58 protein-coding genes and 1 riboswitch (2 of these 59 cut by a window edge) are annotated in these 55,824 nt (G+C 67.0%); of the genes, 22 read left to right on the plus strand and 36 right to left on the minus strand.

Going from position 1 to position 55,824, the window contains the following annotated elements; translation table 11 throughout:
• From ACFWO8_RS12980 to ACFWO8_RS12990, 3 genes are all read right to left on the minus strand, one after another.
• Window positions 1–1,066, minus strand: the 5' portion of a protein-coding gene (locus ACFWO8_RS12980) for an amidase (protein ID WP_378949088.1). It extends 392 nt beyond the left edge of the window; 1,066 of the gene's 1,458 nt are visible here — the first part of the coding sequence; its start codon is at window positions 1,064–1,066; the stop codon falls past the left edge of the window.
• Window positions 1,067–1,335: 269 nt separating this feature from the next.
• Window positions 1,336–2,508 (minus strand): macrolide family glycosyltransferase, encoded by a 1,173-nt coding sequence (locus ACFWO8_RS12985; RefSeq protein ID WP_378949093.1) that lies wholly within the window; start codon window positions 2,506–2,508, stop codon window positions 1,336–1,338.
• 5 nt (window positions 2,509–2,513) lie between these two features.
• Window positions 2,514–3,122, minus strand: coding sequence for a CatB-related O-acetyltransferase (locus ACFWO8_RS12990; RefSeq protein ID WP_378949767.1), 609 nt, complete (start codon window positions 3,120–3,122; stop codon window positions 2,514–2,516).
• 173 nt (window positions 3,123–3,295) lie between these two features.
• Between ACFWO8_RS12990 and ACFWO8_RS12995 the strand changes: the two genes are divergently transcribed.
• Window positions 3,296–3,916 (plus strand): TetR/AcrR family transcriptional regulator, encoded by a 621-nt coding sequence (locus ACFWO8_RS12995; protein WP_378949096.1) that lies wholly within the window; start codon window positions 3,296–3,298, stop codon window positions 3,914–3,916.
• A gap of 343 nt (window positions 3,917–4,259) precedes the next feature.
• Here the strand turns inward: ACFWO8_RS12995 and ACFWO8_RS13000 are convergent, their stop codons facing one another.
• Together ACFWO8_RS13000 and ACFWO8_RS13005 are read right to left on the minus strand one after the other, a co-directional pair.
• Window positions 4,260–4,904, minus strand: a complete 645-nt coding sequence (locus ACFWO8_RS13000) for a DUF4097 family beta strand repeat-containing protein (RefSeq protein WP_378949099.1) — start codon at window positions 4,902–4,904, stop codon at window positions 4,260–4,262.
• Between the two features lie 123 nt (window positions 4,905–5,027).
• Window positions 5,028–5,546 carry a pyridoxamine 5'-phosphate oxidase family protein gene (locus ACFWO8_RS13005; protein WP_378949104.1) on the minus strand — a complete coding sequence of 173 codons (519 nt, stop codon included), beginning with the start codon at window positions 5,544–5,546 and terminating at the stop codon, window positions 5,028–5,030.
• Window positions 5,547–5,731: 185 nt separating this feature from the next.
• Here ACFWO8_RS13005 and ACFWO8_RS13010 point away from each other — a divergent pair, with 185 nt between their 5' ends.
• On the plus strand, window positions 5,732–6,763 hold the full coding sequence (locus ACFWO8_RS13010; RefSeq protein ID WP_378949107.1) for a DUF6670 family protein: 1,032 nt from the start codon (window positions 5,732–5,734) through the stop codon (window positions 6,761–6,763).
• Between the two features lie 10 nt (window positions 6,764–6,773).
• On the opposite strand, the gene ACFWO8_RS13015 is transcribed toward ACFWO8_RS13010, so the two are convergent.
• A complete protein-coding gene (locus tag ACFWO8_RS13015; RefSeq protein WP_378949110.1) occupies window positions 6,774–7,850 on the minus strand; it encodes an epoxide hydrolase family protein in 1,077 nt (358 codons plus the stop codon).
• A 102-nt stretch (window positions 7,851–7,952) separates the two neighbouring features.
• Between ACFWO8_RS13015 and ACFWO8_RS13020 the strand changes: the two genes are divergently transcribed.
• A complete protein-coding gene (locus ACFWO8_RS13020; RefSeq protein ID WP_378949113.1) occupies window positions 7,953–8,441 on the plus strand; it encodes a MarR family winged helix-turn-helix transcriptional regulator in 489 nt (162 codons plus the stop codon).
• Here ACFWO8_RS13020 and ACFWO8_RS13025 read toward each other — a convergent pair.
• Window positions 8,408–9,151, minus strand: coding sequence for a class I SAM-dependent methyltransferase (locus ACFWO8_RS13025; RefSeq protein WP_378949116.1), 744 nt, complete (start codon window positions 9,149–9,151; stop codon window positions 8,408–8,410). The two genes, ACFWO8_RS13020 and ACFWO8_RS13025, sit on opposite strands and share 34 nt — an antisense overlap.
• Before the next feature lie 142 nt (window positions 9,152–9,293).
• On the opposite strand from ACFWO8_RS13025, the gene ACFWO8_RS13030 reads away from it, so the two are divergent.
• Entirely contained in the window at window positions 9,294–9,800 is a 507-nt protein-coding gene (locus ACFWO8_RS13030) for a hypothetical protein (protein WP_378949119.1), read from the plus strand.
• Between the two features lie 40 nt (window positions 9,801–9,840).
• Here the strand turns inward: ACFWO8_RS13030 and ACFWO8_RS13035 are convergent, their stop codons facing one another.
• Window positions 9,841–10,962 carry an acyl-CoA dehydrogenase family protein gene (locus ACFWO8_RS13035; protein ID WP_378949122.1) on the minus strand — a complete coding sequence of 374 codons (1,122 nt, stop codon included), beginning with the start codon at window positions 10,960–10,962 and terminating at the stop codon, window positions 9,841–9,843.
• A 90-nt stretch (window positions 10,963–11,052) separates the two neighbouring features.
• Between ACFWO8_RS13035 and ACFWO8_RS13040 the strand changes: the two genes are divergently transcribed.
• From ACFWO8_RS13040 to ACFWO8_RS13050, 3 genes are all read left to right on the plus strand, one after another.
• Window positions 11,053–11,751, plus strand: a complete 699-nt coding sequence (locus ACFWO8_RS13040; RefSeq protein WP_378949125.1) for a winged helix-turn-helix transcriptional regulator — start codon at window positions 11,053–11,055, stop codon at window positions 11,749–11,751.
• 84 nt (window positions 11,752–11,835) lie between these two features.
• Complete coding sequence (locus tag ACFWO8_RS13045; RefSeq protein ID WP_378949128.1) at window positions 11,836–12,075, plus strand: hypothetical protein; 240 nt, start codon at window positions 11,836–11,838, stop codon at window positions 12,073–12,075.
• Window positions 12,076–12,175: 100 nt separating this feature from the next.
• Complete coding sequence (locus ACFWO8_RS13050) at window positions 12,176–13,378, plus strand: site-specific integrase (RefSeq protein ID WP_378949131.1); 1,203 nt, start codon at window positions 12,176–12,178, stop codon at window positions 13,376–13,378.
• Here the strand turns inward: ACFWO8_RS13050 and ACFWO8_RS13055 are convergent, their stop codons facing one another.
• Complete coding sequence (locus tag ACFWO8_RS13055; protein WP_378949134.1) at window positions 13,379–13,861, minus strand: nitroreductase family deazaflavin-dependent oxidoreductase; 483 nt, start codon at window positions 13,859–13,861, stop codon at window positions 13,379–13,381.
• Between the two features lie 110 nt (window positions 13,862–13,971).
• Between ACFWO8_RS13055 and ACFWO8_RS13060 the strand changes: the two genes are divergently transcribed.
• The 3 genes from ACFWO8_RS13060 (at window position 13,972) to ACFWO8_RS13070 (ending at window position 16,841) form a co-directional block, all read left to right on the plus strand.
• The gene (locus ACFWO8_RS13060) at window positions 13,972–14,517 is read left to right on the plus strand and encodes a nitroreductase/quinone reductase family protein (protein WP_378949137.1); all 546 of its coding nucleotides are present in this window, start codon (window positions 13,972–13,974) and stop codon (window positions 14,515–14,517) included.
• 240 nt (window positions 14,518–14,757) lie between these two features.
• The gene (locus ACFWO8_RS13065) at window positions 14,758–16,080 is read left to right on the plus strand and encodes a family 1 glycosylhydrolase (RefSeq protein ID WP_378949141.1); all 1,323 of its coding nucleotides are present in this window, start codon (window positions 14,758–14,760) and stop codon (window positions 16,078–16,080) included.
• A 38-nt stretch (window positions 16,081–16,118) separates the two neighbouring features.
• Entirely contained in the window at window positions 16,119–16,841 is a 723-nt protein-coding gene (locus tag ACFWO8_RS13070; RefSeq protein WP_378949144.1) for a TetR/AcrR family transcriptional regulator, read from the plus strand.
• Window positions 16,842–16,859: 18 nt separating this feature from the next.
• Here ACFWO8_RS13070 and ACFWO8_RS13075 read toward each other — a convergent pair whose 3' ends face one another.
• The 4 genes from ACFWO8_RS13075 to ACFWO8_RS13090 all read right to left on the minus strand — a co-directional run bounded on the left by ACFWO8_RS13075 (window position 16,860) and on the right by ACFWO8_RS13090 (window position 20,117).
• The gene (locus tag ACFWO8_RS13075; RefSeq protein WP_378949147.1) at window positions 16,860–17,858 is read right to left on the minus strand and encodes a diiron oxygenase; all 999 of its coding nucleotides are present in this window, start codon (window positions 17,856–17,858) and stop codon (window positions 16,860–16,862) included.
• Window positions 17,859–17,978: 120 nt separating this feature from the next.
• Window positions 17,979–18,572 carry a hypothetical protein gene (locus ACFWO8_RS13080; protein ID WP_378949150.1) on the minus strand — a complete coding sequence of 198 codons (594 nt, stop codon included), beginning with the start codon at window positions 18,570–18,572 and terminating at the stop codon, window positions 17,979–17,981.
• An 83-nt stretch (window positions 18,573–18,655) separates the two neighbouring features.
• Complete coding sequence (locus tag ACFWO8_RS13085; protein ID WP_378949153.1) at window positions 18,656–19,396, minus strand: TetR/AcrR family transcriptional regulator; 741 nt, start codon at window positions 19,394–19,396, stop codon at window positions 18,656–18,658.
• Window positions 19,397–19,403: 7 nt separating this feature from the next.
• On the minus strand, window positions 19,404–20,117 hold the full coding sequence (locus tag ACFWO8_RS13090; RefSeq protein WP_378949156.1) for a MerR family transcriptional regulator: 714 nt from the start codon (window positions 20,115–20,117) through the stop codon (window positions 19,404–19,406).
• A 99-nt stretch (window positions 20,118–20,216) separates the two neighbouring features.
• Between ACFWO8_RS13090 and ACFWO8_RS13095 the strand changes: the two genes are divergently transcribed.
• A complete protein-coding gene (locus ACFWO8_RS13095) occupies window positions 20,217–21,944 on the plus strand; it encodes a GMC oxidoreductase (protein ID WP_378949159.1) in 1,728 nt (575 codons plus the stop codon).
• A 125-nt stretch (window positions 21,945–22,069) separates the two neighbouring features.
• Window positions 22,070–22,204, plus strand: coding sequence for a hypothetical protein (locus tag ACFWO8_RS13100; RefSeq protein ID WP_378949162.1), 135 nt, complete (start codon window positions 22,070–22,072; stop codon window positions 22,202–22,204).
• Window positions 22,205–22,259: 55 nt separating this feature from the next.
• On the opposite strand, the gene ACFWO8_RS13105 is transcribed toward ACFWO8_RS13100, so the two are convergent.
• The 3 genes from ACFWO8_RS13105 to ACFWO8_RS13115 form a co-directional block, all read right to left on the minus strand.
• Complete coding sequence (locus tag ACFWO8_RS13105; protein ID WP_378949166.1) at window positions 22,260–23,141, minus strand: DUF5995 family protein; 882 nt, start codon at window positions 23,139–23,141, stop codon at window positions 22,260–22,262.
• A gap of 195 nt (window positions 23,142–23,336) precedes the next feature.
• Complete coding sequence (locus ACFWO8_RS13110; protein ID WP_378949169.1) at window positions 23,337–24,635, minus strand: hypothetical protein; 1,299 nt, start codon at window positions 24,633–24,635, stop codon at window positions 23,337–23,339.
• 197 nt (window positions 24,636–24,832) lie between these two features.
• Window positions 24,833–25,762 (minus strand): IclR family transcriptional regulator, encoded by a 930-nt coding sequence (locus ACFWO8_RS13115; RefSeq protein ID WP_378949172.1) that lies wholly within the window; start codon window positions 25,760–25,762, stop codon window positions 24,833–24,835.
• A gap of 86 nt (window positions 25,763–25,848) precedes the next feature.
• On the opposite strand from ACFWO8_RS13115, the gene cysD reads away from it, so the two are divergent.
• Genes cysD through ACFWO8_RS13140 form a run of 5 tightly spaced genes read left to right on the plus strand, consistent with a single transcriptional unit; the run spans window position 25,849 to window position 31,768 of the window.
• Window positions 25,849–26,754, plus strand: coding sequence for a sulfate adenylyltransferase subunit CysD (gene cysD, locus ACFWO8_RS13120; RefSeq protein WP_378949175.1), 906 nt, complete (start codon window positions 25,849–25,851; stop codon window positions 26,752–26,754).
• Complete coding sequence (gene cysC, locus ACFWO8_RS13125; RefSeq protein WP_378949178.1) at window positions 26,754–28,625, plus strand: adenylyl-sulfate kinase; 1,872 nt, start codon at window positions 26,754–26,756, stop codon at window positions 28,623–28,625. The genes cysD and cysC overlap by 1 nt, the downstream gene beginning before the upstream one ends.
• Window positions 28,622–29,839, plus strand: a complete 1,218-nt coding sequence (locus ACFWO8_RS13130) for a hypothetical protein (protein ID WP_378949181.1) — start codon at window positions 28,622–28,624, stop codon at window positions 29,837–29,839. The genes cysC and ACFWO8_RS13130 overlap by 4 nt, the downstream gene beginning before the upstream one ends.
• Complete coding sequence (locus tag ACFWO8_RS13135; RefSeq protein WP_378949184.1) at window positions 29,836–30,621, plus strand: SDR family oxidoreductase; 786 nt, start codon at window positions 29,836–29,838, stop codon at window positions 30,619–30,621. The genes ACFWO8_RS13130 and ACFWO8_RS13135 overlap by 4 nt, the downstream gene beginning before the upstream one ends.
• A 13-nt stretch (window positions 30,622–30,634) precedes the next feature.
• Entirely contained in the window at window positions 30,635–31,768 is a 1,134-nt protein-coding gene (locus ACFWO8_RS13140; protein WP_378949187.1) for a sulfotransferase family protein, read from the plus strand.
• Between the two features lie 172 nt (window positions 31,769–31,940).
• On the opposite strand, the gene ACFWO8_RS13145 is transcribed toward ACFWO8_RS13140, so the two are convergent.
• Together ACFWO8_RS13145 and ACFWO8_RS13150 are read right to left on the minus strand one after the other, a co-directional pair.
• The gene (locus tag ACFWO8_RS13145) at window positions 31,941–32,504 is read right to left on the minus strand and encodes a TerD family protein (protein WP_378949191.1); all 564 of its coding nucleotides are present in this window, start codon (window positions 32,502–32,504) and stop codon (window positions 31,941–31,943) included.
• 55 nt (window positions 32,505–32,559) lie between these two features.
• Complete coding sequence (locus tag ACFWO8_RS13150) at window positions 32,560–33,780, minus strand: serine hydrolase domain-containing protein (protein WP_378949194.1); 1,221 nt, start codon at window positions 33,778–33,780, stop codon at window positions 32,560–32,562.
• A 63-nt stretch (window positions 33,781–33,843) separates the two neighbouring features.
• Between ACFWO8_RS13150 and ACFWO8_RS13155 the strand changes: the two genes are divergently transcribed.
• Window positions 33,844–34,065: a hypothetical protein gene (locus tag ACFWO8_RS13155; protein WP_378949197.1), complete on the plus strand. Its 222-nt coding sequence runs from the start codon at window positions 33,844–33,846 to the stop codon at window positions 34,063–34,065.
• A gap of 261 nt (window positions 34,066–34,326) precedes the next feature.
• Here ACFWO8_RS13155 and ACFWO8_RS13160 read toward each other — a convergent pair whose 3' ends face one another.
• From ACFWO8_RS13160 to ACFWO8_RS13190, 7 genes are all read right to left on the minus strand, one after another.
• Entirely contained in the window at window positions 34,327–34,419 is a 93-nt protein-coding gene (locus ACFWO8_RS13160; RefSeq protein ID WP_378949200.1) for a DUF5993 family protein, read from the minus strand.
• Window positions 34,420–34,576: 157 nt separating this feature from the next.
• On the minus strand, window positions 34,577–35,170 hold the full coding sequence (locus tag ACFWO8_RS13165) for a hypothetical protein (RefSeq protein ID WP_378949203.1): 594 nt from the start codon (window positions 35,168–35,170) through the stop codon (window positions 34,577–34,579).
• A gap of 58 nt (window positions 35,171–35,228) precedes the next feature.
• Window positions 35,229–35,864, minus strand: coding sequence for a (2Fe-2S) ferredoxin domain-containing protein (locus tag ACFWO8_RS13170; protein ID WP_378949206.1), 636 nt, complete (start codon window positions 35,862–35,864; stop codon window positions 35,229–35,231).
• Window positions 35,861–36,649: an ABC transporter ATP-binding protein gene (locus tag ACFWO8_RS13175; RefSeq protein WP_378949209.1), complete on the minus strand. Its 789-nt coding sequence runs from the start codon at window positions 36,647–36,649 to the stop codon at window positions 35,861–35,863. The genes ACFWO8_RS13170 and ACFWO8_RS13175 overlap by 4 nt, the downstream gene beginning before the upstream one ends.
• Complete coding sequence (locus ACFWO8_RS13180) at window positions 36,646–37,713, minus strand: FecCD family ABC transporter permease (protein ID WP_378949212.1); 1,068 nt, start codon at window positions 37,711–37,713, stop codon at window positions 36,646–36,648. Before ACFWO8_RS13180 ends, ACFWO8_RS13175 begins: the two co-directional genes overlap by 4 nt.
• Window positions 37,710–38,708: a FecCD family ABC transporter permease gene (locus ACFWO8_RS13185; protein WP_378949215.1), complete on the minus strand. Its 999-nt coding sequence runs from the start codon at window positions 38,706–38,708 to the stop codon at window positions 37,710–37,712. Before ACFWO8_RS13185 ends, ACFWO8_RS13180 begins: the two co-directional genes overlap by 4 nt.
• Complete coding sequence (locus ACFWO8_RS13190) at window positions 38,705–39,742, minus strand: ABC transporter substrate-binding protein (RefSeq protein WP_378949219.1); 1,038 nt, start codon at window positions 39,740–39,742, stop codon at window positions 38,705–38,707. Before ACFWO8_RS13190 ends, ACFWO8_RS13185 begins: the two co-directional genes overlap by 4 nt.
• A gap of 28 nt (window positions 39,743–39,770) precedes the next feature.
• A riboswitch (cobalamin riboswitch) is annotated at window positions 39,771–39,964 on the minus strand.
• A 184-nt stretch (window positions 39,965–40,148) separates the two neighbouring features.
• On the opposite strand from ACFWO8_RS13190, the gene ACFWO8_RS13195 reads away from it, so the two are divergent.
• Window positions 40,149–40,373: a hypothetical protein gene (locus tag ACFWO8_RS13195; protein WP_378949222.1), complete on the plus strand. Its 225-nt coding sequence runs from the start codon at window positions 40,149–40,151 to the stop codon at window positions 40,371–40,373.
• A gap of 359 nt (window positions 40,374–40,732) precedes the next feature.
• Here the strand turns inward: ACFWO8_RS13195 and ACFWO8_RS13200 are convergent, their stop codons facing one another.
• Complete coding sequence (locus ACFWO8_RS13200) at window positions 40,733–41,212, minus strand: MarR family winged helix-turn-helix transcriptional regulator (protein WP_378949226.1); 480 nt, start codon at window positions 41,210–41,212, stop codon at window positions 40,733–40,735.
• Window positions 41,213–41,318: 106 nt separating this feature from the next.
• Between ACFWO8_RS13200 and ACFWO8_RS13205 the strand changes: the two genes are divergently transcribed.
• Window positions 41,319–42,449 carry a GDSL-type esterase/lipase family protein gene (locus ACFWO8_RS13205; RefSeq protein WP_378949229.1) on the plus strand — a complete coding sequence of 377 codons (1,131 nt, stop codon included), beginning with the start codon at window positions 41,319–41,321 and terminating at the stop codon, window positions 42,447–42,449.
• 83 nt (window positions 42,450–42,532) lie between these two features.
• On the opposite strand, the gene ACFWO8_RS13210 is transcribed toward ACFWO8_RS13205, so the two are convergent.
• The 5 genes from ACFWO8_RS13210 to ACFWO8_RS13230 form a co-directional block, all read right to left on the minus strand.
• Window positions 42,533–43,195 (minus strand): disulfide bond formation protein B, encoded by a 663-nt coding sequence (locus ACFWO8_RS13210; protein ID WP_378949232.1) that lies wholly within the window; start codon window positions 43,193–43,195, stop codon window positions 42,533–42,535.
• Window positions 43,192–43,356 (minus strand): DUF5993 family protein, encoded by a 165-nt coding sequence (locus ACFWO8_RS13215; RefSeq protein ID WP_378949235.1) that lies wholly within the window; start codon window positions 43,354–43,356, stop codon window positions 43,192–43,194. The genes ACFWO8_RS13210 and ACFWO8_RS13215 overlap by 4 nt, the downstream gene beginning before the upstream one ends.
• A gap of 100 nt (window positions 43,357–43,456) precedes the next feature.
• Entirely contained in the window at window positions 43,457–45,415 is a 1,959-nt protein-coding gene (locus tag ACFWO8_RS13220) for an acetoacetate--CoA ligase (RefSeq protein WP_378949238.1), read from the minus strand.
• Window positions 45,412–46,158: a 3-hydroxybutyrate dehydrogenase gene (locus ACFWO8_RS13225; protein ID WP_378949241.1), complete on the minus strand. Its 747-nt coding sequence runs from the start codon at window positions 46,156–46,158 to the stop codon at window positions 45,412–45,414. The genes ACFWO8_RS13220 and ACFWO8_RS13225 overlap by 4 nt, the downstream gene beginning before the upstream one ends.
• Window positions 46,155–47,528, minus strand: coding sequence for an MFS transporter (locus ACFWO8_RS13230; protein ID WP_378949244.1), 1,374 nt, complete (start codon window positions 47,526–47,528; stop codon window positions 46,155–46,157). Before ACFWO8_RS13230 ends, ACFWO8_RS13225 begins: the two co-directional genes overlap by 4 nt.
• A 99-nt stretch (window positions 47,529–47,627) precedes the next feature.
• On the opposite strand from ACFWO8_RS13230, the gene ACFWO8_RS13235 reads away from it, so the two are divergent.
• Both ACFWO8_RS13235 and ACFWO8_RS13240 read left to right on the plus strand, forming a co-directional pair.
• Window positions 47,628–48,602 (plus strand): LysR family transcriptional regulator, encoded by a 975-nt coding sequence (locus tag ACFWO8_RS13235; protein ID WP_378949247.1) that lies wholly within the window; start codon window positions 47,628–47,630, stop codon window positions 48,600–48,602.
• A gap of 185 nt (window positions 48,603–48,787) precedes the next feature.
• Window positions 48,788–49,459 (plus strand): histidine phosphatase family protein, encoded by a 672-nt coding sequence (locus ACFWO8_RS13240; RefSeq protein ID WP_378949250.1) that lies wholly within the window; start codon window positions 48,788–48,790, stop codon window positions 49,457–49,459.
• Between the two features lies 1 nt (window position 49,460).
• On the opposite strand, the gene car is transcribed toward ACFWO8_RS13240, so the two are convergent.
• The 5 genes in view from car to ACFWO8_RS13265 are tightly spaced (at most 27 nt apart) and all read right to left on the minus strand, a layout consistent with a single transcriptional unit that may run on beyond the window.
• Window positions 49,461–52,892, minus strand: a complete 3,432-nt coding sequence (gene car / locus ACFWO8_RS13245; protein ID WP_378949252.1) for a carboxylic acid reductase — start codon at window positions 52,890–52,892, stop codon at window positions 49,461–49,463.
• Window positions 52,893–52,896: 4 nt separating this feature from the next.
• A complete protein-coding gene (locus ACFWO8_RS13250) occupies window positions 52,897–53,652 on the minus strand; it encodes an SDR family oxidoreductase (protein ID WP_378949255.1) in 756 nt (251 codons plus the stop codon).
• Complete coding sequence (locus ACFWO8_RS13255) at window positions 53,649–54,485, minus strand: TauD/TfdA family dioxygenase (RefSeq protein ID WP_378949260.1); 837 nt, start codon at window positions 54,483–54,485, stop codon at window positions 53,649–53,651. The genes ACFWO8_RS13250 and ACFWO8_RS13255 overlap by 4 nt, the downstream gene beginning before the upstream one ends.
• A complete protein-coding gene (locus tag ACFWO8_RS13260; protein ID WP_378949263.1) occupies window positions 54,469–55,767 on the minus strand; it encodes an aspartate aminotransferase family protein in 1,299 nt (432 codons plus the stop codon). The genes ACFWO8_RS13255 and ACFWO8_RS13260 overlap by 17 nt, the downstream gene beginning before the upstream one ends.
• Before the next feature lie 27 nt (window positions 55,768–55,794).
• A protein-coding gene (locus ACFWO8_RS13265) for an AMP-binding protein (protein ID WP_378949266.1) crosses the window boundary here: on the minus strand, window positions 55,795–55,824 show its 3' end. The gene runs 4,119 nt beyond the window's last position; 30 of the gene's 4,149 nt are visible here — the last part of the coding sequence; its start codon lies beyond the right edge, outside the window; it ends in the stop codon at window positions 55,795–55,797.

Consider the following 55,824-nt stretch of genomic DNA (forward strand, 5'->3'; position numbering starts at 1 on the left):
CGCGCAGCCGCGTGGCGACGAGACTCTGGTCGTCGGCGCTCAGTCCGGCGGCGCGGGTCCGCAGTTGCTCGTACTCTTCGACGGGGAAACTTGCGACGGCGCCCGAGAACAACAGCTGCATGTAGAGCGTCGCGGCTTCGGTGAGATCGGGCAGCAACGGACTGTGCCGTTCGACGCGGGCACCGCCGTCGACAAGCGCGTCGGCCACCCGGTTCACGCCTGCCCGCACCGCGATCCCGGTCGCAATGAGCGGATGCTCGTCGAGGACCAGCACTCGGAAGTCGCTGAGCCGCTCGTGGCGCGCGGGCCGCAGTGTCAGGTCATACGCCGTACCGAGCGTCAGTGGGTCCGGTCCGGCCATGACATCGAGGAGCAGGGTGAGGTCGCGGGCAGTGCGCGCCATCGGACCGACAACAGCGAGGTCGAGGTCGACCGGCAATGCCGACGCGGGCGGCGCGACCATTCCGCGGTTCGCCGCCAGCCCGAGTGTCGGCTTGTGCGCGTAGACACCACAGAAATGCGCCGGGGTGCGCAACGAACCGCCGATGTCGGAGCCGACGGACAGCGCGCCGAATCCGCACGCCAGTGCCGCCGCCGATCCGCCGGAGGAGCCACCCGGCGTGCGGCCGTGATCCCACGGGTTGTTGGTGGTGCCGTAGATCTCGTTGAAGCTCTGGATATCTCGCAGTCCCAACGGCACATTGGTCTTGCCGAGCACCACCGCCCCGGCGGCTTCGAGACGCGACACCTGTACCGCGTGCTCGGTCGGTACGTAGTTCTTGTGCTGCGGCATGCCCCAGGTCGTGGGCAGCCCAGCGACGTTGTAGGACTCCTTGACTGTCACCGGAATACCGAGCAGCGGCCGATCCTCACCGCGGGCTCGCGCCTGATCGGCACGCTGCGCGGCGGACCGAGCACGGTCGAAGTTCGGCACACAGATCGCATTGATCACCGTGTCGTCGCGCTCGATACGGGCGATCGCCTCATCGGTCAGTTCCACCGATGTCACCTCACCGGCACGCAAAGCGGCGCCGAGTTCTTCTGCCGACTGAAAATTCCGATCCATGAATCCAACGCTATTGACCCGCCGGCGAAGACATAAAATACCGCTTCGCGCAACGGGACAATCGAACGGACCGCCTGCACCGGATAATCGCACGCTCGCTCTGCCATCGAAGGCGGTCCACCCCAGGTCACAGCCTCGCCAGCAGGCAAACTCCATGAGGGCAAGCCATGAAATCTCACTTCGCGCAACGGGACAGTTGTCTCAATCGACGACCCACAAATAGCGGTCGGGACAATTCTTGGAACAAGCCGGATACGGCTGGATGTGGTTCAGCCCAGCATGTTTTCGATGAGATCGGCGGCACGCGTGGTCCCGCCTTCGGCTATCGCTTCGGTGCGCAGCTGCGCCGAGCGGCGGGCGACCTCCGGGTCGCCGACCAGGTTGTCCAGCGCGGCCCGCAGGTTCTGGGCGGTGGCATCCGGGGTATCGATGCGGCGGGCAACCCCCAGTTCGACGAGCCGGTCCGCGTTCATGAACTGTTCGGCGCCCTGGGGCACGGCGATCATCGGGACACCCGCCAGCAGCCCTTCACCGCAGCCGCCCATACCGGCGTGGGTGACGAAGGCGTCCGCCCGTTCCAGGATCGCCCGCTGGGGAACCCAGGAGTGCACTTCGACATTGGCCGCGATGGCGCCGAGCTCGTTCGGGTCGGTGTGTTTGCCGATTTGAAGGACCACGTGCCAGTCGGGCAGGTCGCCGAAGGCTTTCAGGCATCGGCGGTAGAACGCTGGTTGGCGTGTGTACGCCGAACCCAGGGAGATCAGCAGTACCTTCTCCGCGCCGGCGGGGCGGACCCAACCCGCTGACTGGTGTGTGTCGAAGCAGGGGCCGACGAAAGTCACTGTGCCGGAGTCGACTTGGTCGGCATGTGGTTGCATCGCCCGGGGAATCAGCGCCAGGGCATCAGCGGGCAAGCCGGAGAAGTCATCGACATCGGTGGTCGAGGCGCCGCATTCGGCGAGCCACTGGGCGAACCTCTCCTGGTATGCCTCGGCACCCGGTAGCTGGCGCAGGCGGGCCGCCACGTCCTGTTCGTAGCCTTCCCACGCCACGAAGGTGGGCGAGAGCTGGGTCAACCGGCGGTTCTGGGATTCGGCGAGGGCGCGTCCGGCGTAGGCGCCGATGTCGTACAGATAGAGATCCGCGGGGTCGTGGTCGTAGGCCGCGCGCAGTTGCGGGAGCGCCAGTAGTGCGTTGTCGAGGAACAGGTTCATCACCGCGACGGGGTCGTCGGGCCAATTGTTGTCGGCCACCGGCAGCGTCGAGGTGCACGCGATCAGCTCGGCACCGGCTCCGGTGATCAGGTCTGATACGGCCGGGTCGTTGGCGTAGGTGACGCGATGGCCACGCGCCACCAGCTCACGGATGATCTCGAGGCTCGGCAGGACATGGCTGACGATGGGGATCCCGACCATCGCGATATGGGCTGGGCGAGAAGGCATTTCACTCATTTCAAGGATTCGGCGGCGGCTTCCAGTTCGTCGATGCTGCCCGACATGATCGCCGGCACGTGTGCGGTGATGTGTTCGGCGGGCCAGTCCCACCACGCCACTGCCAGCAGCCGGGCGACATCGCGGTCGTCGAAGCGGGTTCGAATGAGGCGGGCCGGATTTCCACCGACGATGCCGTAGTCGGGCACATCGGCGGTGACGACGGAACCGGTGCTGATGATCGCGCCGTGGCCGATCCGCACGCCGGGCATCACCGTCGCGCCGTTGCCGAACCAGACGTCGTTGCCGACGACGGTGTCGCCTCGCCCCGGTAAGCCGGTGAGCAGGTCGAAGTGGTTCGACCAGGAGCCACCCATGGTGGGAAACGGGAAGGTCGACGGGCCGTCCATGCGGTGGTTGGCCCCGTTCATAATGAACCGCGTCCCGGTGCCGAGCGCGCAGAACTTCCCGATGATCAGTTTCTCGGGGCCGTAGTGGTAAAGGACATTGCGCGTTGCGAAGGCGGTCGGGTCGTCGGGGTCGTCGTAGTAGGAGTACTCGCCGACCTCGATGAGCGATGAGGTGATCAGCGGCTTCAGCAGTACGACTCGCGGCTGGTCGGGCATGGGGTGCAGCACTGCTGGGTCAGCGGGAACAAGCGCGGAATCGTGAGGCACAGCGAAACTCCTTCGACGCGTGAGCTATCGGGTGCGGTGGAAGTCGAGGCTTCCTAATACGACAACTGTCGCACTAAGCTACGTCGACAGCCCTACTCCGTCAAACGATCGGATTGCCGACAATGAGATCCGCATCGGACGCCGGCGAGCCCGCTCCCCCGGCGCGCCCCCGTCCGGGTGGCCGAACCGCCCGCATCCGAACCCAGGTGCTCGACGCCGTCACCGCCGAGCTGGCCGAACACGGCTACGACGCGCTCAGCATGGACGCCGTCGCGACCCGCGCAGGCGTGCACCGCGCCACGGTGTATCGCCGCTGGCAAGACGTCGGCGGCCTGCTCGCCGACCTCTTCGATGCGGCAACCGACCAGCCATGGCACCCCCGCGACACCGGCTCCCTGCGCGGCGACCTCGCCGCGCTCAACCACGAGATACAGGATTCCTTGACCGAGGAACCGTCGCTCGCAGTGGCACTGATCGCCGCCTCGTTCCGATCCGAGGAAGCCGCCCGAGCTCTGCGACGACTATGGGATGACCGCTACGCCCAGTCCGAGATCATCGTCGAGCGAGCGGCCCACCGCGGCGAGCTCCCCGCCGACGTCGACGCGCGCGCCCTACTGATCGCCGCCACCGCCCCGATCTACCACCAACTGGTCCTGCTACGCACCCCGCCGGACCCCCGCCTGCCCGACCGCGCGGCCACCAGCGCGGCCCTCGCCGCGGACTCGGGCGCATTCACCCGATGACACACCCCCACAGAGTTCTCGTCAGCACCGATCTCACCGGACCGGCTAGCTCCGTTTGACGGCCGAAGACCCACTGACCTGCTAGCGGGGGTGGTCCTGTTCCGGTCGCTGTCGCCGGTCGCCCACGATCTCCCTACCGCTGGACCAGACGCCGGTATTGATATCGACAGTGCGAACAACGGCCGCAGGTCATCCGGGGATGACCTGCGGCCGTTCGAAACGGTTGCGTCGCGCCGGGCGCTGGCGACCCATCTCGTGTTGCCGGTCGGGCAGGCGATCACCGCCGAGGACGGCGAGATCGCACACGAACGGCTCGGGCGCAACAGCTTTGACGAACCCGGTCCTATACGAGGGCTCCGTGCCCGACGGTGACGTTCCCGTACAGGTTGCGTGCGTATACCTGCACGGCATCCCCGGTCCCCCGCGACTGGTCAACGGGTTCCATCCGGTTCTGCACGCTGCCGTACAGCGCGTTGACCTCCAGTCGAGCCGCGCTGCCCCGGCGGATGCCCACCTCGAGATCGCCCATCGACGTCTCCAGCCGGAGCACCCCACGGGAGGCCTCGTCGACGCGGATGTCGCCCTTGGCGGTCTTCGCGGTCACCGAACCACTCGGGCGCTCCACCACGATGTCGCCGGCGGATACCTCCAGGTCGCACTGGTCGAATTCGCCGACACTCACCAGTCGACCCATGGCGACGGTCGCGTCGAGCACGGAGCCCATCGGCACCTCGACGGTCACCGAGATCGACGGATTGCCGCTGAACGGCGTGAAGGCCTTCCACTTCTTCGGCGTCTCGACCGTCAGCTTGCCACCGGCGAGCTCGACCCGGATCTGTTCAGCAGCACGAACATCCGCTTTGCTGGACGTATCGGCCGGTCGGACCTCGACAACAGTGTCGATTCGGTCAGAGGCGACCACGGTGACGTCACCGCAGGCCACATCGACGGTGACGGCGATCGGCTGCGGTGTCTGGAAAGTAGGCATCTGCACTCCTGGGCTGCGAGGGTTATACGTAGATGTATACGTACATTGCGTGATCCCACTATAAGTAGATGTATACGTATAGCGCAACCCTCAATTTCCGGCGGCCCACAAATCCTGCGATGGTCAGGTAGCGAGCCTCGCGATGTCCGGCGCGTAGACGGTCATCCAGTGCGGGCGCAGCCGGTAGTAGACCACCTCATTGGCCCAGTCGAAGGCGTCGTCGCCATAGAAGTCCTGGAAGTACGCGAGCAGTTCCGGCCAGTCCCCGGAAGGTTCGCCGCCCAGCGGATTGAGGATCTCGACCGTGCCGTGCGTGAACACGCCCAAGTTCTCGCCGCGCATGTGCGCGACACTGGCGGCCGGCCGGGCCGCGAGGTGGCAAGCCTTGGCGGCGTTGCGCGCCGTACCGAAATGCCATCGTCCATGCAGAAAGTGCCCGTCCACTCCGCTGATTCGCGGTTCGCCCTTCGCCGTCACGGTGGACAGGGCAAGGGTGCTCATGCCGGTGAGGGCCTGGGCGAGTTCGGCCGCGGTCAGCGTGTTCTCACTGTCGATGATCGAGCGCAGGTGCGAGGTGGCGTTGGTAAGGGAGGCGTCAAGGAGTGCTTGAAGCTCTGCGAGTTCTTCTGGAGTTTCACGCAAGGGGGTCCCTTATCTCTCGGAGGTGTGCCGACCGGCCAATCCCATCCTCGACCAATACCTTGACAACCTGCGTCATATTTCCCCGCCCGGTCTTTCGCCGCGCGACGCCCATGACGTGCGTCGTCGGCGATATTACTTTCGGGTAATATCGCCGACGAGTGGGCTTATACGACGGAGGGTGAACGGTGAGCGCAGTGCAGCGACTGGTCGGATCGGTGAATCGGACCGGGCGGGTGAACGGTTCCCCGTTCGATGCCAACCAATCGATGAGCCCACCATCGGGGCGGCGGCGGAACTGGGTGCACTACGGGGTGATGGTCCCCGATCTGCCCGAGCCACACCGTTCGTTCGGGGTCATGTCGATCGTCGGTTCCCCCGGGGTGACGATCTTCGCCAACGATCACGCGATCACCACAACTCCATCCGACACCGCCTACACCTCCTCGGCGACGGCATCCATGACCGACGGACAGTTCCTCGTGCACAGCATCGCTCGCGACTGCGAGTTCGCCGCGGACGGCAGCCACCTCCGGTTCGGCCATGACCTCGTCATCGATGGCACCTACCCGCACTTCACCGTGCGCCGAACCCACCCCGACGTCACCGTCGAACCCGAGATCGAGGCCACCGACAAGGTGGCCCACTTCGCGAATATCCCTGCGCTGTATCGACATTGGAGCCTGTTGTCGACCTATCGCGGTCATCTCGACTATCGCGGTGAGCGCGTCGAGGTGCAGGGTTTGTGCACCGTCGAATATGCCGCCGGTGTCGGTACGCACAGCGTGACAGCCTCGACACGACCCAAGCTGCCCGCGAAGTTCTTCACCTACCACGTCCTCAACCTGGACCACCGCACACAGGCGTTGCTGGTCGAGGTCCTCGGCCCCGCCGGGTTCCCGATCCAGAAGTCGGTCTACCTGCGCTCGCTCGACGGGTACGGCGGTGTGTACACCCGCGGATTCGACTTCCGCGTCCGGGAGTACGAATCCGAACCTCGGCGTACCCCCGACGGCCGTGTAATGCGCCTGCCGAAGTCGTTGTCGTGGCGAGTACTCGACGACGAGGGCCGAGACCTGATCACCATCGAGGGCGCGGCCGGTGGCGACTACTCCTACGGGCTCGGCGCCGGGTTCGTCGGCACCTACGACTACACCGGCACCTACCGGGACCGCGTGGTCTCGGGCCGCGCCTACCTCGAGTACATCGACTGCCGCTGACCCGCAGCGCCTACTCGAGGTGGTGCAGGAAGAACTCCCGGATGTCCGCGGCGAGGAGGTCCGGGACCTCCATCGCGGCGAAATGACCGCCACGGTCGAATTCCGACCAGTGCCTGATATCGAAGAGTTGCTCGGCCAGCGGGCGCACCGATTGGGTGATGTCGTAGGCGAATACGGCGACGCCGAGAGGCACCGGGCACGGTTGGCTCCCCCGCGCGGACTCGCGATGTAGCCGGGCCGAGGAAGCCGCCGTGGCGGTGAGCCAGTACAGGGAGATATCGGTGAGCATCCGGTCGTCGCTGATCGGCGAGCGTGGGTCCGTCCACTGCGCGAAACGTTCGGCGATCCAGGCGAGTTGGCCGACCGGCGAGTCGGTGAGCGCGTAGCCGATAGTCTGCGGGGTGACGGCTTGAAGTGCCTGGTAGGGCGGTCGATTCGCCATCAGCTGTTTGACCTTGTCGAGTCGCGCTTCGTCGGCGTCGGAGAGTTCGACATCCGGATTCGGCCGGGTCGGCAGGTAGTTGACGTGGACTCCGACAACGTTCTCGGGTGCCACCGCTCCGAGCGACTGGGAGATGCCCGACCCGAAGTCGCCGCCCTGCGCACCGTAGCGCTCGTAGCCGAGACGACGCATCAACTCCGCCCAGGCGCGTGCGACCCGGGCGACATCCCAGCCACGCTCATGCGTCGGTCCAGAGAATCCATAGCCCGGGATGGACGGGATCACCAGGTGGAAGTCGCAGGAGAGCGGTTCGATCACGTCCAGGAATTCGAGGAACGAGCCGGGCCAGCCGTGGGTGAGGATCAGCGCGAGCGCGTCCGGCTTCGGCGAGCGGACGTGCACGAAATGGATGTTCTGGCCGTCGATTTCGGTGGTGAAGTGCGCGAGTTCGTTGAGTTTCGCCTCGTGCGCTCGCCAGTCGTAGCCGGTGCGCCAGTATTCGGCGAGTTCCTTCAGTCGCGCCAGCGGGAAGCCGTAGTCCCAGCCCGCGTCGGCGATTTCGTTGGGCCATCGGGTGCGGGCGAGCCGGTCGTTGAGGTCGTCGATATCAGCCTGAGGGATGTCGATGCGGAACGGTTCGATCATGGTCTCAACTCCTTCGTCAGCCCAACATTCGGGTGACTAACGTTTGTGTGGCCAACGATATCGTGATCGTTGGTTGCACAAACGATTTGTTAGAGTTGTCACATGGAGCACCCACCCGAGCCGACCACAGCCAGGTGGGCAAACGTGCCCACCTGGCTACTCACGCAAACCGCCAACCACGCCCACCGCCTGGTCAGCGACGGTTTCACAGCCGCCGACGCCCGCGGCTACCACTACCGCCTCCTGGCCACCCTCGACGAATTCGGCCCCGCCAGCCAAGCCACCCTCGGCCGCCGCAGCGGCATCCACGTCAGCGACATGGTCGCCACCATCAACGAACTAGCCGACCACAACCACGTCGAACGCACCCCAGACCCCACCGACCGCCGCCGCAACATCATCTCCCTCACCACCGCGGGCAAACGCCAACTACACCGCCTCGAAAAGCGGCTCGCCGAAAGCCAGGAACAACTACTCGACCCCCTCTCGCCCAGCGACAGAGCGCACCTAACCGAGCTCTTGGCCACGCTGTTGGACCACCACAACCGGAGAACCGGCTATACAGCCGCTGAGCGACCGCCCGACGCCTGAGCCGCCACCTCACAGACCAGCATCTCGTCCGCGTGCGCTTGGAACTCGTAGTCCACCTTCATGATTCGGCTGGAAATGCCCGCGAGCGACAACTCGGCAAGCAACTTCTCGAGCTGCTCGTACCGCCCCGGCGAACCGATGGGGACCACAGGGAACAGTCGGACTTCCGTGGTGGCAACCCGCGCCAGTTCGGTGATCGCCTGGCGGTGGAACTCGTAGTCGAGGTCGTCGGCGTAGCTGAACAGCAAGTGTGAGCTGAGGACGAGGTCGAAGCTGTTGTCGGCGAAGGGGAGTGCAGGGAGCCGACCAGGGATGTAACGGCGCGGGGACGAGGAGGTGTGGGCGGCGAACTGCTCGGCCGACTCACGGCGTGCCCGGTGGTGGTCGGCGGGGTCGGCGAAGAACGTCCAGCGGTAGGCGTCGGCGTGCTCGCGAACATATCTGTTGCCACGGTCGGCTTCGGCGACAGCGGTGGCAGCCACCCGGTCGACGCCTTTGTCGAAATAGGCTATGTCGCAAGCGGTTACATCACCGCCGCGTTGACTCACCTCGGCAGTGAACCCTGCCGCACCACCCGGGCAGTCCAGAATTCTGCGCCCGAGGTCGTCGTCGGTGAGCGCGAACATCGCCCGGTACTCGCCGAGCGAACGCGAGCTGACGAGAATCTCGCCGAACCCACCAGTCCCTGTAGACGTGTCAATGTCGATCATGGTCGTCCTCCTGTTCCAGGACCGCCCGCAGGGCCGGAACAGATGTCGTCACGACAGATCTGGCCACCCTCGGTGCGGCCGCGCACAACTCGGTCAGCCGCTAGGTCAGCGGCCACCACAGTTGCGCGAACATCATCACCCGGTGATTGAACCACGTGGGCGCGCGCTCGAGTATGCGGAATTCGCCGCCATCGCGGATCATATGGCGGTGAATCCCACCGAACTCGCAGCCGATCTGGACGAACGCCAGATCGCGCGGTACGAATGCCCCTGCTGTGACGAGCCGATCGAGCGCACCTGGAACATGATCACCCGCGACGGGAATGCCTACGCGGCATACTTCGCCAACAGCTACCACCACGCGGATCAGCACCATGACACTTGGATCGACGTCATCCTCGGCACGTGGGATTCCGAAACCGCCGACGACCACGTGACTTTCGGTTGCCGCGTCGGACCGGTGCAGAACAACCCGAACCCCGCAGCAACCCTCGTCCAGGCATGCCTCGACGGATCAGCCGATGACGTCCACGGCGTGGTGCTCTCCCGCGAGGACGGCTTGGTCCACCCTCGTCTTCCGGAGTTCTGGGGAATCATCGACTTCGTGCTGGCCAACGACCCGACCGTCACCGCCCACTTGTACAGGTAGGAAAGAGGGGTCATCCAGATGCTCGATGACCCCTCTGAACTCAGCCGATCGGGCTGTGCCCCAGAAGCACTCGCCCACTGAAGCGGGTCTGTTTGGCGCGGGGCAAGGGATGGAACTGGCAGCCGTGGATGTCGCGGTAGAGGCGTTCGAGATCGCACGTGCGGGAATAGCCTGCGCCGCCGGTGGTTTCAATGGCCAGTCGGACCGTGGTGATGAGGGCGTCGGCGGCGACGGTTTTGCGGCTCAGGGCGCGGGCGGCGTAGGCGTCGGTGTTGGGGAAGGTCAGGTTCTCGGAGTCGGTGAACATGGCGGTGATGAGGTCCTCGGCAGTGGTGTAGGCGTTCAGCATTTCTCCTGCAGACTGGATCGTGTGGGCTTCGGAACGGCCCGCCAGAAGGTGTGCGGTGAGGTCGACGGCCGCGTCGGCGACACCGAGATAGGCAGCCAGTACCAGCGGAAGGGCGGCGCCGATCACCACATTCAGCACCGGCGGCCACGGACCGGCCGGGCGGGTCATCGAGATCGCCGCATCGGGCACGAATACATCGTCGAGGACGACCGTATGCGAACCGCTCGCACGCAGACCGAACGAATCCCAGGTCTTGTCGATGCTCACCCCGGCCGCGGACAACGGGACCGCGAAATGCAGCACCTCACCGTCGGAGCGAACGCTGGTGACGAGGACATCCCCCACCTCGCACCCACTCGCGGGTGCCTTGCGCGCACTCACCCGATAGCCACCGTCGACGCGCACGGCCTGCCCATTGGACTCGACCCAATCCGAGGCGCCGGTGCTGACCAGAATCGCCCCACCCGCCACCTTCGCGAACACAGCCGAAGCGTCCACCCCATGGTTGTGCCGCCACACCTGCGCGGCCACCAGGTGCGAATGCATCGCGAACGCCACCGCCGTCGACGGATCGTGCCTGCCGAGTTCGCGCAGGATCTCCCCCATCTCCCGATGGGAGGCGCCCCCACCGCCGAACTCGACCGGCACGAGCGCCGCCGACAGACCGCTCGACCGCAATCGGTCGAACGCGGCGACGGAGATCTCGCCGGTGCGGTCCCGCTCGGGGACCTCGAGACGCAAGGTTTCACCGATCTCGCGGGCGAGGAAAACCCGGTCAGTGCTGGACGTGGTGTCAGAAATTGTGGAAGTCATGTTTCGAAGGTAGGAAGCGCCGCGATAACCAGATAGTCCAGAAAGTGGACTCCCCCGGTCCAGAAAGAGGACCCCGTCGGTGAGGTGACCATGACGACAACGACAGCAGGCTACGGCCAGTACTGCCCGATCTCGCGCGCCCTCGACGTACTGGGCGAACGGTGGTCGCTGCTCATCCTGCGCGACCTGTTCCTCGGCACCACTCGCTTCAACGACCTCGCCCGCGGCCTACCGGGCCTGTCACGCAGCCTGCTCGCCAAACGCCTGCGCCAGTTCGAACGCGCCGGACTCATCGAAAAGCTCGGCACCGAACACCTGCTCACCGAAGCAGGAAGCCAACTCCAGCCCATCCTGTTCGGACTCGGCGAATGGGGTGCGCGCTGGACCTTCGGCGCGCCACAGGAGGAAGAGCTCGATGCGGCACTGCTCGTGTGGTGGATGCACACCCGGGTCGATACCTCGATGCTGCCAGGACGGCGGCAGGTGTTGCAGGTCCGGTTCACCGACGATCTCCGACGATTCTGGATCGTCGTCGAATCCGCTGTTCCCTCGGTCTGCGAGACAGACCCCGGCTATCCCGTCGACGTCACGATCAGCGCCGACGTCGCCGGCCTGTACGAGGTGTGGTTGGGGCGCATGCCACTCACCCACGCGCAGCGCACCGGCCGGGTCATGTTCACCGGGCCACCCGCACTCACCCGCCGGATGCCTGCCGTATTGCGTTTGAGCCCGGTCGCCGGATACGTCGCCGCGACGGCCCGACCGGACCCTGCAGCACGCGCCTCGTGAGACGAATCGGACAAAACGTGGCAGTAATCACTACTTGGCCTGTCATGTTGGCAGCGGCCGTAATCAAAACGTTAGGGTTCAACCATGGTACGTACCGGAGCAGCACCCTCAGAGCCGTACGAACCGAATGTTCCTCTGCCCCAACACCATCCGGCACGGCTCGAACTCGTCAGCGAATCGCCCGAACCCACCGCGGCGCCGACTGCGGACGTCGACGACCAATTCCCACGCCTCGGCGACACCAGTTTCCTCACCGGCGCGGCCAAGCACCGGCTCGCCGCCTACATCCACACCCAGCTCGCCGAACTCGAAGAAATGCCGTGAAGTCACGCCGATGACCACGCTGCTGTCCGCCATCGCGGCCGCGCCGGATTAGGCTGCAACGCCAGGAGTTATCGGCGGCAGAGGCGAGGGAGTGGCGAGGTTGAGCGACGCATCGGTCGTGCTTCCTGAACAGGTCCGCACCGAACTGCGCCGGGGGGTGCGCAGCGTCCTCGTCGATACCGCGGCGCTGCGCCTGGTCCGCGAACGCTTCGACGACAACCAGGCAGGCGCACTCCGCCGCTACCTCGAAGCGTCCCAATCGGCGAACACTCTGCGCGCCTATCGAACAGATTGGATCGCCTGGGCCGGCTGGTGCGCGATCGAGCAGCGCCAGGCGCTCCCCGCGGACCCACTCGACGTGGCCGTCTACCTGGCCGCCTCCGCCGATGCCCGAAGAGAGAGCGGCGCGTGGGCGTTCAGCCCGGCCACCCTGGATCGCAAGTCCGCCGCCATCGCCGCAGTCCACGCCGCCAACGGACTCCCCTCGCCGACACGCTCCGACGTCGTCCGGCTCACCCTGCGCGGCATCCGCCGCACCCGCCGCACCCCGCCGACCCGGAAACGGCCGGTCCTGCTGCACACCCTCGACCAACTCCTCGCCGAGCTCCCCGCCCCCGACTGGCCCACCGAACCCGCGCGCCGCCGCGACGCCCTGGCACTGCTGGTCGGCTTCGCAGGCGCCCTGCGCCGCAGCGAGCTCGCGGGCCTGCGCATCAGCGATGTGCACGTGCGCACCGACCACACCACCGGTGAACCGCTACTCGTCGTACACCTGCCGACAACCAAGACCGACCCGACCGGCGTCGCCGAGCAGCGCATCGCCCTGCCTCGCGGAAAACACCCACACACCTGCCCGATCTGCGCGTTCGCCGACTGGGTCCGGCTACTGGAAGTCCACGCCGACACCGGCGACACGGGCGCGCGATCCTGGACGACGAACAACCAAGCTGCCGACAGCACAATCCACCGCTGCCACGGCTTCTCCGGAACCCGCCTCAGCACCGACGTGAACCGCCCGCTGTTCCCCACGATCAACAGGCACGGCTCGATCAGCGACACAGCGCTGTCCGGTCGGGCCGTCGCCGAACTCGTCAAGCGCTACGCGGCCCGCGCGGGCCTGGACCCCGACCTGTTCTCGGGGCACTCCTTGCGCGCCGGCTTCGCCACCCAAGCCGCCCTCGGCGGCGCCAGTGACCGCGAGATCATGCGCCAGGGCCGTTGGGCGAACCCCCGCACCGTCCACGGCTACATCCGCACCGCGAACCCACTCGAAGACAATGCCGTCACCAAACTCGGTCTGTGATCAGAGGATCCGATCGAGCCGGAAGATGCGGAACTCGCGACCGCCCGAGCGCTGGAATTCCATCTCGTAGCCGGGCCAGAACTCGACGGCCTGGTCCCAGACGCGCTTGCGCTCGACGCCGGTGATCTCGGCGACGGTCACCGGGAACGCGGAGCTGCCGTCGAAGCGGGCCGATGCCGTCCTGGCCGCGCGCAGGTTCGCCGACCACGCCGGATGTTCCGGCTTACCCCAGTTCGAGCCGACCAGATAGAAGCCGTCGCCATCGGGCACACACAGCAGCGACGTGGTCCGCGGCTGTCCCGACTTGCGCCCCACCACCGTGACCTCGATCGACGGGAGCCCGGCGAGGTCGAGCACACCCCACCGACCGCCACTGAGCCTGCGCAACAACCGCTCGGTCGGCAGTACGACACCGGCGCCACGCATCACCCAGGGCTGAGTCGCGAACACGCGCGCAACGCCCGGCAAGGGATTCCAAACCATCCACGAATCCTGGCTCGAGCGAACCGAGTTCGCCCACTCACGACCGTGCCCTGAGAGGCAACTCACTCGGTGTGCTGGACGACCGATCGCCGCCAGCGGACCATGGAGGCATGGACGAGGCCCGAAACGAAGCTCGGCGTACCGCGGCCGAGGCCGAAATCGGTAAACATGGGCGACTGGTGCGCGGCCCCCGCGACGGCAAGCTGCTCAGTGCGGGCATGGCGCCGTTCTTTCGCATCCGCACGCCACGCGGGTACGGCATCCTCACGACAACGGGGCGCAAAACCAGGTTACCGCGCCCCAAGTGTGTCCGGGTCTTTCGTGACGGTGATCGGGCGTACTTGGTGCAACTGATGCCGCCGCACGTGACGGTTCAGCAGCCCGACGCGGTCAATGCCTGGCTCCGCAATGTCCGTGCCGATCCTCGCGTCACGGTGAAGCTGCCAGACGGTACCCACAGCGGGATCGCCAGGGAGATCACCGACCCGGACGAACTCGCCACCGCACGCGCCCTGCTGTGCGACACGGTAGTGCTGGTGGACTTCGGCGAATGCGCGATCCACTTGCGCGGTATGCCCTCGCGGGCGAAGATCCGGAAGCTGCACGCGTACTGGTTCGACACCGGTCGCGCGGTCGCCATCGATTTGGCGACCTGACGGAGGCCCTCCCCCGTCTTTGCTGGTGAGTAGTCGTTGAGTGTGGATATGTCGTGAGCTGTGGTGGGCATGGTTTGGTACCAAGGGGATATTCATAAGTAGATGCGCATATCTACGTAACTACATGTTGTATCTGATGGCCATCGATTCCAAGCCCGCCGCTCCTGCCTAATTCCCCCGCACAACTACCTCGGTGTCGCACACTGAACTCACTCCCCTCCCCTAGTCGCCAGGAGTGCCATGCCCTCCCCCGCTGGTCGCCGAATCCTCGCCACGGTCGCTATGGCCGCCGCGGCCCTACTCACGACCAGCACCTCCCCCACCCTGGCTCGACCACCCGCGCCGGCCCGACTCGCACCACTCGGGCCCGAATTCCTCTGGGGCGTGGCAGCCTCCGGGTTCCAGTCCGAAGGCGATGCACCGGACAGCAATTGGCGCCGATACGTCGAATCCGGCACCACCGCCGACCCTTATCTGAACTCGGTCGACTTCCGCAATCGCTACCGCTCCGATATCGCGCTGGCCGCGAAACTCGGTGTGCGCGTGTATCGCATCGGCATCGAGTGGGCACGGGTCCAACCGCGATCCGGCGTGTGGGACGAGGCGGCACTCACGTTCTACGACAACGTCGTCAGCGCTATCACCGAGGCCGGTATGCGGCCGATGCTGACCCTCGATCACTGGGTGTACCCCGGCTGGGCCGCCGACCGCGGCGGGTGGCGCGATCCGGAGATCGTCACGAACTGGCTGTCCAACGCCCGCCTGGTCGTCGACCGGTTCGCCGGCGCTGATCCGCTGTGGGTGACATTCAACGAGCCGACGGTCTATCTGGCCAACGAACTGCGCCACGGCGGGATCGGCGCCGCCGACGTCATCACCATGGGTGAACGAATCACTCAGGCGCACAACAGCATCTACGACTACATCCATGCCGTGCAGCCCGGCGCCCAGGTGAGCAGCAATGTCGCCTACATACCCGCCGTCGACGATGCTGTAAGCGGACCACTGCTCGACCGGATCTCGGCGCGCCTGGACTACATCGGCATCGACTATTACTACGGCCTCTCTCCCACCCAGCTACAGGTCCCTGATCTCGACCGCCCTTGGACGATTCCGCTGCAGCCCGAAGGGATCTACTACGCGCTCGACCACTACGCGCGTAAGTTCCCCGGCCGCCCGCTCTACATCGTCGAGAACGGCATCCCCACCGAGAACGGACTCCCCCGCGCCGACGGCTACACCCGCGCGGATTCGCTCCGCGACACCGTCTACTGGCTGCAGCGCGCCGTCGCCGACGGCATCCCGCTGATGGGTTACAACTACTGGAGCCTCACCGACAACTACGAATGGGGCTCCTACACAGCACGTTTCGGCCTCTACACGGTCGACGTACTCACCGACCCGACTCTTGACCGCACGCCAACCGACGCGGTCGCCGCCTACCGCGCGATCACCGAGGCGGGCGGTGTCGCCCCCGATTACCGGCCGACGCGCCCCGTCGCACCGTGCTCGCTCGTCGACGGGCTCGCCAGTTGCACCGATCCGGTGGCGGTCCCCCGGTAGCGGTTTGAAGCATCGATGGTTGCTCTACACTCAGGCGGGTGTCGAGCACAGCGTCACGCCCCTCCAGTGCCGTCAGCGGCAGGCAAGCCCGATGGCAGCCGCACAACGACAGCCGCCGGGAGCGGATCGTGCTGGCCGCGGTCGAGCTGATCGAACAGGCGCCCGCCGGCGTCGAGGTGCCGATCATCCAGATCGCCGAGCACGCGGGGCTCGCGAAATCAGTGGTCTACCGGCAATTCGCCGGTCGCGACGAGCTCGATCGCCGGGTCAGGAGCGAGATCGCCGACCGCTTCGTCGCCGACATCGAAGACGCGCTCGACATCGCCGAGGGCTCGATCCACGAAATCCTGGTTCGCACGATCGGCGGCGTCGTCACCTGGATCCAGGACCATCCCCGGCTCCACGAGTTCCTTCGAACGGGTCCGTCGGAAACAGATCCCGAGATCGACGCGATGAGCGCGCTGATCACCACCATCGCGGGGTCGGCGAGGGCCCTCGTCACCGGCCTGGCCGGGGTGGTCGGCGTCACCGACGAGGCCTCGGCCGACACGATGACCTTCGCCATCGTCTCGATGACCGAGGCCACCGTCACCCGCTGGGCCAACGACCCGAATCCCGCACTCACCAGAGATCAGCTGATCGAGGAAGTCGCCTCCTACGCCTGGCACGTGGTCGACGGCGTCGCCCGCAGGCACGGCCTGAACCTGGACCCCGACCAGCCACTCACCGAGATCATCACCCAGCTGGTCGCCGGCGACTGAATCGCCGCCGGGCCCAGTTCAGGCAACGCGGCGCGCGCTGCGTTCGGGCTCGCTGCGGTAGCGCGAGATCGGGCCGTCGATGCCGAACTTGCGCCACAGCCACTTGGCGGTCGGGTTCATCAGACCGAGGTCATCGGCCAGTTTGCGCATATCACCGAAGTAGCCCGACAGGATCCGCTGGGAATGTTCCGACTTCCAGAAGGCCTGCTCGATGACCTCGCGCGGAATATCGAACTCGCGCTCGAAGGAACGCGGCGGCGCCATGATCTCGCTCGCCAGCCAGCGCATCGCGATGGGGAACGCCACCGAGCAGACGCCTCGATTGAACTTGCCCATCTGCTCGAGATGCGCGGTGAGGAAGTCGCCGGCGAAGGAGATGTGGCGCGCTTCCTCGGCGATGTGAATCTCCATGGTGCGCAACACCAACGGCGGCATCGACGCGCCCTCGCGGATCACCGCCTTCTGGTAGTGATCGATCGGTTCCTCGCCGCCGAGGATGCCGATGAACAGGATCATGTGGGCGTAGCCGCCTGCGACGCCGATCAACGGCGAGAGAGCGCGGAACAGCGGCCGCATGCCGGGCACATCGACGTCGATGCGGTTCACCAGCTCCTGGAACATCTGGATGTGGTTGCACTCTTCGGTCATCTCGTGCAAGCAGTACCGGAACTCGGGCGAGCCGTTCGGCAACTTCATGATGTATTGCATCATTCCGCGAATCAGCACGCTCTCGAAGGCGGCACCGACCTTGATCGCGTTGGCTGTACGCCACTTGCCGATCTCGATCCGCCGGTCGAGCGGTTGGTCGCGATACCACTGCGTCGCGCCGAGCGGGTCGATCTGCGGCGAGAGAACCCACCGCACATCGTTCGGGTCAAGGGCGAGCTCCGGCGAATCCCAGTCGATATCGAGGTAGGGATCGAAATGACGGTCGACAGACCCCTGTGACAGGGTTGCCAGCGCCTCTCGGTACTCCTCGGTGATGGGTCCGCTACGGCTCGATTCGGTCAGCGTCATCGGTGCCTCCTCGGTTCATGTCCGGCGCGGACAGCCTTGTTAGCGCCGTCACACCGTTACCCAAGAATAACTGAGACCCTCAGTCCCACACAACCCTGGCTCGATAACGTTTTCCGCGTCCTATTCGACGAGCAGAACCACCATCTGGCGGGCGAGATCGACATCGCCGGGGCCGCCCAGCCAGATCAGTGGCCGCCGTTGATCGAGATGGTCCAGCGCTTCGGGCAGGGACACGTACACGCGGTCCGCACGGAGGACACACACCTGAGGTATGGCCTCGGAGACGGCGGGCCCACCATCGACATCGAGTGCCAGCGAGCCGGTAGAGGCGTCGCCTGCCACCGCGTCGCGCACCACCGCGTCACCGGGCTCGACCGAGTCCGAGCCGCTGTGGACGACCTGATGCCCCGGCGCACCAGCCCAGTGGTCCAACCACGCCGGGCCCGGCTCGACCGCGGCGAGGACCGTCTGCACACTCATGCCGTAGAGCACGTCGGCGACGGCGGCGGGCAGGCCCGCGATATCGACGGTGCGCACCAGTGAGCCGTGCTCGCGCAACCGTTCGACGAACCGCGCGAGTACTTCCGCCCGCTCGGTCGGATCCACCACCGCGTGCCTGCCGGTGGATCGACGCATGGGGACCCGGCGCTCGTCCTCGGGTAGGTCGAGCAGCCCGTCACGGACTCGGCGCAAGATCTCCTCGCGAGAATTCACTCGGGCACTCTCCTTCGTTGGCGACACCGTCGTCGCCGTTCACGCATTCCTCTCCCCACATACCGCGGGAACTCTTCAGATCGCTACCGTACCGACCGGTCCACATTGTCCGGGCACGGCACGACGAAGCCGAGCAGATGCAGTAGCTGGTCGATATTCAGGTCGAAGATCTCCGCGCGATCAGCGAAGGTGTCGCGGCCGTACATGTCGAAGACGTCGAAGTTCACGGCACCGAACAGCGTGGTCCAGGTGGTGAGGGCGGACACGATCATCCGGTCGGGGACGAGCAGACCGAACTGCTCGCGGATCGTCGCGAAATCGGCTGCCGTTCGCGGGCTGATCGTCGGCTCGGTAGTAGCGACGCTGAGCTGACCCCGGCGGTAGGCGCTGTCGACGATGCCGAGCAGGATCGCGATCACCCGCACGCCCGGCGCCTCAGTGTCGGCGGCGGGGGCGTCGTAGCCGGGGACGGGCGTGCCGAAAAGCAGGCCGTACCAGGCGGGCTCGGCCAGCGCCCATCCCCGCACGGTGTGCGCGGTGACCCGGAAACGGGTCGCGGGGTCGTCGGGCGCGTCCATCAGTGCCGCCTCGACGGCGTCGCCCAGTGCGTTGTAGCCGTCGACCACCAGCATGGTCAGCAGTTCGTCACGGCTGCGTACGTACCGGTACACCGCCGAGGACACGACACCCAGATCGCGCGCGACAGCGCGCAGCGACAATGCCGCGGCACCGTGGGTGGCCAGGTGCTCGCGGCCGATACGTTTGATGTCGGCGATCGTCTGCGCGCGGGCCAGTGCGCGCGGGCCCGGCCGGTCGGAACTCATCGTCCGATCATCGCGCACTCGCGGCGCGGGCCGGAGCACGGCGCCCGGCCGCGTCGTCGGCGGCCGCGGCGCGTTCGATCTCGGCGGCGAACGTGGCACCGCCGACCTCCCATGCCATCGCGAGCAATCGGTCGCGGAAACGGCTCAGGTCCACCCCGACCCCCTCACCGCCGTAACCCGTGCCCGCGGCGTCGCGGACCGTGTGCACCACCTCGTCGGCGAGCGCGGCGATCCGCGACTGGATCATCGTTCGCAGCGCCCCGCTGAGGGTGACGTCGATGCCGACGTCGTAGAGGACCAGCGCGGCCTTGAACATCGACCGGTCCGCAAGGAACCAGCGTTCGTCGCGGCGCGCGAGATATCCCGCCGCGACGAGTTCCGCGAGGACATCGGCGCCGCGGTCGCCCAGCATCGTCGCGAGTTCGGCGTCATCGATGAAGGACGAGCGTTCGGCGGCCTGGCTCGCGCGCGGATCGAACAGCGCGCGCCAGTCACCGGCCTGCGGTTCGGCGTCGAATACCTCGCGGATGGCGTCCAGGCGCAACCCCCGCGCCTGCATGGCGACGATGTCGCGCAGGCGGTCCAAGTGCTCGTCGGAGTAGACGACTTCCTTGCCCGCGCGGCCGGGTTTCGGCAGCACGCCGAGCGAGTGGTAGTAGCGGATGGTGCGCGACGCCACGCCGCTGACATCGGCGAGTTCCGCTCGGGTATATCGGGCCACCCGACCAGCATAGGTCGGACCGGAACCTACGTTGACAGCTCTGGCTGTCGCCATTAGCGTTACCCGCGTCACTGTCGACACCGATCGAGGAGCTCCCCCATGCCCGAGCGCACCACCGATTTCGACGTTCTGATCGTCGGCTCCGGCTTCGGCGGCAGCGTCACCGCGCTGCGGCTGGTGGAGAAGGGCTACAAGGTCGGTGTCATCGAAGCGGGCCGCCGCTTCGCCGACGACGAACTGCCCAAAACAAGCTGGGACCTGCGCAAATTCGTGTGGGCGCCCAAGCTCGGGTGCTACGGCATCCAGCGCATCCACCCGCTGCGCGACGTCCTGATCCTGGGCGGCGCCGGCGTCGGTGGTGGCTCGCTGAACTACGCCAACACCCTCTACGTGCCGCCGGAGCCGTTCTTCCAGGACCCGCAGTGGCGTGAGATCACCGACTGGCGCACCGAGTTGTCCCCGTATTACGAGCAAGCGAAAAAGATGCTCGGTGTCGTGACGAATCCCCACATGACCCCCGCCGACGAGATCTTCAAGTCCGTCGCCGAGGACATGGGTGTGGGCGACACGTTTGTGCAGACTCCCGTCGGCGTGTTCTTCGGTACGCCTGGTGAGACCGAAGCCGACCCCTACTTCGGTGGTGTCGGTCCCGAGCGCACCGGCTGTGTGGAATGTGGCGACTGCATGGTCGGCTGCAAGTTCGGTGCCAAGAACACCCTGGTGAAGAACTACCTCTACCTCGCCGAACAGGCAGGGGCGCAGGTCATTCCGATGACCACGGTGTCGGCGCTGCGACCGCTGCCCGACGGCACATGGGATGTGGCCACCGAGCGCACCGGCGCCTGGGTGCGCAAGGCGCCCAAGACCTTGACCGCCGAGCACGTCGTGCTCGCGGCGGGCACACTCGGCACGCAGAAGCTGCTGCACGCGATGCGCGATGACGGTGCGCTGCCGAATCTGTCGGACAAGCTCGGCCTGCTCACCCGCACGAACTCCGAGTCGATCGTCGGTGCCGCGACCAGAACGCTCGGCCCGGACCAGGACTTCACCAAGGGTGTCGCGATCACCTCCTCGATCCACCCCACCCCCGACACCCACGTCGAGCCGGTCCGCTACGGCAAGGGCTCCAACTCGATGGGCATGCTGCAAACTCTCATGGTGGACGGCGGCGGCCGGATACCACGATGGCTGCGGTTCCTCGGGCTGGTGCTGTCCAATCCGCTGACGTTCTTCCGCTTCATGAGCACGAAGAACTGGAGCGAGCGCACCATCATCTCCCTCGTCATGCAGCACCTGGACAACTCGATCACCACCTACACCAAGCGCGGGCTGTTCGGTGGCCGCAAGCTGACCTCCAAACAGGGCCACGGACAACCGAACCCGACCTGGATCCCGGCGGGCAACGATGTCACCCGGCGGGTCGCGGAGAAGATCGGCGGCGTCGCCGGCGGCACCTGGGGTGATGTGTTCAACGTGCCGATGACCGCGCACTTCCTCGGCGGCGCGGCGATCGGCGCCGACCGCGAACACGGCGTGATCGACGCCTACCACCGCGTGTACGGCTACCCGACGCTCAGCGTCGTCGACGGTGCCGCCGTGTCGGCCAACCTCGGTGTCAACCCGTCGCTCACCATCACCGCCCAAGCCGAGCGCGCGGCCGCCTACTGGCCCAACAACGGCGAGGTCGACACGCGCCCCGAACAGAGCGCCGGCTACACCAAGATCGCCCCGGTTCAGCCGAACCAGCCGGTCGTGCCCGCGAGCGCGCCCGCCGCCCTGATCCTGCCGATCATCGAGATCCGCAGCTCGGAGAAGACCGCGGGCTGATTCGACGAAACCCGGCCCCGGCCTTGCGGTTACCCACCGCAAGGCCGGGGCCGTTCCTGTTCCCGGCCACGTAGCATTGGTGCCGACGAGCGGCCAGCGGTCGTGGGCAATCCCTGGCTACGGCGGTGGTCACCGCCATCACGGTGCGCGCGCTGATCCGGAATCCGGTCTCCGCACCGACGTGGATCCACCGCGTTCTCGAGCTCGACGACATCTGCCATGACCCGCTCGCAGCCGACATCCGGTTCGACCGCTCCTGACAGTTCCGGCGAACGCTGTGCGACACCGTGTTTCGAATGGACGCCGCGGACGCGTTCAGAGTGCGTTGATTCGGGCCAGTGCTTCGAAAGCCAGGTCCCCTGCCTGCCACAACGCCGTGATCTCCGTGCGGATCGCCGGAGCGAGGACGGGGTCTTGCAAGGCGAGGCCGTTGGTGAAGATCACCGTGTTCGCGCCGAGGTCGGCGGCGATCAGCAACTGTTCGGTGGCGACTCCCGCGCCGAACAACTGGTCGAGTCCCTCGCCGACGAAGTAGAACCGCCACAGCGGTCCGAGGTCGGCACCGTAGGTGGCTTTGGTGCGGTCGATGATCACGTCACCGACCGAGGCGATTCCCGCCACGATCTTGAAGTAGTCCGGCGCGTTCTCGGGCTTGCTGCCGACTGCCGCCACCGAATAGGTCAGGTCGACGGTCAGGTGCGCGTTGTATCCGGCCATCGCCGTGCGAGCGCGCGACGCCCCACAGTCGCGGGCCAGCGCGAAGTAGTGCGCCCACTGGGGTTCCGCGATACCACCGGTGAATTCGGCGTGCAGATTGTCAAGGAACCGGCGCAGCAGTTCGAGGCTGATCGCGTGCGCGTACTCGCGGTTCGCGAATGCCGCCGGATCGCGCTGCATCGGCATCACCGCGGCGTATTCGACGCCGTCGAGCCCGATCGCGAACAGCCCGCGCAGGTCCCGATGCTCGACGAGGATCTCGGTGATCCGATGATGGCGGGCCACCGCGTCCTCGAGCCGGTCCAGACTGCCCGCACCGGAGATCGCCGACGTGTCCGACAACCGCGCGATCTCGGCGATGTCGGCCTGCGACAGCATCGACCCGCACGCGGTGTCCTGAACCGCGCCGGCGGCCGGGCCTACGGGCAAGGCCAGCGTCACGACCGCGACACAGGCTGCAATTCCACTCGATACGCGCACCGGCCGATTCCACCACCTCATCGAGTGATCCGCGCTTCGACGCGCGTGCCGACGCGCCCGATGGGCGTGTCGGCAGGACCTGTCGCGGGTTCGACAACCTGGCACGGTGACCGCGGCGGCGGCAGTCGTCACCATGGTCACCGGAACCGAGCCCGTTCACCCGCGTAGACCACGAGTGCCAAGGTGCCGACGCCATTAGACCAGGCGCAAGCTCTCGATCATCTCCTTCGCCTGATCGGCGGTGAGTTCGCCGGTGGTGCCGCGATCGACGAGGATGGTCAGTACGAGGGTGGTGCCGGCGGCGTTGCGGAATCCGAAGGTGTACACGGAGTAGGCGTTCGCCGTGCACCCCGGGATCTGCGGAGTCCACGCGCCCGAGGTCTCCACGAAGTGGCCGCTGACTCCGCTCTGGGTCTTCAGCGAAGTAGGCGTGCTGATCTTTCCGCCGGTCGGGTCCGAATACCCGCCTGCCGCGGAAATTTTCGCGACGCTCCCGGCCGCCGCGGCGGGGTCGGTTTCAGTGGACGAGGTGACTGCGGCCATGGCTCGGTAGACCGAGCCAGGGCAGTAGTCGGCGCCCTCGGTGGCCTGGCCCCGACCGTCCACCGAGCCGGCCGCGTTGGTGAACGACATCGGGTCGGAGTCGGAGTGGATGGTCCAGGCCGACGGCACGTCGTAGGCGACGCGATAGGCCGGGATCAGCACGCCTTTCGAGCCAGGAGCCAGAGGCGCCGTACTCGTGCCCGACAGTGGCCCCGCCTTGGTGGTGGTTGTCGAGCCCGCCGCCACCGAGGACGCGTCGGAGGAGCGGGCGGCGATCGCGACCGCGACCGCTACCCCGATCGCCAGCACCACGATTACGGCCACCACCGCGATGATCACGCCCGAGCCACCACGACGCGGCGTAGGCGAATACTGTTGTGGCGCAGGAGCGTAGCCGTAGGGCTGCTGCCCGTACCCCGGCTGCTGGGCGAACGGCTGCTGGCCCGGTCCGAACTGCTGCCCGTACGGTTGTTGGCCTGTCAGCGGCTGGGAGGCATACGGCTGCCCGCTACCGGGTTGCGGCCCATACGGATCTTGACCCATCCCGGATTGTTGCCCATAGGGTTGCTGCCCGGTCCACGGCTGCCCGACCACTGCCGGTGGCGCATACGGATGCTGGCCGCTGCCGGGTTGTCCCGTTCCGGGCTGCTGCCACTGCGGCTGCGGTCCGGTCCCGGGTTGCTGTCCGTACGACTGCTCGCCGGTACCGGGTTGCCCGAAAGACTGCCCGAACACCGTGGGTGGCGCGACCGGATGTTGTCCACTACCAAGCTGATTCACCCCCGGGTCAGCAGACGGTTGCGGGCCGTCTTGCGGTCGGGCGGCCGACTGCTCGGCCGGGTTGCTGGGCGACCGCAGGATGGTGGGATCGGCGGGAGGTTGTGCGGCGGGGTCAGGGGCGGGGCCCGACATTCCGGGCGCCTCCCACCACCGATCACTGTCATTTGCCACGTCGGGAGTCCTTCCTCGCCATCCGCCCACGACCGTCGAGCGGGTCGTATCCGGACAGAGCCACCCGCTCAGCGTAATGGCGAAACACCGTTTCCGAGTAGTCGAAACCGCGGCCGACACCGGTCCGGCGAGGTCGGCGCCGCGATCGTCACCGCATTGGACGCGATGTCGTTGCGTGCGTGGGCGAACCGCCTGACCTACGTCCCCGGAACGCCTGCGGCGATTCTGTCCGCGGTCGCGACCGTCGTCGTGCCGAGCTCGCTCAGTGCCTGCGCCGACAGCTGCGTATCGGGGCAGCTGACGACTGCGGCCACCACCGCACCGTTGCGATCACGGATCGGTGCGGCGAGGGTAACCACCGCGTTGTCGGGGCCGAGCTCGTCGGGCAGGTAGTCGATGGTGATCAATTCGGTGATGACCGAACCGAGCTGCGCGCGCAAGGCGGCGGTGATCGGTGAATCACGCAGGCCTGCCAGCACTTCCAGCATCGGCGTCGAGTCGTCGACCAGGCGTTCCACGGAGTAGCCCCGGGTGCGGATCTCGGCCAATACGCGGGCGAGGCGCTCACGGTGGGCCGGGTCGGCGGTGGCAAGCCACGCCTGCATGACGGGTTCCGTTGCCCAGGCGACGAATTCCCGACAGACGGGGGGTGCGAGCGGGAGCCGGCGACCGGGGCGGATCCAGCCCGCCGACGGATGACCGACGACTTCGGTGACCACGATGCTGCCCCCGGCGCGTTCGGCGAGGAATACCGGCACGTCGGCCTGTTCGGACAGCGCTCGCAAATGCGGAATCGCGGTGCGGCGCAGCGGAAATGCCGTTTCGGCGCGCCTGGCCACTGCCAGCAGCCGCAAGCCGATGCCGTAGCACCCGTCGTCGTCGCGCACCGTCCAGCCATCGGCGGTGAGCTGGGTGAGCACGGCGTGCGCGGTGGCGCGGGACAGCCCCGCTTCCCGCACGATGCGGGCCAGCGACAGACGTTCGGTGGGGTGCCGTGACAGCAGCTCCAGCACCTTCACCACGCGCTGCGTCGGCGGCGACGCGGCGCCGGGAATCTCGGCATCGCCCATCGAATCCGGGGTCACCTCTTGACCGGCGCCCTCGGCCCGGCTTATCGTCGGTGTCACAATACCGAACAATAGCGTCGAATATTCGACATCGCAAGCCGTCGGGGAAAGTTTCCGGCGAAATGCTCGAACGAAGTGGGTGAACAGTGCAGGCGGGGTACGAGTTATCGCATCTGGCGGCCTTGGAGGCCGAGTCGGTGCACATCTTCCGGGAGGTCGCGGCCACTCTCGCGCGACCGGCCCTGCTCTTCTCCGGCGGCAAGGATTCCGCCGTGTTGCTGCACCTGGCACGACGCGCGTTCTGGCCCGCGCCGTTGCCGTTTCCGCTGCTGCATGTGGACACCGGTCACAATTTCGACGAGGTGATCGAGTTCCGCGACCGCACCGCAGCGCACACCGGAGCGCGCCTCGAGATCGCCCGAGTCCAGGACGATATCGACGCGGGCCGCGCCGTAGAACGCCCCGGCGGCACCCGCAATCCGTTGCAGACCACCACCTTGCTGCGCGCGATCGGTGAACACCGATTCGATGCGGCGTTCGGCGGCGCGCGCCGGGACGAGGAGAAGGCCCGCGCCAAGGAGCGAGTGTTCAGCTTCCGCAACAGTTTCGGCGAATGGGACCCGCGCGCACAGCGGCCCGAGGTGTGGAACCTCTACAACGGCCGCCATCAGCCCGGCGAACACATCCGGGTGTTCCCGCTGTCGAACTGGACCGAGCTCGACATCTGGGAGTACATCGATCGCGAGGCCGTCGAGCTGCCGTCGCTGTACTACGCGCACCGGCGGCGAGTCATCGAGCGTGACGGAATGCTGCTGTCGGCAACACGATTCATCACCCCTGCTCCCGGCGAACGCACCTTCGAAGCCACCGTCCGTTTCCGCACGGTCGGCGACGCCACCTGCACCGGCTGCGTCGAGAGCACCGCCGACACAGCGGCGAAGGTGATCGCCGAGACCGCCGCCACCCGGCTCACCGAGCGCGGCGCCACCCGGGCCGACGACCGGATCTCCGAGACCGGCATGGAAGACCGCAAGCGAGAGGGCTATTTCTGATGCGCCGCAACCTATTGCGACTGGCGACCGCGGGCAGCGTCGACGACGGCAAGTCCACCCTCATCGGCCGGCTGCTCTACGACTCCAAGTCCCTGTTCGACGATCAGCTCGCCGCGATCGAACGAGTCAGCACCGAACGTGGCGGCGCCGCGGCGGATCTCGCGCTGGTCACCGATGGTCTGCGTGCCGAACGCGAGCAGGGCATCACCATCGACGTCGCCTACCGCTACGTGACCACGCCACGACGCAAATTCGTCATCGCCGATACCCCGGGGCACGTCCAGTACACCCGCAATATGGTGACCGGAGCGTCCACCGCGGACCTCGCGCTGATCCTGGTCGACGCGCGCACCGGCGTGTCCGAGCAGACCCGCAGGCACGCGTTCCTCGCGACGCTGCTCGGCGTGCCGCACCTGGTGGTGTGCGTGAACAAGATGGACCTGGTCGACTGGTCGCAGGAGCGTTTCGAGGAGATCCGCACCGAATTCGCCGCGTTCGCCGCCAAACTGACGGTGGGCGATCTGAGCTTCGTGCCCGTTTCGGCGCTGCTCGGCGACAACGTCGTCGACGGCTCCGAGCACATGGACTGGTATCCGGGGCCGCCGTTGCTGCGCCACCTCGAGGACGTGCACATCGCCTCGGACCGCAACCTCATCGATGCCCGGCTGCCGATCCAGTACGTCATCCGGGCCCAGGAGGGACTCGACCACCGCAGTTACGCGGGCACCATCGCGGGCGGGATCTTCAAGCCCGGCGACGAAGTGGTGGTTCTGCCCGCCGGTAAGTCGACCCATGTCCGGCAGATCTGGGGGCCGGGCGGCAGCAAGGTCGACGAGGCGTTCACCGGAATGGCTGTGTCGGTCACGCTCGACGACGACATCGACGTCGGGCGCGGCGATCTGCTCGCCCGGCCGGGCAACCGTCCGCATATCGGCACCGAGTTGGATGCGATGGTGTGTTGGTTCTCGGAGAGTGCTGCGTTGCGCGAGGGTGCCCAGTACTTGGTGCGCACCGCCGCGCAGACCTCGTCCGCGCAGGTCACGGCCATCGACTACCGCCTCGACGTGAACACCCTGCACCGGATCGAGGACGTCACCACACTGTCGCTCAACGACATCGCGCGCATCCGGTTGCGCAGCCGTCAGCCGCTGCTGTCGGATCCGTATCGGGAGAATCGGCGCACGGGCAGCTTCATCCTGATCGATCCGGTGACCGATCAAACGGTCGCGGCGGGAATGGTGACCGGCCGGGAATCCGGGACAGATTCCGTGACCGGTGACAGTGAACACGCGGCCCCTGTGGTCTGGCATCGGTCTGCGGTGAGTCGCGCCGAACGCGGGCATGCGGGCGCGACGGTCTGGTTGACCGGCCTGTCCGGGTCGGGGAAGTCCACGCTGGCCGTCGAACTGGAGCGGCAGTTGGTCGCGGCCGGACGTCCCGCCTACCTGCTCGACGGCGACAACCTGCGGCACGGTCTCAACGCGGGCCTCGGCTTCTCCCCCGCCGACCGGGACGAGAATGTGCGCCGGGTCGCCGAAGTCGCCGCGCTGTTCGCCGATTCGGGTGCGGTGGCGATCGTGTCGGTGATCAGCCCGTTCGCCGCGCAGCGCACCGACGCCCGAACCGCCCATACCGACCGTGAGCTGCCGTTCCACGAAGTCTTCGTCGACACCCCGCTCTCGGTCTGCGAGCGCCGAGACCCCAAGGGCCTCTATGCGAAGGCCCGCGCGGGCGAGCTGCCCGGCTTCACCGGGATCGACTCCCCCTATGAACGGCCCGAGCACGCCGACCTCGTCATCACTCCCGATCTCGGCTCACCCGCCGAGATCGCCGCCCATATCCTCCGAGAGCTAGGAATCGCAGACCGTTGACCCATTCCAGTACCGCCACCGAATCCGGTAGCAGCGCGCCACCGGAACCGCTCACCGCGCCGTTCCTCGCCGCGGTGGCCCAGGCCGAAGAACTCATCGCCGGAGCGGAATTCGTCCGCAGCGATCAGGACCTCGCCGAGGGTTACGACTATCTCGCCGCCAGTGTCGCCGCGTGCCTGCGGCTTTCTGGCGCGCATGGCACCTCGCATCCCTACTTCGTATCCTCGACGGGTCCGTACGCCAAAATGGGGCTGGACAACCCCGACACCCTCTACTACCACGCCAATATCGAGCCGACCGCCGAGTATGTGGTGAGCGGGGTGCGCGGCAGCACCGTCGACCTGAGTTTCCAGGTACTCAAAGGTGACTACACCGCGACCGATGTGCCCGGCGGAGCCGACGCGTTCGATGACCGGCGCATTCCGATCGCCGCCGACGGCAGCTTCTCCCTTCGCTTCGGTCCCGCCAAACCAGACGCGGGCCCGGACTACTTCCCGCTCGGGGAAGGCGCGTCCATGCTGGCCGTGCGTGAGGTCTACAGCGACTGGTCCGAGCGCAAGGGCTCGATCCGGATCGAGCGGGTCGACACCATCGGCACCGCACCCGTCGAACCGGATCTCGCGCGGATTCGCAAACGGTACGGCGCGGCGGCGAAAATGCTGCTCACCCGGGTGCACACCTGGTTCAACTTCCCGAAGTGGTTCTATCTCGATCTGCCGGTGAACACCCTCACCGCACCCCGGCTCACCCCCGGTGGGCTGAGCACCCAGTACTCCTCGGTCGGGCATTTCGATCTCGCCGACGATCAGGCACTGGTGATCACCGTCCCGAAATCCGATGCGCCGTACCAGGGTTTCCAGCTGGGCAGCCTCTGGTACATCTCGCTGGACTACGTCAACCACCAGACCAGCCTCAATCATGCTCAGGCCCAGGTGGATTCGGATGGTCTGATCCGGATGGTGGTGAGCAAGCAGGATCCGGGCATCGCGAACTGGATCGAAACGACCGGCCGGACCCGCGGCATCCTGCAGTTCCGGTGGCAGCGCACCGATCGGCCGATGACCGAGGCAGACGGGCCGACCGTCTCCGTGGTGCCGATCGAAGAGGTCGCGCAACACCTTCCGTACTTCGAGAACAACCGGATCGACGCCGCGGGATGGCGTGACCGGATCAGCGCCCGGCAGCGGGCATTCGCCGAAAGGATGCTCGGATGAGCGGGGCACTGTTGGACGGGAAAGTCGTCGTCGTCTCCGGGGTCGGCCCCGGGCTCGGGCGGTCGATCTGTCTGGAAGCGGCCACGGCGGGCGCGACGGTCGTGCTCGCGGCGCGCACCGAATCCCGATTGCACGAGGTAGCCGCCGAGATCGAGGCCGCAGGCGGTGCCACGCTCAGCGTGCCCACCGATATCACCGACGAGGCAGCGGTACAGAATCTCGTGACGCGCACGGTCGAAACTTTCGGCCGGGTCGACGCACTCGTGAACAATGCGTTCTCGGTGCCGTCGATGAAGCCACTCGACCGCACCGATTTCGACCACATCCGGTCGAGCCTCGATATGACGGTGCTCGGCGGCCTGCGGATGACGCAGGCGTTCGCGCCCGCTCTCGCCGAGGCCAAAGGTGCTGTGGTGATGATCAATTCGATGGTCGTGCGCCATTCCGAGCCCCGGTACGGCAGTTACAAACTCACCAAGGCCGCGCTGCTGGCCATGTCGCAGACCTTGGCCACCGAACTCGGTGGCAAGGGTGTGCGGGTCAACAGCGTGCTGCCCGGCTATATCTGGACCGATCAGCTGAAGTGGTATTTCGGTCAGGTCGCCGAGAAGTACGGCATCACCGTGGAGCAGGTCTACGAGCAGACCGCGTCGAAATCCGATCTGAAGCGGCTGCCAGAGCCCGACGAGATCGCCCGTGCCGTGGTGTTTCTCGCCTCCGACTGGTCGTCGGCGATCACCGGCCAGACCCTCGACGTCAACTGCGGCGAATACCACAACTAGGAGCTTGTAGAAGATGACTGTGCGCACCGATGTCGGCACCGTGGCCGACCTGCACGCCTCGGCCACCAAACTCACCGGTCTCACCGATTTCGGGACCGACGACTACACCGAGGCGATGCAGGTTCTGCTCGACTCGTATCGCGACGAGGCCGGGCTCACCGAGCTCGGCTCCAAGATGTCGCGGTTCTTCCTGCGCGGTGCACTGGTTGCCCGTGCGCTGAGTGAAGCCGCGTGGGCGGCCAATCCCGGCTACGTCGAAACACCGGTCACCCAGCCGATTTTCGTCACCGGGCTGCCCCGGACCGGTACCACCGCACTGCACCGGCTGCTGGCCGCCGATCCGGCCAACCAGGGGCTGGAGATGTGGCTGACCGATTTCCCGCAGCCGCGACCACCGCGCGAGAGCTGGGCCGGCAATCCCGCCTACGCGCAGATCGACGCGGGTCTGCGACAGCATCAGGTCCAGAACCCCGAATTCATGGGCCTGCACTACATGAGCGCCTCCGACGTGGAGGAATGCTGGCAGTTGCTGCGCCAATCGGGCATGTCGCACTCCTACGGATGCCTCGCCTATATCCCGGGCTACACGCAATGGCTAGCCGGTCAAGACTGGACGCCCGCCTACGCACGGCACCGCCGCAACCTGCAGCTGATCGGCATGAACGACACCCGCCGCTGGGTCCTCAAGAACCCCAGCCACCTGTTCTGCCTCGATGCCCTACTGGCGACCTACCCCGACGCCATCGTCATCCAAACCCACCGCGACCCCGCCACCATCATCCCGTCGGTCTGCAGCCTCAACGAACACGCCACCCGCGGCTGGTCAACCACCTTCACCGGCGAAACCATCGGCCGCACCCAACTCGACCTGTGGTCGCGCGGCCTCCACGAATTCACCGCCGCCCGCGCCCGACACCCCGAAGCCACCTTCATCGACATCGACTTCGAAGATCTCCGCACTGACCCCCTTGGCGTCGTCGACAGTGTGTACGCCCGTACCGGTGCCACCCTCACACCTGAAGCTCGAACCGCCATCACCGCCCTCGACAACGAAAGCCGCACCGGCGCACGCAAACCCACCCACCACTATTCCCTCGCCGACTACGGCCTCACCGAGAACATGGTCGCCGAAAGCTTCGGCAGCTGATCTCGAACGGTCAGGCTACCGACGCTCGCGGGCATCCCCGACCGGATGCCCGCGAGCGATGCGATGTCGTGCTTGTCAGCGAGGCCGACATCGACCGCGGCCGCCACCTCGTGCGGCGTCATTCGTCGACGTCGACCCCGTACCGCCTGGCCAGTTCGGCGAGATCGGTCTCCTAGCCCTGGCCAACCGCGCGCAGCCGCCAATCTTCACCGCGCAGAGACAGCTCCGCGAGCAGCAGGGTGCGCTCCACGGTTGCGGCATCGAGCGTGGAACGTATCGCGGTGCTCGATTCCGTGCCTGCGGCGAAGTCCAGCTCGATGGCGCCGACGTCGCCGAAGGTGAGACCGGCACCGTCGAGCGAAGCGGCGAGGACGACGCGAGTGCAGTGCTCGGGCAGGTCATCGAGGATCAGGGTGATCGACTGCTCGTTCGGCCCATCCTCGGAAAGCTTGGCGCCCTGCGATTCTGGCTGGTTGTAGAACAGGAAGTCGTCGGAGTCGTCGACTCGCTCATCGCTGCCGAGCAGGAACGCGACGAGATCCACGGTCGGCGCACTGAGCTGGCTCCACGTTGCCCGCAGAGTCCACGTATTGCCGCCCCCGGCGATCGGCACGTCGATCACCTGACCTCGCGACAACACCGTCGGCTCCGCGGGCCGGATTTCAGCACGACCAGGCGCGGTCGATGCCGCATGGGCATTGTTGGTGACCAGCACACTGGTCCGGTTGCTCACCATGCTCGTGACGTCGAGCCCCGCAGCCTCGGCACGGGCACAGAGCGCCGCCGAAGGATCACTCGTCGCCCATCGCGATGTGGTAGAGGGTGGCGAGGGCGTCGTCGATGGGGTGTGGCTTCGGCTTTCCGTCGGGGCCGATCTCGTTCCACCGCACGAGGTTTGTCGCGACCGACATCTGGCGGGTGCCGTCGGCGCTGGTCAGAGATAGTGCTTGGGCACCGAAGACACTGCCGTCGTGGCCCCAGAATGTTTCGCCGCCGGGAGTCCGCACCCGGTGCAGGCCGAGACCGTATTCGATCCGCGTACCGTCCAGTGCGATGACGGGCACCGTACGCTGCATCTGCGCCAACGACTCGCGGCTGACGATGTGCCCACCGAACAGCATGCGGTAGAAGCGATTCAGGTCCGCCATGGTCGAGACGAGTCCGGCGCCGGGCAGCGCCCACGACATGTTGTAGACGCTGTAGTCGCGCGGCGGATCGATCATTCCGAACAGCCGCTCGTACATTCGCGGGTGCGCAACCGTCAGGGTCGGCCCGTCCGGAAACGCGGTGTGCTCGAGCCCGGCACGTCCGATCACCTGCTCGGCGACATAGGTCTCGAATGCAGTTCCGGTCACCTGCTCCAGCAGTTCGCCCAGCAGGAAGTAGTTGGTGTTGGAGTACACGCCGGGGGTCGCTCCGGGCGCCAGGGTGGCGGGCGGCGCGCTGACGCCCATTCCGATCAACTCGACCGGGTCGAACTGGGTGAACTGATGCTTGTCCAAGCTCTCCGACGACAGCTGCGTCCCGCCGAAAAAGGCTGCGAGGGAAGGAAATGAGTACGGCAGGTGCTCGGCCAGTCCGCTGGTGTGGTTGAGCAGCATCCGAACCGTGATCTGCGCGCCACGCTCACCAGGGACCAAGTGCGGCAGGTAGTCACCGATCGGTGTGTCGAGCCCGATCCGCCCCTGCTCTACCTGCTGCATGATCGCGGCCGCGATGAACGTCTTGGTGATGCTGCCTACTCGGTGGACCATGTCGGGGCCGATGGGTTCGCCGGAGGTGACATCGGCGACCCCCGCCGTGCCACTCCACACCCGGTCGCCGTCACGTACCTCCATGTACACACCGGTCATTCCCGCGTCGCGGACCGCATCCAGCGCGGATTGCAGCGCAGCCGGATCGAGTCCGGAACCTGTGTGCGCAGTGTCTGTTTCGCCGGCCGACAGCCGCATCGCGCATGCGCTGACGGTCAGGACGGCGACGCCTACCAGCATTGCCAGTGGGATCTTCACGATTTCTGTCCTCTCGTGGTCGGCCGCTGTAGTTCGAAGCGGCGCACCGTTACCGTGGCAGGTGTGACCGATGGGGCGCTTTCGGAATCGTGCGGTCCGGCACGGTCGCCGGTGATCTGGATCCGGCCGGGTCATGCCGGGTATCTCGGGCCCGAACTCGGCGTCGACCTGCACTCCGGCTCGGTCCCGGTACTCACCGTCGGACTCGACGGGCCGTTCATTCTCGAGACCGCCACCCACGGTGAGATACGCACCCGCAGCGCGTATGCGCCGGCCACGATCTGACCCGATCGGCGACGGATGCGGGTTTCGCCACACCCTCGCACTTCAGCGAAACCTTCCACCGCATGTTCGGAATGCCCGCGATCGCAACTCTGCGCACCGGGATCCGATTCGACCTCGGAACCGCTGAGGCGGGGCTCGCGTGACTCGTCTCAGGACCGAGCAGCCGCCGCCGGGTTCATGGCGTCACGGATGACACGCAGGCCCGTGATCAAGCCGTCGAGCTGCACGGGGGTCTGCCAGTCACCGTCGCGGTCACGGCGCTCACCAGGTCAATCCGCGGCCGAGACCGCTCGTGATGTGCAGTTTCAGCAACAGCAGGCACAGCACGAAGGTGATGAACCATGCGACCAACACGATTCGACGCAGTGTCGCGGTAGATCAGACGGGTTGCCTTGCTCGTCCCAGGCTTAGAGGGACACACCCCAGGTAGGACGCTGAGAGTTCGCCGGGCCAGACAGGGATCGTCCGGGCGCCTGATAGGCAAGGCGGCGCCGAGGTTCACTCGCCGCGGTCAATCGCCGGTCTGCGCCGAATCCATGGCCGCCAGTAAGGCCACGCCGCGGGGTGAGATCTGATAGCCGGTGCCCAAGCTGATGGTCAGGCCGAGGTTCTTCAACTTGCGCACGTTGAGTTTGAAGCGGTGCGGGTCGCGCCCGAGTTCCTCGGCCAAGTCGGGCGCCCGGGTCGCGGGGCGCCGCTGGATGATTCGGAGCGTGTCGTGGGTCCACGGGCCCTCGGCATCGGTCCGGTCCATGCGTGCGAGGCGGGCGGCCAACGCCGCGGCATCGTCGATCCGGTCGTCGGCGGCCAGCGCGTCACGCGGATCTTCGTCGGTGAGATAGCGGATCCGGAGCAGATAGATCGGGTCGTCGTCGGCACCTCTGAGATCGGCGACCACATCGGCGGGTGCGTCATATCCTCCGGCGCGCGCGTCCTCGATGCTGATCTGATCGGCGGTGACCGTCGACAGCTGGTCGACGGCGATGCGCCCCGCACCGGTGCGGTAGACCTTGCCCTCGGTGGCCTGCCGGTGACGCCACCGGCGAAAGAGCACCGTCACGGCCCCACTGCGGATCCCGGCCCAGCGCTGCTTCTCGATCAGCATGCGAGGGCCTGCTGCCGCGCAGCCCGGTCGGGGTGGATCGTGGTCGGTTCGTCCTCGATCATTCCGTCAGGCTATCGCGCGCGGCGCCGATGGAGTCACCCCCGCGGATGCCGTTGGTATGCCATTCGCCGTCCGGGTAGGTGATGTAGAGCGGGCCGAGATTGCACGGGTTGAGGCAGCCGGTCGGGGTGATCAGGGCGCCCGGGTGGTCGCGGCGCAGAGTCCGGTGCAGCTCGCCCGCGCCGTACACGGTGCAGCGGGGGCCTCGACAGACCAGGATGTGCGAGGTGTGGTCGGGGATTTCGGACCAGGCCGGGCTGCGGAAGCCCCGCGGGCTCGCCGTCACCGGTGTGCCGTCCTCGGACATCCTGGAACGCACCACATCGGCGAATCCGGCGGCGGTGTCGACGCCGTCGGTGATGCGCACGTCGAGTTCGCTCCCGCGCGTTTCCTTCCAGTTCGCTACCGCGCGCGCGATCCAGGTCTCGAGGTACCGGTCGCGTGGCACCGCGAGCGGGATCAGCGTGACCGGCGATTCGTCGCGGGCGGCGGTATCCAGTGCGGTGTGGATGGTCGGCTCCTCCTGGTCGAGTAGCGCGTAGCCGACTCCGCAGGCCTCGGCCAGAGCCTCGACGGACGGGAGATCGACGCCCGACGGAGTCGGCCGGGCGATGAGGACATACCGGCGCGTCATGCGGTACGCACCGTTCGCGGGGCCGGAATCACCAGCGGTGTGCCCGTCATCGGGTCCTCGATCACCGTGCAGTCGATGCCGAAGACTTCCGACACCAGCTCGGGACGCACGATCTCGGCGGGTGAACCTTGCGCGACCACGCGGCCGTCCTGCACGGCGACGAGATGGTCGGCGTAGCGGGCGGCGAGGTTCAGGTCGTGCAGGACGACAATAATAGTGCGCGGCAACAGGTTTCGCAGAACGTCGAGCACGTCGAGTTGGTGCGCCAGGTCGAGAAAGGTCGTCGGTTCGTCGAGCAGCATCACCTCGGGGTCCTGCGCCAACGCGAGCGCGATCCACACCCGTTGTTTCTGACCGCCGGAGAGTTGATCCACCGATCGGTCGATCAACTCGAGAGTGTCGGTGGCCACCAACGCTTTTCGCACGGCCTCACCGTCGCGCGCCGACCATTGACGGAACCAGCGTTGGTGGGGATGGCGGCCGCGGCCGACGAGTTCACCCACGGTGATGCTGTCGGGGGCGACCGGTTGTTGCGGCAACATGCCGAGCCGACGGGCGACCGTGCGCGCGGGCTGCGGTGCGATATCGGCACCGTCGAGCAGGACCGCGCCCGCCGTAGGCGCGATCAGCCGGGCCAGGCCACGCAGCAGGGTCGATTTGCCGCAGCCGTTGCGGCCGACGATGACGGTGATCGCACCCGTCGGGAAGTCGACGGTGGCGTCGGTGACGATCGCGGTGTCGCCGTAGCCGAGGGTGAGTCCCTCGGTAGTCAGGTGTGCGGTCATCCAGCGTGTCCGATCCGGGTTGCGCGGGCGAGGAGGTAGACGAGAACGGGAGCGCCGAGGATGGCGGTCACCACCCCGACAGGGAGTTCCGCCGGGAACAGCCGCCGGGCGGCCAGGTCGGCGGCGACCACCAGCAACGCCCCGGTGGCAGCCGCGGGCGCGAGCCCGGCACCGCGTTCGGCCAGCAGCCGTCGCGCGATCTGCGGCGCCACCAAGGCGACGAAACTGATCGGCCCGGCCGCGGCCGTCGCGAGGGTCGCGGCGGCGGCCGCGACGACGATGAGTGTGATGCGATGCGGGCCGCGCCGCCCAGCCAGCGAATTCGCCAGCTCGTCACCCATTTCCAGCAGCGGCAACGAGCGAGCGAGAACGAGCAGCGGCGGCACGACCACCACCAGCGCCGTCGCGGCGAACCCGACGTGGCTCCCATCGCGGTTGGCCAAGCTGCCGGTGAGCCACATGGCGGCCGTATGCGCCTGGTAGTTGTCGGCGATGGTCAGAATGAACGCGATGGCCGAGGACAGCATCGCCGTGACGCCGATGCCGACGAGCACGAGTCGATAGCCATCGAGCCCGTCCTTGGTGGCCACGGCCACGATCAGCACCATGGCCACTCCGGCACCGATCACCGCCCCGCCGACCAGCCCCAGCCCGGCACCACCGAGCAACACGCTCACCACCAACGCGCCCAGTGAGGCGCCCGCGTTGATCCCGATGATCTCGGGGCTCACCAGTGGGTTGGTCGCGATCCGTTGCAGGATCGCCCCCGATATCGCGAAGGCCGCGCCGACACACAGCCCGGTGAGCACACGCGGCAACCGGTCGGCCACCACCACGTCGTACTCGATGAGCGTGCCACCGCCACCGAGGACACGCATCACGTCAGCGACTGTGAGCGGGTAGTAGCCTATCGTGAGTGACCACGCCGCCACCGTCAACGCGGCCGCGGTGATCAGCACGGTCAGGACCGCGGACCGTTTCCCGACGCGAAAGACGATGCGCCGGTCGGGTGTTCGCAGCAACAGCGTGCCGCTGGGCAGCATGCTGCGCTCGGTGAGCGTCACAGTGTGGCCACCTTTCGATTGCGCACGAGAAAGAGGAAGAACGGCGAGCCCGCGAAGGCGGTGATGATGCCGACCTGGATTTCCTGTGGCCGCGCCAGCATCCGTCCGAGAATGTCGGCCACCAACAGCAGCGTCGGGCCGAGCAGCGCACACCAGAGCAGAATCCACCGGTAGTCGTGTCCGGCGAAGAATCGGGCGATGTGCGGGATCACCAAGCCGATGAAGGCGACCGGCCCGGCGATGGCGACTGCTGAGCCTGCGAGCAGCACCACGCTCAGCGCACCGGTCGCCCGCGTCGCGACCAGTCGGGTGCCGAGCGTGCGCGCCAGGTCGTCACCGATGGCGACGGCGTTCAACGGCCGGGCCACCACTACCGCCAGCAACAACCCGGCAGCGATGAACGGTGCTGTCTGCCATACGGATTCGATGTCGGCGCGAGCCAACGAGCCGACCACCCAGAATCGGAAGTTGTCGAACAGCGTCCGGTCGAGCAGGGTGATCGCCGTGGTGATCGACCCACACAGCGCGGTGCAGGCGGCGCCCGCGAGCGCGAGTTTCACCGGGGTCGCGCCACCGAACCCCAACGATCCCAGCGTGTAGACGAACGCGGCGGCGATCGCGGCGCCGAGGAAGCCGAACCAGATGAAGCCGCCCGTCGCCGTGAGGCCGAACGTACCCATCGCGATCACGATCGCCAGCGACGCACCCGCGTTGATGCCGAGCAGGCCCGGCCCGGCCAGTGGGTTGCGGGTGAGCCCCTGCATCACCGCGCCTGCCAGCGCCAACGCGACACCCGCGAGCAGGCCCGCGACAGTTCTCGGCAGCCTGATGTAGCGCACGACCCGGTCGGTGTCGGTCCCCTGGAAATCGGTGAACGCGACCACGGCCTGGTCGAGGGTGAGCGGGTGTGAACCGATCAGGATGGACGCGACGCAGGCAGCCGCCAGCGCGGCGCCGGCCAGGATCAGACCGGTGCCGCGAGCGGTGCGCGTCACCGCCGGAACAGCTCGGGATGGATCAATGCGGCGACCAGTTCGGTCGCGTGCGCGATCCGCACGCCTGCCGCGCGGTCGGCGAACAGGAACGGGTGCACGGTCGCGTTCCGCACGGCCGCCAGATTCGCGAATGCCGGGTTTCCGACGATCTTGTCGACCTGGGGCTGAGCGTCGGTGCGCGTGTAGGTCGCCTTGCAGCACAGGCTGGTCAGGATGATGTCGGGGTCACGGGCGATGAGCTCTTCCGCGCCGACGGGCACGTTGCGCTTCACAGTGAGATCGGCGAAGGCGTTCACTCCACCTGCGGCCTCGATGATCTGGGTGATGAAGTCGATGCCGCCTGCCACGGTATAAGAGCCGTCGTCTTTGGGCGTGACGACCGCGACCCGCGGTTTCCCGGCGTTGCCGACCTTCGCGCGGACCGCGTCGATGCGCGAACTCAGCTGCGTGACAACCTCGTCGGCGCGCTCGGAGGTCCCCCACAGGGCACCGAGATCGCGCAGGTCGGCGTACACGTTGTCGAAGCGCACGGTGTCGGGGTCGATCGCTTCATCGGCGAGTCCGTCGGCGCTCGGGCACAGTGGACTCAGCACCCAGGTGCGCACACCCAATTCGTGCAGGCTTGCCCTGGTACCGACGCTGTTCTGCGCTGAGGAGGCGAACACCCCGTTGAAACCCGACATCACGAAGTCGGGTCGCTGGGCGAGCAGTTCGTCGCGACTCGGCAGCTTCTCGACGTAGGGTGCGCGCGCCTGCGCGTCGGCATACTCCGGAAGCACGGCGGAGTCCAGAAATGCCGTACCCACCAGCCGATCGGTGACACCGAGCGCGTGCGCGATCTCGATCGACGGCTGATACGCCGCGTAGATCCGCTGCGGTGGGCCATCGACGGCAACGTCGATCCCACAGTTCACGCGGGCGACAACAGCTGCGCCGCCCGCGTCGGAGAGGGGTTGCACACCGCAACCGGTGACAACGATCGCGCAGGCGAGCAACGCGCCGGAACGTAGGCGCGCGAAAACAGAGCGGGTCAAGAGACGGCCTTCCAGGTCCTCGTGGAATGGGGTACTGCGTAGCCGTGGCCGGTCTCCTGGCTGACGGGATAGTGCGCGGTGAATCCACCTTCCCAGGGCAGGTGCCCCAGTGGCTCCGGACGACAGACGTCGTCCGGATCGATTCACAACTCCCGATCACAGTGGCGAGGGCCGCACCGGTTCCACACCGGTTTCCCGAACACCACGGCTGGTGCACTGTAACAACGTCGGCTCCATCGAGGGTCGGCGCCGGGGTCTGTGCACGGACACCGGATCCGATACACAGCCGACTCCCAGCCGCGTCCCACCGTGCTCGACACTTGCGCCGCGAAGATTCAGCTATCGGCCGAGCACTTCGGCCGGCCGATGATCTCGGCAGTGAGATCGAAGATCAGGAGGAACGCGCATGAGAATGACAACGACACTGGCCAAGGCCGCGGTGGCGGGCACTCTCGCTCTCGGAGTGGTCGGCGCTACTGCGGGCATGGCGAGCGCGGATCCGGGCGGCCACGATCAGCAGCGGCCCGAGCAGGGCCAGGATCATCGGCCCCAGCAACAGCCGGAGCATCACAAGAACGACGGACCGCAGCACGGCTTCTGGTTCTTCGGCACCTGGGTTCCCCTACCCTGACCTACCTCTCACCGCGGGCCCGATACACACCGGGCCCGCGGTGTACCGAGCTCATCGATCGGAGCAACACACGCGCCTGGGGCGACGATTCCGGCGAGTTGCGGTGCGGGACTTCGCTATCCACAGCGGCGGCGCCAATCCATCCCGACGCCGACAACGAATGGTTTGCAGGCGGGTCGGCACCGTATCACCACCGATACCATTCACTCCCCTGAAGCCGACCCGCCTGCTTTCACCGGCGCCGAGTAGCGCTTCGCAAGCGCGAGCTGGTCGAACAATGCCGCCCACCGGACCCGGGGCGAATCTCAGCGCTGGCTGTCACCGGTCCCCCTGCGACATCGATCCGTCGCATCGAGCGCTCAGGACCGCTCGGACACGGCGGTGGCCGCCGGGTTCGTGGCGTCACGGATCACGCGCAGGCCGGTGATCAAGCCGTCGAGTTGCGTGGGGGTCAGCTGACCGGTGAGCCATTGTTCGAGGGCGTCGAGGTAGTCGGGAAGAACCTGCTCGAGGCGGCGGATGCCCGCATCGGTCAGGGCCGCGTAGGCGCTGCGGCGGTCGGTCGGGTCGAGTTGGCGTTCGACCAGTCCCGCGGTGGCCAGCCGGTCGACCAGACGGGTGACGCCGCTGGTCGAGAGCTCGGTTTGGGTGGCGAGATCCGACATCCGTAGGCGGCGCCCCGGGGAGCGACTCAGTCTCAGTAGGGCATTGAGGTCGAGGCCGGAGAGACCGTGCGCCTTCCAGGTCGGCTCCAGCTTGGCGATCAGGCCGTTGTGTGCCTCGAAGAGCAGGCCGGAGATGGTGAAGCGGGGGTCGTCGAACAGCTCGTGCACGGACATAAGGCCAGCTTAGCCGATATTTGCCATGCGGATAGTTGACACGAGGAATACCTACGAGTAAACCTATGCGTAGGCATTATTCCGCACGGCAAATATTGGAGAGATCATGCAGAACACCAGGTGGATCGCGGGCTTCCGGACCGGCGTCATCGACCCGAACGAGCAGATCAAGCTCGCCGAGTCACGGGAGTTCGGTGACGAGACTGTGCGCCACGTCGTGCACATGACAGGTGGCGGCGACGCGGTACGCGTGCGCTTGACCAACCGCTACGGTCACGCACCGCTGCGGATCGGGGCCGCACGCATCGCCCAACGCAAGACCGGATCGGCGATCATCGAGGATCGAGAGATCACCTTCGGCGGCGCGGTGGGGGTCACCATCGACGCGGGCGCCGAACTCGTGAGCGATCCGATCGACCTGCCGGTCGCGGCGGGCGAAGACCTGCTGCTCAGCCTGTATGTCGCGACTTCGACCGGCCTGGCTACCTACTCCCACCAACCCGGCGAGATCGCCTACATCGTCTCCGGTGACCACACCCGCGACGTGGAACTCAGTGGTGCGCAAGAGGTTCCGTTCCGATTCTTCGTCACCGGAATCGACGTGCTGGTCACCGATCAGACGCCGGTCGCCGTCGCGTTCGGCGACTCCTGGTTCGAGGGCGTCGGTACCACGCTGAGCGCCAATCGCCGCTCGGTCGACGTGCTCAACGCCCGCCTCACCACGGGCTGGGTGGTGAACAACGGCATCGCCGGCAATCGCCTCACCGCCGAGGAAATCGGCGAATCCGGTCTGCGCCGTTTCGATTCCGACGCGTTGCAGGTCCCCGGTGTCACCGACATTTTGATCAACTTCGGCATCAACGACCTCATCCTCGGCGCGATGGGCGGACAGCCCTCGGCAACGACCGAAGAATTGATCGCCGGTTTCCGCGACCTGGCCGACCGCGCCCACGCCGCCGGACTGCGAATCCACGCGGCCACCATCGGCCCGTACGCCGGTTGCGTCTTCCCCGGTATGCCGCTGCTGGAAACTCAGCCGACCCGCCACGCGGTCAACGAATGGCTGCGCACCACTGACGTTTTCGACTCGATCTTCGACGTCGATCGGGCCGTGGCCGACGCCCAGCGCCCCGACTACATCCGCCCCGAGTTCGACAGCGGCGACGGCATGCACCTCAACGACGCGGGCGCCGCCGCCATGGCAGCCACCGTCGACCTCACCGCCCTGTTCCACTGAGACATCGATCGAGATCGCCACGCTTCCACCGTGTCTACGTCGGTACGAGCGTGGCGATCGACCGATCCGGGTACGCCCTGGCGCTATCCCGCCGGGGGAAGTACGCAGCCACCGTCGAGGATGCCGAGGTCGTAGAACAATCGGTAGCACGCGGGATCGTCGGGCAGCTTCCAGTGCAAACCCTCGAGACCGAAGACGACCACCAGGTTCGCCGCGATCACCAGACCGCAGAACCACAGCGCCAGCTTGCCGATCAGCGCGAGTGACGGCGGGATGACCGTGGCCGCGGTCGGATACGAAAAGGTCGTCACGACACCGATGGTGGCGATCGCGGCGATATACAGAACCAGCGCCCAGACGTACAGATGCAGGCCGAGGACGGCGCCGCCGTAACCCGGATCGCCCGGCAGAATGTGCAACATCGTCTGCCGCCATGCGGTGAAACCACCACCGACGCACCCGATTATCGCCAGACCCCAGCCGACCGCGTAGTCGCGCGCCACGATGACGCCGTTCATGCCCTTGCGCACGATGAACGCACCGCCCAGTGCGGCCAGCACCATGAACATCCGCTGGAGCATGCACAGCGGGCACGGGTACTCCCAGTCGATGAACTGCACGGCGAACCCGCCGCAGATCACCGCGGACCAGCCGACCACGAAGATCACGGCCAGCAGATATTGCAGCGAGCCGAGCGGACCGGACTTCTCCTCGGTCACTGTCACCGTCTCGGTCACGGCGCTCACCAGGTCAATCCGAGGCCGAGACCGCTCGTGATGTGCAGCTTCAGCAACAGCAGGCACAGCACGAAGGTGATGAACCATGCGGCCAGCACGGCTCGGCGAACACTGTCGCGGTAGATCAACACCAGGGTGATCAGCAGACCACCGAAGATCAGCGTGTCCATAGTTACGCACGCTACGCATATCGGGCGAGTCCGAGGGTGCGCTGCATCGGTAACACGCCGACCAGGCTGTTCGACTATGGACGGACGGCCGGTAACACGCTCAGCGTTCCTGACGCTTCGTTCGGGCGAATTGGCCGTACCAAGCGAGTAGAGAGGGGTCGTCGACGGCACTGGGGTCCACGACAGTTGCGGGATCGGCGCCCTGGAGGAGCTTCTTGATGGGGACTTCCAGTTTTTTGCCCGTGCGGGTTCGGGGGATGCCGGGTGCGGTGATGATGTCGTCGGGGACGTGGCGCGGAGAGGTTCTGGTGCGGATGGTTGTTCGGATTCGGGTGGCCAGGTCGTCGGTGAGAGTGATGCCCTCGGCCGGAACGATGAACAGGGGCATCCAGTAGCGACCGTCTGGTTGCTCCGCGCCGATGACCAGGGCGTCGGCGATTTCCGGGAGTTGTTCGACCGCTTGGTAGATGTCGGCGCTGCCCATACGGATGCCGTGGCGGTTGAGGGTGGAATCGGAGCGGCCGTGCACGACGATGCTGCCGTGTTCGGTCCGGGTGATCCAGTCGCCGTGGCGCCACACGCCGGGGTAGGTATCGAAATAGGCTGCGCGGTAGCGGGTTCCGTCGGGGTCGTGCCAGAATCCGACGGGCATGGAGGGCATCGGCGCGGTGATGACGAGTTCGCCGACTTCGCCGTGGACCGGGTTGCCCTTGTCGTCCCAGGCTTCGAGGGCAACGCCCAGGTAGGGGGCGGAGAGTTCACCGGGACGGACCGGAACGGTTCGGGCGCCGCCCGCGAAGGCCGAGACCACATCGGTGCCGCCGCTGATCGAAGCGACCGGGATGTGCGCACCGATATTGTCACGCAACCAGATCGATGACGATGGGGGTAGCGCTGATCCGGTGACGCCGATCAGGCGCAGGGCCGCCAGGTCGTGCTCCTGGCCCGGTACAACCCCCGCCTTGGCGCAGGCGAGCACGTAGCCGGGGCTGGTCCCGAGAACGGTCGCACGTAGCCGAGCGGCGATGTGCCACAGGGTATCCGGGGCAGGATGGCTCGGACTACCCGCGTAGCAGACGATGGTCGCGCCGACCAGCAGGCCGGCGACCTGGAAGTTCCACATCATCCAGCTCGGGCTGGTGTACCAGAGGAACGTGTCGTCGGGGCCGATATCGGACTGCAGTGCCATCGCTTTCAAGTGTTCGAGGAGCACGCCGCCGTGACCGTGGATGATGCCCTTGGGCAGACCGGTCGTGCCCGACGAATACAGCACCCACAGCGGGTGATCGAAACCGACCCGCGCCGTCGAGATCGTGGATCGATCGCCACCAGCGGTCACATCCGCCCAGTTCAGCGTGCCGGACAGGTTCACGTCCGACACCACAACGGTCGCTACCAGCGTAGGCAGACCGGCGCGCAGTTCGGCGATCTCGTCGGATCGACTGTGCGCTGTGCCTCCGTAGCGGTAACCGGCGGAAGCCACCAGGACCACCGGCTCGAGCTGCCCGAGCCGGTCCAGCGCGGCCCTGGCCGAGTAGTCCTGCCCGCACGCACTCCACACTGCCCCGAGACTCGCGGTCGCCAGGAAGGCGATCACTGCCTCGGGGATGTTCGGCAGGTAACCGGCGACGCGATCTCCAGCGCGAACGCCGAGACCGCGCAAGGTCTGCGCGAACGCCGCCACCTGGTTCAGCATGTCGTCCCACGACAGCTCGCTGATCGACCCGTTCTCATCCACCGACACGATCGCGCGACGATCAGGACGGGCCTGCCGGATCACCTGGTCGACATAGTTCAGCCGAACCTCGGGAAACCATCGCGCACCCGGCATCTCCGAGGATGCCAGCACCGCACCGGGACGGTCGCCGAGCTCGAAGTAGTCCCATACCGAACCCCAGAACCCGTCCAGATCGTCGACCGACCACTGCCACAACGCGTGGTAGTCAGGCACCGCGACAGTGTGCCGGGCGGCCACGAACCGCGCGAAGTCGGTGATTCGAGCACTGGCGATATCGTGATCGTCGGGCACCCACTGCGGTGCCGCTACCACTGCGGTCATCGGGCGCTCCACCCTCCGTCCATGACGTAGGAGGAGCCGGTGACCATGCCCGCGGCGTCGGAGGCGAGCCAACCGACCAGCGCCGCGACCTCTTCCGGCTCGATCAACCGCTTGATCGCGCTCTCGGTGAGCAGCACCTTCTCCAGCACCTCCTGCTCCGGGATCCCATGCGCGGCCGACTGCTCGGCGATCTGCTTGTCCACCAAGGGTGTTCGCACATATCCGGGGCTCACACAGTTGCTGGTGACCCCGTGCGGACCACCTTCGAGCGCCGTCACCTTCGACAATCCCTCGAGCCCATGCTTGGCCGTCACATAGGCGACCTTGAAATGGGAGGCGCGAATCCCGTGCACCGAGGAGATATTCACGATCCGCCCGAAACCCCGCGCGTACATGGAGGGAAGGGCGGCGCGGATCAGCAGGAACGGCGCCTCGACCATCAGCGTCTGCATGGTGCGGAACCGTTCCGGCGCGAAATCCTCGATGGGGCTCACGCTCTGCACGCCCGCGTTGTTGACGAGGATGTCGGTCTCGAGCCGCAACTCGGCCAGCGCGTCGACATCGAGCAGATCGACACTCCAGGCGTACCCGCTGATCTCGTGCGCCACCGCTTTCGCGCCGACGCCATCGATATCGGCGACGGTGACCTCGGCGCCCCGCGCGGCCAGCTCGCGCGCACACGCGGCGCCGATGCCGCTCGCACCGCCGGTGACCAATGCCTTACGTCCCGCGAGATCGGTCATGCGGCAACACCTTTCTCGGTGGAGGCGTCGGCGAGGTCGACAGATTCCAGGTCGATGCCGCGAGTCTCCTTCGCGCACACCACCGCGATCACCGTGACGGCCGCCGCGAACGCCAGGTACCAGGCGATCGGCACCGATGATCCGAACTCGTCGAGCAGCTTGACCGCGATGATCGGCGCCAGCGAGCCCGCCACGATCGAGGTGACCTGATAGCCGAGCGACACACCGGAGTAGCGCATCCGGGTCGGGAACATCTCGGCCATGATCGCCGGCTGACCGGCGTACATGAACCCGTGGAACACCAGCCCGATGATGATGGCGGACAGGATGATCACGCTGTTGCCGCTGTCCATCATCGGAAAGGCGAAGAAGCCCCAGGTGGCCGCGGCGACGGCACCGGCCAGGTAGACCGGGCGGCGGCCGACACGGTCACCGAGCCTGCCCGCCAGCGGAATCACCACGATGTGCACGGCGTGGGCGATGAGCAGCCACCACAGGATGGTCGTGGTGTCGGCATGCACGTGGACCTTGAGATAGGTAATCGAGAATGTGACGACCAGGTAGTACATGATGTTCTCGCCGAACCGCAGACCCATCGCGGTGAACACCCCACGCGGGTACTTGCGCAGCACCTCGAACGGGCTGAACGAGGCTGCCTTGGCGTGATCCATCGTCTGCTGCGCGGCCACGAAGATCGGGGCGTCGGTGACCTTGGTGCGCACGTAGTAGCCGACGAGCACGACCACCGCGGACAGCCAGAACGCCACGCGCCAGCCCCAGCTCAGGAACGCCTCGTCCGACAGGGTCGAGGTCAGCACCAGCAGCACGATCGTGGCGAGCAGGTTGCCCGCGGGCACACCGGCTTGCGGCCAGCTCGACCAGAACCCGCGACTGCGGCTCGGGCTGTGTTCGGCGACCAGCAGCACCGCGCCACCCCATTCGCCGCCGATCGCGAAGCCCTGGATGAAGCGCAGGATCACCAGCATCGCCGGTGCCCAGTAACCGATTTGGGCGAAGGTCGGCAGACAGCCCATCAGGAAGGTAGCCGCCCCGACGAGCACCAGACTCACCTGCAAGAGCTGCTTGCGGCCATAGCGGTCGCCGAAGTAGCCGAACACGATGCCGCCGAGCGGGCGGGCCGCGAAGCCGACGGCGTAGGTGACGAAGGCGGCCAGGATCGCGTCGAGGTCGCTGGTGTCCTTGGAGAAGAACACCTTGCTGAACACCAGGGTCGCGGCCGTGCCGTAGAGGAAGAATTCGTACCATTCGACGACGGTGCCCGCCATCGAGGCGGCCACTACCCGCCGCAGTCCGGTGGGGGCCTCGTCCGGGTCGTCGCCGGTCGGTCGTATCGCGTTCCGCACGCTCATCGCACTACTCCTTCACTGTTCCAGGTCACATCACGAGCGAACTGTGATGCGGCCCACAAGCCGTGAGGAGAGTATTCGTGCAGATCCATCTCGGTGACAATGGCCAGTTTCGCAGCAGCAATCTGCGAAACTGCACACGTGAGTCATTCCCCTTCCACCTCGGGACGCAGGCCGAGTGCTGATGATTTGCTGGTGCTGCTGGCCGTCGGTCGGTCCGGGCGCTACGTCACCGCCGCCGAGGAACTCGGTATCAACCACACGACGATCTCGCGGCGGATCGCGGCACTCGAACACGCCATGGGTGGGCGGGTATTGACCCGGGTCACCGGCGGCTGGGAGCTCACCGACCTGGGCCGCGAGGCCTTGACCGCGGCCGAAGCCGTCGAGGCGGCCGTCCGGTCGCTCGGCTCGACCGCGGGCGAACGCACGCTGGAGGGCGTGGTGCGGATTTCGGCCACCGACGGTTTCAGCGCCTACCTGGCGCCACCGTCCGCCGCGCGCGTGCAGCGCAGACATCCGGGCGTCGCCGTCGACATCATCGCCACAACCCGACGAGCATCCACCCAGCGAACCGGCCTCGATATCGAAGTGGTGGTCGGCAAACCTCAGGTCCACCGCGCCGAGGCGATCGAACTCGGCGACTACTGCCTGCGCCTCTACGCCTCTCGCGACTACCTCGCCGAACACGGCGCCCCGACCACCATCGCCGATCTCGCCCGCTACCCCCTGGTCTATTTCATCGAATCCATCCTCCAGGTAGACGACCTCGACCTAGCCCTCGCCTTCGCTCCCGCGATGCCCCGATCCGTCTCCTCCACCAATGTCTTCGTCCATGTGGAAGCCACCCGAGCCGCCGCGGGCATCGGCCTACTCCCCTGTTTCATGGCCGACCGCCACCCCGACCTGATCCGGGTCCTGCCCGACCAGGTCCGCGTCCAACTCACCTATTGGCTCGTCATCCGTTCGGAAACCCTCCGGCGTCCCGAAGTCGCCGCGGTCGTCGAAGCGCTGCGCGCTACCGTCCACGAACGCCGCGAGGTGCTACTCGGCGACCACACCGAACCGATCGGCTGATACGACCCCGCATTTATCATGAAGCGGCGCGAGGTCCGACCGCGCGCAGAAAGAACCGTCGCGGCGCGGTATCGAACTGGCAGGTTCACTACGATTTCCCTTTCCGGAACCTCGCAACGGGCCGGGTCGCCGCGGGCCGCGCTGACTACCACCGCCCGACCGGGTCGATGCCGGAAGATGGAGGCATGGACAACGGTGGGCAGAATCGCTCGGCGAAGCTGGTGATGGTGCGCCACGGCGAGTCGCACGGCAATGTCGGGCAGCGGCTCGAAACACGGGTTCCCGGACCACATCTCACCGATCACGGTGCGGCGCAGGCCGCGCGATTCGGTGCCGCGGTGACCGGGTCGCCGCGACTGTTCTGCTCGGCCGCTTCGCGGGCCCGCCAGACCGCCGAGCAGATCGAGTCGGTCGTCGGCGGTCCAGTCACCGTGCTCGCGGGTGTGCACGAGGTGCAGGCCGGGGACTTCGAGGGGCTCGAATCCGATGCCGCGCACCAGGCATTCCATCAGACCTATCAACGGTGGCACCACGGGGAGCTCGACGTCGCGGTTCCCGGCGGTGAAGCGGGCAAGGACGTGCTAGATCGTTTCCTGCCGGTGCTCGAAGACCTGCGCGTGCGGTACCTGACGCCGGACGCCAGGACCGATGTGGTGCTGGTCAGTCACGGTATGGCGATGCGCTTGGCGGCCGGGGCGATCGGTGGTGTGCCCACCGCGTTCGCCGCGGGCACTCGCCTCGACTTCACCCAGACGATCGAACTGACGCCACGCTACGGTCCAGCAGCGCAATTCCTCGGCTGGGCATGTACGCGGTGGGGACACCACGTCCCGCCGTTCGGTGACATCGTGACCTAGCTCAGGACCCCAACAGGTTCAGCGCCCGGAAGTCGGCGAGGTACTTGCCGATCAACGCGCGATCGAGATGTGGGATGGGCAGCTCGACGGCGCGCAGCGCGTCCTGAAATCGCTTGGCGGGCAGCACACCCCGAGGTTCACCGGGTTGCCGATATGCACCCAGCAACGGCAGCAGTGACCGGCGGCGTTGTGGTTCGGGCAGGCGGGTCAGCGCCGCTTCGAACCGGGTGAGCCACTCCGGATAGCTGTCGATCCGCCGCACGGGCAGGCCCTCCTCGATCAGCCAGTCCACCAGCCGGTCGAGCGAGATGCCGTCGTCGTGAGGGTTGGTGACGTGGAAGATCCGGTGGTCCGGTCGCGGATCACCGCCGAGCGCGGTGATCGCTGTCGCGGTGAAGTCGACAGGAAGCCCGTCGTAGTGGTCGCGCGCGGGTCCGCCGTGCGTGAACGACGACGGCGCGACCCCGGTGGCACCCAGGCTCAACAGCAGTCGCGTGAAGGTATCCGCGACATTGAGCTGGCCGGTGTAGTGGCGGTGTGCCAGGGCCATATTCGAGCGGAACACCGTGACCGGGAGCCCACAGCGGTCATGGGCCGCGCGCAACAGCACCTCCCCCGCCCATTTTCCCGCCTCGTAGCCGTTGGCGTAGCTGTCGTCGATACGGCGACCGGGCGCGGCGACCCGGATGTCGGCGTCCTCGTCGAGTACCGAGGCCTCGGCGACCGCGATCGTCGACAGGAAGTCGACCGGCTTGAGGCGGGTGGTCAGGGCCAGTCGGATGATCTCGGCGGTTCCCACTACGTTCGCGCCGAACAGATGCCGGTACGGGAGAACATGATTCACGTGTGCGGCGGCATGCACGACGTGATCGACCCTGCCCGCGAGCTCTTCCCAGGTCGAATGATCCACGCCGAGACCGGGTTCGGCGACATCGCCGGTGACGATCTCGAGGTGTCGCGCCGCCAGCGCCCGGAATTCCTCACGCAGTGCGGCGTCGGTGTCGAAGACCTCGTCGAGCCGCTGTCGTGCCGCCGCCGGGTCCGCACCGCGCACCAGACAGATCACCGTGCCGCCGATATCGCCCAGCCGACGCAGCCATTCCAGGCACAGGAAGCGCCCGATATAGCCTGTCGCGCCGGTCAACAGGACCGTGCGGGCGACCTCGGCGGCCGGGGTGAGAGCACCGGCCCGCGCCACCGTCGCTGGATCGAGGAACGATTCCAGCGTCAGATCCTCGGCCCGCACCTCGACAGTGTCGCCCCCGTGAACGGTGGCGAAGCTGGGCCGCGGTGCCGAATACCGGTGGCGCCGAATATATTCGGCGATACCGGCGAATTCCGCCCCTGGCCCGATGAGCAACCCGGCAGGCAACTCCACATCGAGCAGTTCACTCAGCAGGCTCGAATACGACACAACCGCCAGCGAATCACCGCCCAGATCGGTGAAGCTCGCACCGGCTGGCACGTCCTTCTCGGCACTGCCGACGACCGCCCGTGCGGCCCGCACAACAACATCGAGCACCGGAAGCTCGGGCGCTCGCTCACGCAGTTCGCGCAGCTCGGCCGCCTGTTCGCCGGCATGGTCTCGATAGATCCGTTCCAACCGCGCCTCGTAGCGCGCCCGCACCTTCGGGCGCAGGAGCTTGCCCAAGCCCGACAGCAGACCGTTGTCGGCGGTGAAGGGTTGCGGTTCGACCAGGAAGTCACGCGGGATCTCGTGGGCCGCGAGGCCCGTCGCCGACGCCGCGGCGCGCAGGGAAGCCGCGAGCGCCGAGTCGACGGATCCGGCGGCCAATGCTTCCGCGGTCGGCACGATCACCGCGAGCAGGTAGGCGCGTTCACTGGAGCCGTAGACGAAGATCTGCCGGATCAGCGGGCTCGTCCCGTAGACGGCTTCGAGCCGGGCCACTGTCACGAACTCGCCGTTGGACAGCTTGAGCACGTTGTTGCGCCGGTCCAGGTACACGAGGTGGTCGGGTGCGATCTCGGACATGACATCGCCGGTGCGGTAGTAACCCTCGGCATCGAAGATCGCCGCGGACAGCTCCGGCTGACGGTAGTAGCCGGGGATCGCGGTGGACGTGCGCACCAGCAGTTCGCCGCGCGGATGCGGCTGATCGGTGGTGAAGTAGCCGAGCTCTGGCACGTCGAGGAGTTTGTAGCCGGTCACCGGCGGACGCTGGATGCGGTGGTCGAGCAGGATGTCGAGTGCTTCGGTGGCGCCGTACCCGTCGTGCAGTTCGAAGCCGAGTAGCGCCTGGGCGAACTGTTTCGCCTCGGTGGCCAACGGCGCGCTGCCGAAAATGGCGTACACGGCGCGCCCGCCGAGAACCTCGTGGCGCATGGCGTCGAGGGCCGCCTCCCGCGCGGCATCCAGGGCCGCGCCCGCTGCACGGCGACGGTCCACGTCGTCGCGGAACTGGTGCAGCAGAAGCTCACACACTCTCGGCGCGAACGCGATCTCGGTGGGTCGCACCAGCGCGAGGTCGTCGAGCAGCGTCGACCGATCGGGGCGGCCGGTGAAGTAGGTGGTGCCGCCACGGCCGAGCGTGCCGTAGAGCGAAAGCCGCGCCGCCACATGGCTCATCGGCATGTAGGCGAGGGTCAGGGCGGGCACGAGGCTGGCGTTGAGCCACATCCTGGCGACAAGCCGCTGCGGGTAGATCGCACCCTTGGGGGTTCCGGTGCTGCCCGAGGTGTAGATGAGCAGGCTCATCGAGTCACCGTCGCCGGCGAACAACGGGGCGGGCGGCGCAGCGCGCCCCGCGCTGATGATCGCGTCGAGGGTGTTCACGGCGACGGTGGGCAGTCGGCGCCGGGCATCGTCGAGGATGCGGGCCTGCTCGTCGTCGCCGGGGTTCACATCGAAGACGATCAGTGCTCGCGGAATATGCTCCGCGGGAACACTTTCCACCATGCGGGCGAGAAACTCCACGCCGACTGCGAGGATGCGCGGCACCGTCTCGGCCAGAATCGCGGCCAGTTCGTTCGCGGATGCGTTGGCCTGCAATGGAACCGCCACCACACCCAGATGCACGCACGCCAGGTCGAGCGTGGCGTAGTCACCGCCGGTGACCCCGACGATCGCGACGAGATCACCGGGGCGCAGCCCGAAGCCGCCACCATGCCAGGAGGCCGCGACAGCGCCGACACGATCCCACAGCTCCCGATAGCTGATGGAGTCGAACCGTGGCAGCAATCGTGTTGTCCGGCCGCCGGTTTCGCTGTCGACGGCGAGTTCGGTGACCCGCCGCCCGAAGGCCGGCCGCTCGGCGTAGCCGGTCATCACCATGTCGACGAGATGTGCCAGCGGCAGTGCGGGTTCTCGAACCGCCGCCGAGAGGTCCGCGTCGCGCAGCGCGGCCCTGGCCTGCGCGTCGCCCTCGCACAGGATCTCGATTCGACGTTGCAGCGGAATACCCGCACTGCCCATGGTCTCAGCCCCTCCCCACGAACGGCATCGTCGTGGGGAAGACGCCGAGAAATTGAATATTCGTATCCAGCGGCATCGAGGCCATCAGCACCAGCGCCTCGGTGAAGCGCTCGACCGGGATGGTCTGCTCGACCGACAGCGTGCCGTCGGCCTGCCGCGCCGCCGGTTGCCCGCTGCCGTCGGGCGGTGTCACATTGCCGACATCGATCTGCCCGCAAGCGATTCCGTGTGCCCGTCCGTCCAGTGACAACGCCCTGGTCAAGCCGAGCAGCGCGTGTTTCGCGGTGGTGTAGGCAATGGCATTGGGTCTGGGCGCGTGCGCGGACGGCGCGCCCATATTGATGATCCGGCCGCCGCCGGGCGATTGGGCACGCATGAGGCGAAAGGCCTGCTGCGCGCACAGGAACGCGCCGGTGACGAGGGTGTCGAGTGCTCGGTTCCAGTCCTCGACGCGGATGTCCTCGATGGGACAGCGCGGGACCGCCGCTCCGGCATTGTTGAACAGCAGATCCAGTCGGCCGAAATGCCGCTCTACCACGGCGAACAGGTCGGCGACCGCGGTGGGATCGGTGATGTCGGTTGGCGCAACCAGCACTCGGCTCGCGGGGACGTTCGCGATGTCGGCGGTTTCCTTCAGCAGCGCCTCCCGGCGGCCCGTCAGTGCGACCGACCAACCCTGTTCGAGTAGCGCGAGGGCAGCCGCTCGGCCCAGTCCACTACCCGCGCCGGTGACCAGCGCGATCCGATCGGTGGCGGTCATCGGGTCTCCTTGTCCACCCAGAGCCGCAGGATGCGGCGTGCTTTCGGTCCCGGTTGGTCGATGTAGGGCGATCGGCCGTGCAGTGCCCGGCTGTTGCGGATGATCAGCAGATCGCCCGCGGCCATCATCAGGTCGAAGCCGACGCCGGGGCGATGCAGCACTTCGTCGAGCACATCGAGCGCGGCGAGCCGGGGAGCGTCGGCCGGGTCGTCCGGATTCAATGACGCCCGCACCGTTCGGGTCTGGTAGTAGCAGCCGATGGTGCCGTCGGGCTGGGTGAACAGAATGGGCGACACCACGACCTGCGGCCCGGCGCGGCCGGTGCGGTCGTAGGTCCAGTCGCCACGCAGCAGCAAAAGCGTCTCGCGGTCTTCGGATTCCAGGAGGTCGTTGACCCGCCGGGCGCCGGCGAGCCGGGTGAATCCCTGGCCCGCCGTGGCCGGTTGCAGACACACCAATACCAGCAGATCACAGGTGTCGCAATGGAATCCGAGCGCGGTAGCGCCGTCACCATCGCGATCCCGTAGCACCTGGCGCAGATCACCCGCGCCGTTCTGCGGGACGACCACACCGATCCCGTCGAGCACGAACAGCAGCGTGCGCACGATGTCGTCTTCCGGCGCGGCGGGGTCGACGAAATCGGCGATGTGGGCGAACCCCACTCGTTCGATGGCCGCGTCGACGAAGGCGTGCACGGTGGCGCGCACCTTGCCCGCGTCGTCGTCGGTCGCTGCGAGGGTGTGCTGGTCGTCGACGGGCAGGCGCAGTGACCACTCGGCGGGGTCGCGGGCGAGTCGGGCTGCGTCCCAGCTGATCTCAACGGAGTTGGACATGGTCGGTCCCGTTCCTCTCTGCGGCGTCACCGGTCGCGAGGCCGACTGCCTTCGACCACAGCGCGACCGCGGTGTCGATCTGGTCGGCCGACACCACCAGCGCCGGAATCATGCGGACGACATTTCCGTAGGGCCCGCAGGTCAGCAGCAACAATCCGAGTGCGGCCGCGGCCTGCTGCGCACGCTTGGCGGTGTCCGGGTCCGGTGTGCCCTCGGGCGTGCAGAATTCGATGCCGACCATCAGACCTAGCCCGCGCACATCCGCGATACCGGGGACGGCCAGCGCGCCGGCGCGAATCGCGGCAATCAGCCGTTCGCCCTGGACCGCGGCGTTCTCGACCAGCTTCTCGTCACGGATCACCGCCAACGTCGCTAACGCCGCCGCGCAGGCAACGGCATTGCCGCCGTAGGTTCCGCCCTGTGAGGAAGGCCAGGCCTGGCGCATCAGCTCGGTGGACGCGGCGATGGCAGACAGCGGGAACCCGCTCGCCAAACCCTTGGCGGTGACCAGGATGTCGGCGCGCACCTCCGGTTCGTGCTGGTGCGCCCAGAATTTCCCGGTCCGGCCGAACCCGGTCTGCACCTCGTCGAGGATCAGCAGCATTCCGTGGCGATCGACCCGTTCGCGCAGTCCCGCAAGGAATCCCGGCGGTGCGGGCACATAGCCGCCCTCGCCCAGCACGGGCTCGACGAGCAACGCGGCGGTCTCGGCGGGAGCGGTCACGGTGGCCAGGACATGGTCGAGACCACGCAGCGCGTAGTCGACGGCCGCTTCCTCGCTCAGGCCGAGGCGGAAGGCCGCCGGGAACGGCGCCACCGCGACACCGGGCATCAGCGGGCCGATACCCGCCCGGTATCGGGTCGAGGCGGTGGTCAGCGCCGCCGCCCCCATCGTGCGGCCGTGGAAGGACCCGTCGAAGACCACGATGTTGGGTCTGCCGGTGGCGTGCCTGGCCAGCCGCACCGCGGCCTCGATCGCCTCGCTACCGGAGTTGCTGTAGAACAGCGAGTCCAGGCCGGGTGGCAGCACCGACCCGAGCTGATCGGTCAGTTCGAGCAAAGGCTCGTGCAGGACTGTCGTGTACTGGCCGTGGATCAGGCGAGCGACCTGCTGCTGAGCGGCCGCCACGACGCGTGGATGGCAGTGACCGGTGCTGGTCACCCCGACACCGGCGGTGAAATCGAGGTACCGCTCGCCTGCGGCGTCGAACAAGTACATTCCCTCGCCGCGGCAGGCGGTGACGGGGGTGGCCTGGGAAAGCACCGGTGAAAGCTTGGACATACGACCTCCTATCGATGTGGATGTGGGTCAGGCGGTGCGATCGGCGGTCGCGACGGC

Source organism: Nocardia sp. NPDC058480 (genome assembly GCF_042720495.1).
Taxonomy (GTDB): domain Bacteria; phylum Actinomycetota; class Actinomycetes; order Mycobacteriales; family Mycobacteriaceae; genus Nocardia.

What these genes read in the sequence shown, in the direction of transcription:
- ACFWO8_RS13255 (WP_378949260.1), bottom strand. Translation starts at nt 54,485, where the DNA reads ATGTCCAACTCCGTTGAGATCAGCTGGGACGCAGCCCGACTCGCCCGC.
- ACFWO8_RS13220 (WP_378949238.1), bottom strand. Translation starts at nt 45,415, where the DNA reads ATGACCGCAGTGGTAGCGGCACCGCAGTGGGTGCCCGACGATCACGAT.
- ACFWO8_RS13140 (WP_378949187.1), top strand. Translation starts at nt 30,635, where the DNA reads ATGACTGTGCGCACCGATGTCGGCACCGTGGCCGACCTGCACGCCTCG.
- cysC (WP_378949178.1), top strand. Translation starts at nt 26,754, where the DNA reads ATGCGCCGCAACCTATTGCGACTGGCGACCGCGGGCAGCGTCGACGAC.
- ACFWO8_RS13175 (WP_378949209.1), bottom strand. Translation starts at nt 36,649, where the DNA reads ATGACCGCACACCTGACTACCGAGGGACTCACCCTCGGCTACGGCGAC.
- ACFWO8_RS13040 (WP_378949125.1), top strand. Translation starts at nt 11,053, where the DNA reads ATGACGACAACGACAGCAGGCTACGGCCAGTACTGCCCGATCTCGCGC.
- ACFWO8_RS13000 (WP_378949099.1), bottom strand. Translation starts at nt 4,904, where the DNA reads ATGCCTACTTTCCAGACACCGCAGCCGATCGCCGTCACCGTCGATGTG.
- ACFWO8_RS13055 (WP_378949134.1), bottom strand. Translation starts at nt 13,861, where the DNA reads ATGGTTTGGAATCCCTTGCCGGGCGTTGCGCGCGTGTTCGCGACTCAG.
- ACFWO8_RS13075 (WP_378949147.1), bottom strand. Translation starts at nt 17,858, where the DNA reads ATGACGCTGACCGAATCGAGCCGTAGCGGACCCATCACCGAGGAGTAC.
- ACFWO8_RS13230 (WP_378949244.1), bottom strand. Translation starts at nt 47,528, where the DNA reads ATGAGCGTGCGGAACGCGATACGACCGACCGGCGACGACCCGGACGAG.
- ACFWO8_RS13240 (WP_378949250.1), top strand. Translation starts at nt 48,788, where the DNA reads ATGGACAACGGTGGGCAGAATCGCTCGGCGAAGCTGGTGATGGTGCGC.
- ACFWO8_RS13025 (WP_378949116.1), bottom strand. Translation starts at nt 9,151, where the DNA reads ATGATCGACATTGACACGTCTACAGGGACTGGTGGGTTCGGCGAGATT.
- ACFWO8_RS13235 (WP_378949247.1), top strand. Translation starts at nt 47,628, where the DNA reads ATGGCCAGTTTCGCAGCAGCAATCTGCGAAACTGCACACGTGAGTCAT.
- ACFWO8_RS13260 (WP_378949263.1), bottom strand. Translation starts at nt 55,767, where the DNA reads ATGTCCAAGCTTTCACCGGTGCTTTCCCAGGCCACCCCCGTCACCGCC.
- ACFWO8_RS13215 (WP_378949235.1), bottom strand. Translation starts at nt 43,356, where the DNA reads ATGGACACGCTGATCTTCGGTGGTCTGCTGATCACCCTGGTGTTGATC.
- ACFWO8_RS13135 (WP_378949184.1), top strand. Translation starts at nt 29,836, where the DNA reads ATGAGCGGGGCACTGTTGGACGGGAAAGTCGTCGTCGTCTCCGGGGTC.
- ACFWO8_RS13145 (WP_378949191.1), bottom strand. Translation starts at nt 32,504, where the DNA reads ATGGTGAGCAACCGGACCAGTGTGCTGGTCACCAACAATGCCCATGCG.
- ACFWO8_RS12990 (WP_378949767.1), bottom strand. Translation starts at nt 3,122, where the DNA reads ATGCCCGACCAGCCGCGAGTCGTACTGCTGAAGCCGCTGATCACCTCA.
- ACFWO8_RS13095 (WP_378949159.1), top strand. Translation starts at nt 20,217, where the DNA reads ATGCCCGAGCGCACCACCGATTTCGACGTTCTGATCGTCGGCTCCGGC.
- ACFWO8_RS13020 (WP_378949113.1), top strand. Translation starts at nt 7,953, where the DNA reads ATGGAGCACCCACCCGAGCCGACCACAGCCAGGTGGGCAAACGTGCCC.
- ACFWO8_RS13205 (WP_378949229.1), top strand. Translation starts at nt 41,319, where the DNA reads ATGCAGAACACCAGGTGGATCGCGGGCTTCCGGACCGGCGTCATCGAC.
- ACFWO8_RS13060 (WP_378949137.1), top strand. Translation starts at nt 13,972, where the DNA reads ATGGACGAGGCCCGAAACGAAGCTCGGCGTACCGCGGCCGAGGCCGAA.
- ACFWO8_RS13065 (WP_378949141.1), top strand. Translation starts at nt 14,758, where the DNA reads ATGCCCTCCCCCGCTGGTCGCCGAATCCTCGCCACGGTCGCTATGGCC.
- ACFWO8_RS12985 (WP_378949093.1), bottom strand. Translation starts at nt 2,508, where the DNA reads ATGCCTTCTCGCCCAGCCCATATCGCGATGGTCGGGATCCCCATCGTC.
- ACFWO8_RS13015 (WP_378949110.1), bottom strand. Translation starts at nt 7,850, where the DNA reads ATGATCGAACCGTTCCGCATCGACATCCCTCAGGCTGATATCGACGAC.
- ACFWO8_RS13195 (WP_378949222.1), top strand. Translation starts at nt 40,149, where the DNA reads ATGAGAATGACAACGACACTGGCCAAGGCCGCGGTGGCGGGCACTCTC.
- ACFWO8_RS13045 (WP_378949128.1), top strand. Translation starts at nt 11,836, where the DNA reads ATGGTACGTACCGGAGCAGCACCCTCAGAGCCGTACGAACCGAATGTT.
- ACFWO8_RS13250 (WP_378949255.1), bottom strand. Translation starts at nt 53,652, where the DNA reads ATGACCGCCACCGATCGGATCGCGCTGGTCACCGGCGCGGGTAGTGGA.
- ACFWO8_RS13085 (WP_378949153.1), bottom strand. Translation starts at nt 19,396, where the DNA reads ATGAGTTCCGACCGGCCGGGCCCGCGCGCACTGGCCCGCGCGCAGACG.
- ACFWO8_RS12995 (WP_378949096.1), top strand. Translation starts at nt 3,296, where the DNA reads ATGAGATCCGCATCGGACGCCGGCGAGCCCGCTCCCCCGGCGCGCCCC.
- ACFWO8_RS13200 (WP_378949226.1), bottom strand. Translation starts at nt 41,212, where the DNA reads ATGTCCGTGCACGAGCTGTTCGACGACCCCCGCTTCACCATCTCCGGC.
- ACFWO8_RS13225 (WP_378949241.1), bottom strand. Translation starts at nt 46,158, where the DNA reads ATGACCGATCTCGCGGGACGTAAGGCATTGGTCACCGGCGGTGCGAGC.
- car (WP_378949252.1), bottom strand. Translation starts at nt 52,892, where the DNA reads ATGGGCAGTGCGGGTATTCCGCTGCAACGTCGAATCGAGATCCTGTGC.
- ACFWO8_RS13170 (WP_378949206.1), bottom strand. Translation starts at nt 35,864, where the DNA reads ATGACGCGCCGGTATGTCCTCATCGCCCGGCCGACTCCGTCGGGCGTC.
- ACFWO8_RS13165 (WP_378949203.1), bottom strand. Translation starts at nt 35,170, where the DNA reads ATGCTGATCGAGAAGCAGCGCTGGGCCGGGATCCGCAGTGGGGCCGTG.
- ACFWO8_RS13035 (WP_378949122.1), bottom strand. Translation starts at nt 10,962, where the DNA reads ATGACTTCCACAATTTCTGACACCACGTCCAGCACTGACCGGGTTTTC.